This is a genomic window from Acuticoccus kandeliae (genome assembly GCF_003073115.1).
Window position 1 is genome coordinate 576,396 of sequence record NZ_QBBV01000004.1, and the last position, 57,497, is coordinate 633,892.

50 protein-coding genes (2 of these 50 cut by a window edge) are annotated in these 57,497 nt (G+C 68.2%); 27 read left to right on the forward strand and 23 right to left on the reverse strand.

The features are described from left to right. From DBV35_RS25805 to DBV35_RS25820, 4 genes are all read right to left on the reverse strand, one after another. Positions 1-1,166 carry the 5' portion of a class II 3-deoxy-7-phosphoheptulonate synthase gene (locus DBV35_RS25805; protein ID WP_108663252.1) on the reverse strand. The gene continues 214 nt to the left of window position 1, outside the view, so 1,166 of the gene's 1,380 nt are visible here — the first part of the coding sequence; it begins with the start codon at positions 1,164-1,166; the stop codon falls past the left edge of the window. Between the two features lie 5 nt (positions 1,167-1,171). Next, a complete protein-coding gene (locus tag DBV35_RS25810) occupies positions 1,172-1,645 on the reverse strand; it encodes a gamma-glutamylcyclotransferase (protein ID WP_157961987.1) in 474 nt (157 codons plus the stop codon). 131 nt (positions 1,646-1,776) lie between these two features. Then, the gene (gene gor, locus DBV35_RS25815; RefSeq protein WP_108663254.1) at positions 1,777-3,159 is read right to left on the reverse strand and encodes a glutathione-disulfide reductase; all 1,383 of its coding nucleotides are present in this window, start codon (positions 3,157-3,159) and stop codon (positions 1,777-1,779) included. A gap of 216 nt (positions 3,160-3,375) precedes the next feature. Continuing rightward, positions 3,376-3,903 carry a DUF2059 domain-containing protein gene (locus tag DBV35_RS25820; RefSeq protein ID WP_157961988.1) on the reverse strand — a complete coding sequence of 176 codons (528 nt, stop codon included), beginning with the start codon at positions 3,901-3,903 and terminating at the stop codon, positions 3,376-3,378. A gap of 137 nt (positions 3,904-4,040) precedes the next feature. On the opposite strand from DBV35_RS25820, the gene DBV35_RS25825 reads away from it, so the two are divergent. Then, positions 4,041-4,733 (forward strand): HAD hydrolase-like protein, encoded by a 693-nt coding sequence (locus tag DBV35_RS25825; RefSeq protein ID WP_281262247.1) that lies wholly within the window; start codon positions 4,041-4,043, stop codon positions 4,731-4,733. Between the two features lie 7 nt (positions 4,734-4,740). Here the strand turns inward: DBV35_RS25825 and DBV35_RS25830 are convergent, their stop codons facing one another. The 4 genes from DBV35_RS25830 to DBV35_RS25845 are packed head-to-tail and all read right to left on the reverse strand — an operon-like array spanning position 4,741 to position 9,367. After that, complete coding sequence (locus DBV35_RS25830; RefSeq protein WP_108663256.1) at positions 4,741-7,374, reverse strand: sensor histidine kinase; 2,634 nt, start codon at positions 7,372-7,374, stop codon at positions 4,741-4,743. Further along, positions 7,374-7,610, reverse strand: coding sequence for a hypothetical protein (locus DBV35_RS25835; RefSeq protein WP_108663257.1), 237 nt, complete (start codon positions 7,608-7,610; stop codon positions 7,374-7,376). The genes DBV35_RS25830 and DBV35_RS25835 overlap by 1 nt, the downstream gene beginning before the upstream one ends. Then, positions 7,607-7,963 carry a response regulator transcription factor gene (locus tag DBV35_RS25840; RefSeq protein ID WP_108663258.1) on the reverse strand — a complete coding sequence of 119 codons (357 nt, stop codon included), beginning with the start codon at positions 7,961-7,963 and terminating at the stop codon, positions 7,607-7,609. The genes DBV35_RS25835 and DBV35_RS25840 overlap by 4 nt, the downstream gene beginning before the upstream one ends. Before the next feature lie 3 nt (positions 7,964-7,966). Next, the gene (locus tag DBV35_RS25845; RefSeq protein WP_108663259.1) at positions 7,967-9,367 is read right to left on the reverse strand and encodes a helix-turn-helix domain-containing protein; all 1,401 of its coding nucleotides are present in this window, start codon (positions 9,365-9,367) and stop codon (positions 7,967-7,969) included. 382 nt (positions 9,368-9,749) lie between these two features. Here DBV35_RS25845 and DBV35_RS25850 point away from each other — a divergent pair, with 382 nt between their 5' ends. The 6 genes from DBV35_RS25850 (at position 9,750) to DBV35_RS25875 (ending at position 16,193) form a co-directional block, all read left to right on the forward strand. Further along, on the forward strand, positions 9,750-11,105 hold the full coding sequence (locus DBV35_RS25850; protein ID WP_108663260.1) for an ABC transporter substrate-binding protein: 1,356 nt from the start codon (positions 9,750-9,752) through the stop codon (positions 11,103-11,105). 113 nt (positions 11,106-11,218) lie between these two features. After that, positions 11,219-12,235, forward strand: a complete 1,017-nt coding sequence (locus tag DBV35_RS25855) for a branched-chain amino acid ABC transporter permease (RefSeq protein WP_108663261.1) — start codon at positions 11,219-11,221, stop codon at positions 12,233-12,235. Positions 12,236-12,365: 130 nt separating this feature from the next. Continuing rightward, on the forward strand, positions 12,366-13,484 hold the full coding sequence (locus tag DBV35_RS25860; protein WP_108663478.1) for a branched-chain amino acid ABC transporter permease: 1,119 nt from the start codon (positions 12,366-12,368) through the stop codon (positions 13,482-13,484). Next, on the forward strand, positions 13,481-14,242 hold the full coding sequence (locus DBV35_RS25865) for an ABC transporter ATP-binding protein (RefSeq protein ID WP_108663262.1): 762 nt from the start codon (positions 13,481-13,483) through the stop codon (positions 14,240-14,242). Before DBV35_RS25860 ends, DBV35_RS25865 begins: the two co-directional genes overlap by 4 nt. Further along, entirely contained in the window at positions 14,242-15,000 is a 759-nt protein-coding gene (locus DBV35_RS25870) for an ABC transporter ATP-binding protein (protein ID WP_108663263.1), read from the forward strand. Before DBV35_RS25865 ends, DBV35_RS25870 begins: the two co-directional genes overlap by 1 nt. Before the next feature lie 131 nt (positions 15,001-15,131). Further along, positions 15,132-16,193: a dipeptidase gene (locus DBV35_RS25875; RefSeq protein WP_108663264.1), complete on the forward strand. Its 1,062-nt coding sequence runs from the start codon at positions 15,132-15,134 to the stop codon at positions 16,191-16,193. 31 nt (positions 16,194-16,224) lie between these two features. On the opposite strand, the gene DBV35_RS25880 is transcribed toward DBV35_RS25875, so the two are convergent. The 4 genes from DBV35_RS25880 to DBV35_RS25895 form a co-directional block, all read right to left on the reverse strand. Further along, positions 16,225-16,809 carry an ABC-type transport auxiliary lipoprotein family protein gene (locus tag DBV35_RS25880; protein WP_108663265.1) on the reverse strand — a complete coding sequence of 195 codons (585 nt, stop codon included), beginning with the start codon at positions 16,807-16,809 and terminating at the stop codon, positions 16,225-16,227. Then, on the reverse strand, positions 16,806-20,537 hold the full coding sequence (locus DBV35_RS25885; RefSeq protein ID WP_108663266.1) for an MlaD family protein: 3,732 nt from the start codon (positions 20,535-20,537) through the stop codon (positions 16,806-16,808). Before DBV35_RS25885 ends, DBV35_RS25880 begins: the two co-directional genes overlap by 4 nt. A 74-nt stretch (positions 20,538-20,611) precedes the next feature. Then, entirely contained in the window at positions 20,612-21,430 is an 819-nt protein-coding gene (locus tag DBV35_RS25890) for an ABC transporter ATP-binding protein (protein WP_108663267.1), read from the reverse strand. Beyond that, on the reverse strand, positions 21,427-22,572 hold the full coding sequence (locus DBV35_RS25895) for an ABC transporter permease (RefSeq protein ID WP_108663268.1): 1,146 nt from the start codon (positions 22,570-22,572) through the stop codon (positions 21,427-21,429). The genes DBV35_RS25890 and DBV35_RS25895 overlap by 4 nt, the downstream gene beginning before the upstream one ends. A 128-nt stretch (positions 22,573-22,700) precedes the next feature. Between DBV35_RS25895 and dgcN the strand changes: the two genes are divergently transcribed. Both dgcN and dgcA read left to right on the forward strand, forming a co-directional pair. After that, the gene (gene dgcN / locus DBV35_RS25900) at positions 22,701-23,714 is read left to right on the forward strand and encodes an N-acetyltransferase DgcN (protein ID WP_108663269.1); all 1,014 of its coding nucleotides are present in this window, start codon (positions 22,701-22,703) and stop codon (positions 23,712-23,714) included. Further along, the gene (gene dgcA, locus DBV35_RS25905; protein WP_425428502.1) at positions 23,708-24,691 is read left to right on the forward strand and encodes an N-acetyl-D-Glu racemase DgcA; all 984 of its coding nucleotides are present in this window, start codon (positions 23,708-23,710) and stop codon (positions 24,689-24,691) included. Before dgcN ends, dgcA begins: the two co-directional genes overlap by 7 nt. Positions 24,692-24,703: 12 nt before the next feature. Here the strand turns inward: dgcA and DBV35_RS25910 are convergent, their stop codons facing one another. Both DBV35_RS25910 and DBV35_RS25915 read right to left on the reverse strand, forming a co-directional pair. Beyond that, entirely contained in the window at positions 24,704-25,720 is a 1,017-nt protein-coding gene (locus DBV35_RS25910) for a threonine ammonia-lyase (protein WP_108663271.1), read from the reverse strand. A 3-nt stretch (positions 25,721-25,723) separates the two neighbouring features. Further along, a complete protein-coding gene (locus DBV35_RS25915) occupies positions 25,724-26,554 on the reverse strand; it encodes a phosphodiesterase (protein ID WP_157961990.1) in 831 nt (276 codons plus the stop codon). A 115-nt stretch (positions 26,555-26,669) separates the two neighbouring features. On the opposite strand from DBV35_RS25915, the gene DBV35_RS25920 reads away from it, so the two are divergent. From DBV35_RS25920 to DBV35_RS25930, 3 genes are all read left to right on the forward strand, one after another. Then, positions 26,670-28,325, forward strand: a complete 1,656-nt coding sequence (locus DBV35_RS25920) for an ArnT family glycosyltransferase (protein WP_108663272.1) — start codon at positions 26,670-26,672, stop codon at positions 28,323-28,325. A gap of 135 nt (positions 28,326-28,460) precedes the next feature. After that, positions 28,461-29,207, forward strand: coding sequence for a glycosyltransferase family 2 protein (locus DBV35_RS25925; protein ID WP_108663273.1), 747 nt, complete (start codon positions 28,461-28,463; stop codon positions 29,205-29,207). Continuing rightward, positions 29,200-29,532, forward strand: coding sequence for a lipid-A-disaccharide synthase N-terminal domain-containing protein (locus DBV35_RS25930; RefSeq protein WP_108663274.1), 333 nt, complete (start codon positions 29,200-29,202; stop codon positions 29,530-29,532). Before DBV35_RS25925 ends, DBV35_RS25930 begins: the two co-directional genes overlap by 8 nt. A 43-nt stretch (positions 29,533-29,575) precedes the next feature. On the opposite strand, the gene metC is transcribed toward DBV35_RS25930, so the two are convergent. Continuing rightward, complete coding sequence (metC, locus tag DBV35_RS25935) at positions 29,576-30,754, reverse strand: cystathionine beta-lyase (protein WP_108663275.1); 1,179 nt, start codon at positions 30,752-30,754, stop codon at positions 29,576-29,578. A 163-nt stretch (positions 30,755-30,917) separates the two neighbouring features. Between metC and DBV35_RS25940 the strand changes: the two genes are divergently transcribed. The 4 genes from DBV35_RS25940 to DBV35_RS25955 all read left to right on the forward strand — a co-directional run bounded on the left by DBV35_RS25940 (position 30,918) and on the right by DBV35_RS25955 (position 35,528). Beyond that, positions 30,918-31,940: an amino acid ABC transporter substrate-binding protein gene (locus DBV35_RS25940; RefSeq protein ID WP_108663276.1), complete on the forward strand. Its 1,023-nt coding sequence runs from the start codon at positions 30,918-30,920 to the stop codon at positions 31,938-31,940. A gap of 76 nt (positions 31,941-32,016) precedes the next feature. Next, on the forward strand, positions 32,017-33,408 hold the full coding sequence (locus DBV35_RS25945; protein ID WP_108663277.1) for an amino acid ABC transporter permease: 1,392 nt from the start codon (positions 32,017-32,019) through the stop codon (positions 33,406-33,408). A 1-nt stretch (position 33,409) separates the two neighbouring features. After that, a complete protein-coding gene (locus DBV35_RS25950; RefSeq protein ID WP_108663278.1) occupies positions 33,410-34,720 on the forward strand; it encodes an amino acid ABC transporter permease in 1,311 nt (436 codons plus the stop codon). A 58-nt stretch (positions 34,721-34,778) separates the two neighbouring features. Next, the gene (locus DBV35_RS25955; protein WP_170135051.1) at positions 34,779-35,528 is read left to right on the forward strand and encodes an amino acid ABC transporter ATP-binding protein; all 750 of its coding nucleotides are present in this window, start codon (positions 34,779-34,781) and stop codon (positions 35,526-35,528) included. A 96-nt stretch (positions 35,529-35,624) separates the two neighbouring features. On the opposite strand, the gene DBV35_RS25960 is transcribed toward DBV35_RS25955, so the two are convergent. Both DBV35_RS25960 and DBV35_RS25965 read right to left on the reverse strand, forming a co-directional pair. Next, entirely contained in the window at positions 35,625-37,367 is a 1,743-nt protein-coding gene (locus DBV35_RS25960; RefSeq protein ID WP_170135042.1) for an ABC transporter permease, read from the reverse strand. Between the two features lie 191 nt (positions 37,368-37,558). Continuing rightward, on the reverse strand, positions 37,559-38,365 hold the full coding sequence (locus tag DBV35_RS25965; RefSeq protein ID WP_108663281.1) for a sulfite exporter TauE/SafE family protein: 807 nt from the start codon (positions 38,363-38,365) through the stop codon (positions 37,559-37,561). Positions 38,366-38,503: 138 nt separating this feature from the next. Here DBV35_RS25965 and DBV35_RS25970 point away from each other — a divergent pair, with 138 nt between their 5' ends. Beyond that, positions 38,504-39,223, forward strand: a complete 720-nt coding sequence (locus DBV35_RS25970; RefSeq protein ID WP_205648874.1) for a metallophosphoesterase family protein — start codon at positions 38,504-38,506, stop codon at positions 39,221-39,223. A gap of 138 nt (positions 39,224-39,361) precedes the next feature. On the opposite strand, the gene DBV35_RS25975 is transcribed toward DBV35_RS25970, so the two are convergent. Further along, entirely contained in the window at positions 39,362-43,453 is a 4,092-nt protein-coding gene (locus DBV35_RS25975; protein WP_157961991.1) for a hypothetical protein, read from the reverse strand. A 467-nt stretch (positions 43,454-43,920) separates the two neighbouring features. Between DBV35_RS25975 and DBV35_RS25980 the strand changes: the two genes are divergently transcribed. Continuing rightward, entirely contained in the window at positions 43,921-45,273 is a 1,353-nt protein-coding gene (locus DBV35_RS25980; protein WP_108663284.1) for a glycosyltransferase family protein, read from the forward strand. Between the two features lie 31 nt (positions 45,274-45,304). Here the strand turns inward: DBV35_RS25980 and DBV35_RS25985 are convergent, their stop codons facing one another. After that, positions 45,305-46,717: a mannose-1-phosphate guanylyltransferase/mannose-6-phosphate isomerase gene (locus tag DBV35_RS25985; protein ID WP_108663480.1), complete on the reverse strand. Its 1,413-nt coding sequence runs from the start codon at positions 46,715-46,717 to the stop codon at positions 45,305-45,307. Between the two features lie 347 nt (positions 46,718-47,064). On the opposite strand from DBV35_RS25985, the gene DBV35_RS25990 reads away from it, so the two are divergent. Then, positions 47,065-48,225, forward strand: coding sequence for an NAD-dependent epimerase/dehydratase family protein (locus DBV35_RS25990; RefSeq protein ID WP_108663285.1), 1,161 nt, complete (start codon positions 47,065-47,067; stop codon positions 48,223-48,225). 81 nt (positions 48,226-48,306) lie between these two features. On the opposite strand, the gene DBV35_RS25995 is transcribed toward DBV35_RS25990, so the two are convergent. Next, positions 48,307-49,092, reverse strand: a complete 786-nt coding sequence (locus DBV35_RS25995; RefSeq protein ID WP_108663286.1) for a MipA/OmpV family protein — start codon at positions 49,090-49,092, stop codon at positions 48,307-48,309. Positions 49,093-49,331: 239 nt separating this feature from the next. Here DBV35_RS25995 and DBV35_RS26000 point away from each other — a divergent pair, with 239 nt between their 5' ends. Further along, the gene (locus DBV35_RS26000) at positions 49,332-49,640 is read left to right on the forward strand and encodes a hypothetical protein (RefSeq protein ID WP_108663287.1); all 309 of its coding nucleotides are present in this window, start codon (positions 49,332-49,334) and stop codon (positions 49,638-49,640) included. A gap of 103 nt (positions 49,641-49,743) precedes the next feature. On the opposite strand, the gene DBV35_RS26005 is transcribed toward DBV35_RS26000, so the two are convergent. Further along, on the reverse strand, positions 49,744-50,064 hold the full coding sequence (locus DBV35_RS26005; RefSeq protein ID WP_108663288.1) for a DUF1476 domain-containing protein: 321 nt from the start codon (positions 50,062-50,064) through the stop codon (positions 49,744-49,746). A 199-nt stretch (positions 50,065-50,263) separates the two neighbouring features. On the opposite strand from DBV35_RS26005, the gene purC reads away from it, so the two are divergent. The 3 genes from purC to purQ are packed head-to-tail and all read left to right on the forward strand — an operon-like array spanning position 50,264 to position 51,974. Further along, positions 50,264-51,076: a phosphoribosylaminoimidazolesuccinocarboxamide synthase gene (gene purC / locus DBV35_RS26010; protein ID WP_245944095.1), complete on the forward strand. Its 813-nt coding sequence runs from the start codon at positions 50,264-50,266 to the stop codon at positions 51,074-51,076. Beyond that, the gene (purS, locus tag DBV35_RS26015) at positions 51,073-51,315 is read left to right on the forward strand and encodes a phosphoribosylformylglycinamidine synthase subunit PurS (RefSeq protein ID WP_108663290.1); all 243 of its coding nucleotides are present in this window, start codon (positions 51,073-51,075) and stop codon (positions 51,313-51,315) included. Before purC ends, purS begins: the two co-directional genes overlap by 4 nt. Beyond that, positions 51,315-51,974 (forward strand): phosphoribosylformylglycinamidine synthase subunit PurQ, encoded by a 660-nt coding sequence (gene purQ / locus DBV35_RS26020; protein WP_108663291.1) that lies wholly within the window; start codon positions 51,315-51,317, stop codon positions 51,972-51,974. Before purS ends, purQ begins: the two co-directional genes overlap by 1 nt. An 84-nt stretch (positions 51,975-52,058) precedes the next feature. Here the strand turns inward: purQ and DBV35_RS26025 are convergent, their stop codons facing one another. Then, entirely contained in the window at positions 52,059-52,466 is a 408-nt protein-coding gene (locus DBV35_RS26025; protein ID WP_108663292.1) for a GFA family protein, read from the reverse strand. A gap of 88 nt (positions 52,467-52,554) precedes the next feature. Further along, positions 52,555-53,469 carry an SMP-30/gluconolactonase/LRE family protein gene (locus DBV35_RS26030; RefSeq protein WP_108663293.1) on the reverse strand — a complete coding sequence of 305 codons (915 nt, stop codon included), beginning with the start codon at positions 53,467-53,469 and terminating at the stop codon, positions 52,555-52,557. Between the two features lie 309 nt (positions 53,470-53,778). Between DBV35_RS26030 and DBV35_RS26035 the strand changes: the two genes are divergently transcribed. The 4 genes from DBV35_RS26035 to DBV35_RS26050 form a co-directional block, all read left to right on the forward strand. Then, positions 53,779-55,536 (forward strand): mechanosensitive ion channel family protein, encoded by a 1,758-nt coding sequence (locus tag DBV35_RS26035; protein WP_108663294.1) that lies wholly within the window; start codon positions 53,779-53,781, stop codon positions 55,534-55,536. Positions 55,537-55,678: 142 nt separating this feature from the next. After that, positions 55,679-56,668: a TRAP transporter substrate-binding protein gene (locus DBV35_RS26040; protein ID WP_108663295.1), complete on the forward strand. Its 990-nt coding sequence runs from the start codon at positions 55,679-55,681 to the stop codon at positions 56,666-56,668. 83 nt (positions 56,669-56,751) lie between these two features. After that, positions 56,752-57,246 carry a TRAP transporter small permease gene (locus tag DBV35_RS26045; RefSeq protein WP_108663296.1) on the forward strand — a complete coding sequence of 165 codons (495 nt, stop codon included), beginning with the start codon at positions 56,752-56,754 and terminating at the stop codon, positions 57,244-57,246. Beyond that, on the forward strand, positions 57,233-57,497 hold the 5' portion of the coding sequence (locus DBV35_RS26050; RefSeq protein ID WP_108663297.1) for a TRAP transporter large permease. 1,040 nt of this gene lie beyond the right edge of the window; 265 of the gene's 1,305 nt are visible here — the first part of the coding sequence; it begins with the start codon at positions 57,233-57,235; the stop codon falls past the right edge of the window. Before DBV35_RS26045 ends, DBV35_RS26050 begins: the two co-directional genes overlap by 14 nt.

A 57,497-nucleotide genomic window follows, 5' to 3' on the forward strand; every position in this document is an offset into this window, starting at 1 on the left:
GTGCCCTCCGCGCGATGGACCGCGAAGAAGGCCTGCACCTCCTTCATGATCCGGTCGAACGGACGCGTCTTGTAGCCGGCGACCGACACGGTGTTGCCGTGCATCGGGTCGCACGACCAGACGACCTTGCGCCCTTCCTTCTCCACCGCGCGGATGAGGGCCGGCAGGTGGTCCATCACCTTGTCGGCGCCGAAGCGGCAGATGAGCGTCATCCGGCCCGCCTCGTTCTGCGGGTTCAGGATGTCGATCAGCTCCAGGAGGCCGTCCGGCGAGAGGGACGGGCCGCACTTGAGGCCGAGCGGGTTCTTCACGCCGCGGGCATATTCCACGTGCGCATGGTCGGGCTGGCGAGTGCGGTCGCCGATCCAGATCATGTGGCCGGACGTGTCGTAGTAATCGCCCGTCAGCGAATCGACGCGCGTGAAGGCCTGCTCGTAGCCGAGCAGAAGCGCCTCGTGGCTCGTGTAGAGGTCCGTCGACTGGAGCTGCGGCGTGTTCTTCGACTCGATGCCGCAGGCGCGCATGAAATCGAGGGTCTCGGAAATCCGGTTGGCCAAGCTACGGTATCGATGACCCTGCGGCGAGTCCTCCACAAATCCCAACATCCAGGTGTGGACGTTGTCGAGATTGGCGTAGCCGCCCTGGGCGAAGGCGCGCAGCAGGTTCAGCGTGGCGGCGGACTGGCGGAACGCCATCTCCATCCGCTCCGGATTGGGCGTGCGGCCCTCGGGCGTGAACGCGATGTCGTTCACGATGTCGCCACGGTAGGACGGCAGCTCGACGCCATCCTGCGTCTCGACGGACGAGGAGCGGGGCTTCGCGAACTGGCCCGCGATGCGGCCGACCTTGGTCACCGGCGAGGCGGCGCCGAAGGTCAGGACGACGGCCATCTGCAGGAAGACGCGGAAGAAGTCGCGAATCCCGTCGGGGTGATGTTCGGCAAACGCTTCGGCGCAATCGCCGCCCTGGAGCAGAAAACCATTGCCCTCCCCCACGCGGGCGAGTTCCGCCTTCAGCGCACGGGCTTCACCGGCAAAGACCAGCGGCGGATAAGACGCAAGACGCGTCTCGACTGCACGCACGGCATCCTCGTCCGGATACTCGGGCAATTGTTTGGCTGGCTTTGCGCGCCAGCTGGAGGGGCTCCAGTTCTTCGCGTTCGTCATGACACTCACCAACTTGTTCGCGGCGGACCGCCGTCATCTGCCGGTAAGAGCCTCGCGTCAACACTTGTTAGCATCCGATCGACCAAATTTCGCTCATCGGTGCTCAACTGTTGCGCACGAGGATAGCGGGGCCTGGCCCGATCGTCGACGATCGGAACATGCCAGCCCTCGGTCGTCGCCATGAAGCGATCGACCCCGTCGGTGCCGAATTCGCGCAGGAAACCCTGCAGAATGACGTCAATATACGTCAGAGTGATCGGATTGTCTTCGTCGCCAAAATGGTCGGACCCGGCGGACGCCTTGAAGATCAGGAGCGGTCCGTCGTGCGGCCGGTCGTCGTGAAAGGACGCGCTTTCGAGCGGCAGCGCGTCATAGCGATATTCGCGCGCCTCGATCGCGGGCCAGAGGCGGTCGTCGAAGGTGACGACGAGCCCCTCGATCTCGCACCCCGGATCCTCGACGACGGAGACGGCGCACACGCCGCCCTTCGGCGTGCGGCTCGACGCGCGCCAGGCCCGCCGCCAGCCCTTCAGGCAGGCGCGGCGGGTTTCGATGGTCTCGGGCAGCGTGCCGCGATTGACGAGGGAGCCGTAGCCGAAAACGGAGAAACTCAAGCGGCCTCGCGACGAAGCTGATGGGTGGGTGAACGCATGGTGACGAGCTCTTCGGCAGCGGTCGGATGGACCGCAACGGTCGCATCGAAGTCCGCCTTTGTCGCGCCCATCTTCACGGCAATGCCGAGCACCTGGATGAGCTCGCCCGCCCCGTGCCCCATCAGGTGGACGCCGAGGACGCGGTCGGTCTCGGCATCGACGAGCACCTTCATGAACATGCGCTCGTCGCGCCCGGAGAGGGTGTGCAGCGTGGGGCGGAACGAGGTCGAGTAGACGTCGACCTGGTCGTAGACCTCCAGCGCCTCTTCCTGGGTGAGCCCCACGGTGCCGAGCTCGGGCTGGGAGAAGACCGCCGTCGGCACCAGCGTGTGGTCGACCTTCACCGGGCGGTTGCCGAACACGGTGTCGGCAAAGGCGTGCCCCTCCCGGATCGCGACCGGGGTGAGGTTGATGCGGTCCGTCACGTCGCCGACGGCGTAGATGGACGGGACGGACGTGCGCCCTTCGTGGTCGACGATCACGGCGCCGCGCTCGTTCATCGCGACGCCGGCCGCGTCGAGGCCGAGCCCCTCGGTCGCCGGCCAGCGGCCGGTCGCAAAGAGGATCGCGTCCGCCTCCAGCGTTTCGCCGCTGCGCATCGTCGCGAGGAGGCCCGCCTCCGTCTTCTCGATTTTCGTGAAGATGTCGTTGAAGACGAACTGGACGCCCTTCTTCTCCATCTCCTTGCGCAGGCTCGCGCGCAGCTCATTGTCGAAGCCGCGCAGGATCTCCCCGCCGCGATAGACGAGCGTCGTCTCGCTGCCGAGGCCGTTGAAGATCCCGGCGAACTCCACCGCGATATAGCCGCCGCCCGCCACGATCACGCGGCGCGGCTGCTCCTTCAGATAGAACACCTCGTTGGAGGTGATGACGTGCTCGATCCCCGGCAGCTCGGTGTCGAGCCAGGGCGTCCCGCCGGTCGCGATCAGGATCACGCGGGCGGTCACAGTCCGCTCCTCCATCGCGATGCGCACGGTGTGCGGTCCCTCGACCTGCGCGCGGCTCATGATGAGGTCGACGCCCGAATTGGTGAGGTTGCGGATGTAGATCGCGTTCAGCCGGTCGATCTCGTGGTCCTTGTTGGCGATGAGGGTGCGCCAGTCGAAGGTCGCCTCGGGCACCGTCCAGCCGAAGCCGGCCGCGTCCTCGAAATGCTCGGAGAATTGGGAGGCGTAGACCATCAGCTTCTTCGGCACGCAGCCGCGGATGACGCAGGTCCCGCCGACGCGGTGCTCCTCCGCGATCGCCACCTTCGCGCCGTTCTGCGCCGCGATCCGCGCGGCGCGCACGCCGCCCGACCCCGCGCCGATGACGAACAGGTCGTAGTCGAATTCAGTCAACTCTCCGCTCCCCCTGGCCTCGGCGCGGCGCACGCGCCCCACCAACGACATGAGCCGGAGGGATGGGTTCCCCCCGGCTGGGCTGTCGCAATCGTCCACCGCGCGACCGGCGCGGCGGGCATGGATTCGCGGCGTCTCCGGCGCCGGGCCGATGGCCGGGCGCCTGCCGCGCGCGTCAGTCCGCTCCGCCCATATGGGGGCGGGGCGGGCGCGGTGTCAGAGAAGGCCGGCCTCGCGAAGCTTGGCGCGCGTCTCCTCGACCATCGCCGCGGAGAGCTGCTGCTCCCACTGGCGGGCCGCACCGATCGAGAGCGCCGTGATCACCGGCGTCTCCTCGGCGAATTTGGTGCCGACGGGCGAGCCGAAAAAGGCCTTCAGCTCGTTCAGCTCGGCTTCGGTGAAGCGGCGCGCCCAGATGAGCTGCATCGTCTTCGACAATTCGACGCGGCGCTGCGCGAACGAGATCGCGACTTCCATCACGGTCTCCTCGATCTCGCGCGTCAGCGCGGGGTTCGAGCGGATGAAGACCGCGCGGGTCTGGTCGGCGAGGCGGGGGAGGATGTCGTCGAAGCCCTGGTCGGACTTGGTCAGGTCGATGACGTCCTGCGCGGCCGCGAGGTGGGATTCGGTGAAGCTGTCGTCCGCCGGAGTCGCCTGCAGGTCGGGCGCGGCATTCTGGGCGGAGGCGGGTCCGGCCATCGCGAGGCCGGCGGCAAGCGCGGCGATCAGAAGGGTCGTACGCATCGGGGCATCCCTAACAAGCAGCATTGCATCGTCGGCTTGAAGCAATTCGCGGCACAACATGCAAGGTCTGCCAGTTGGCCGCCCCCCGTCCGGTGCGCTATCCCCTCCCCGTCAGAGACAAAGCACGGTGGACGATTGTGACGAGACTGGCGGTATTCGACCTCGACGGAACCCTTGTGGACACGGCGCCCGACCTCGTCGACACCTGCAACACCGTGCTCGCGCGGCGCGGCGTGCCGGAAGTCGCGCCGGAAACGCTGCGCCGGCACATCGGCATGGGCGCGCGGGCGATGATCGAGGCCTCGCTGAGGCTGAACGCGATCACCCTGGCGCCGGCGGAGATCGACACGATCTTCCACGATTATATCGAGCACTATGCGAGCCGGATCGACAAGCTGAGCCGCCCCTTTCCGGAGCTTCTGACCGCGCTCGACACGCTGGATGCGGCGGGCGTCGGGCTCGCCGTGTGCACCAACAAGCGCGAGGGGCTCGCGCGCCAACTCCTCACCGCGCTCGGCCTGTTGGATCGATTCGTCGCGGTCACGGGCGGCGACACCTTCCCCGTCTGCAAGCCGAACGCCGAGCACCTCCTGCGCACCATCGAGCTTGCCGGCGGCACGCGCGAGCGCACAGTCTACGTCGGCGACAGCCGGATCGACCGGGAGACGGCGACGAATGCGCGCGTCCCGATCGTCGGCCTCACCTACGGCTATTCGGACGTGCCGATGACGGACCTCGCACCCGAGCGCCTTCTCGGCCCCGGCGAGGATGTCGGCGCCGCGATCCTCGCCCTCTTCCCCGAGGATGCGGGGCTCCAGGCCGCCCAGTAGCGGCCCGTCAGGCGGCGGAACGGTCGAGCGGCAAGAGTGCCGCGAACACCGAACCGTCGCGCCCGGTGTGCTCGAGCTTCAGGTCGCCCCCGAGGCGCACCATGATCTGGCGCGAGATGGCGAGGCCGAGACCCGCCCCGGAGCGGCTGTTGCCGCCGCTCCAGGTGCCGCCGAATTTCGTGAAGAGGCGGGGCCGCAGCGATTCGGCGACGCCGCCCCCATGGTCGCGCACGCGCAGCACCGCGTGCCCCTCCTCCGCGCCCGCCGTGATCCGCACGTGCGGCACCGAGCCGTGGAATTTCACCGCGTTGGAGATGAGGTTCACGAGCACCTGCTTCAGCCGGTCGGCGTCCGCGTGCACCCAGACCGGGCCCGGCGCGTCGATGCGCAATTCCACCCGGTTGCGCTCGGCGAACCCCTCCATCGCCGCGGCCGACTGGCGGGCGATCTCGGCCGCATCGATTCGCCGCGTGTCGATCGGCGCGATGCCCGCCTCGAGGCGCGAGAGGTCCAGGATGTCGTCGAGAAGGCGCGTCAGCCGCTCCGATTCGGTGAAGATGATCTCGATGAAGCGCGCGGCGCGATCCGCGTCGTCCGGCCCGTCGCGCAGCAATTCGGCGAAGGCGCGGATCGCGGTCAGCGGCGTGCGCATCTCGTGGCTGACGCGGCTCAGGAAATCGTCCTTCTCCAGCAGAAGCTCGGTGAGCGTCGCGTTCGCCGTGCGAAGCTCGGAGGCGGTGCGCTCCAGCTCCACCGAGCGCACGCCGAGCTGTCGCGCCGCCTCGATCGCATCCTGCGTCTCGCGCAATAGCGAGATGGCGGCGTCGACGCTGATCGGCTCCCCGGTCGCGACGCGCGTCACCATCGTGTGCGCCGAGGCCGCGCCGAGGGCGTAGCCGATCTCCCGCTCCACATGGGCGAGGAAGGCGCTGTCCACCAATTCGTTGCCGCCGCCATCGCCCGCGAACATCGCGTGCGCGCGCTCCGGGCCGAGGATGCGCTGGGTGAGGCGGAAGAGATCGCGCCGGTTGACCGAGCGGCGCAGCGTCGGCTCCGGTCCGCCGCGGTGGAGCGCGTCGACGAAGAGCGTCGCCTGGAGCTGGTCGATCGCCGCCCCGCGCGTCAGCAGTGAGCCGAGGACGTAGAGCACGGTGTTCAGCGTCAGCGACAGGAGGACGCCGAAGACCAGCGGGTCCACCGCCTCCGGCCCGGCCGCCATGCGCGGCGGCAGCACGGTCGTGCGCAGCACCGCCGCGACCCCTTCCGCGAAGCCGAAGCTCGGCAGGAGGAGCGTCACGACCCAAACCGCCGCCCCGGCGAGGAGGCCAATCGTGGCGCCGATCCGGTTGGCGTTGCGCCAGAAAAGGCCGCCGAAGAGGGCCGGCGCGAACTGCGCGACCCCCGCGAAGGCGATGAGGCCGATCGAGGCGAGCCCGTTCTCCGCCCCGCTCGCGCGGCTGTAGAGATAAGCGAGCGCCAGGATCAGCACGATCGCGACGCGCCTTGTGAAGAGGACGGCGGCGGTGAGGCCCGTCGCATCGCGCGAGGGCCGCTCGGCGAGTTCCGGCGCGACGAGGTGGTTCGAGATCATCACCGCGAGCGCGAGGGAGGCGACGATCACCATCGAGGTCGCCGCCGAGAGGCCGCCGATGAAGGCGACGACCGCGAGCGCATGCGCCCCTTCGGCGAGCGGCACGGTGAGGACGAAGAGGTCGGGCTCGTTGCCGGGCGGCAGGTGGGTGAGGCCCGCCACCGCGATCGGCAGCACCCCGAGGGTGATGAGGAAGAGATAGAGGGGGAAGAGCCAGGCGGCGACGCCGAGATGGGATTCATCCCGGTTCTCGATCACCGTCACCTGGAACTGGCGCGGCAGGCAGATGATCGCGATCGCGGAGAGCGTCGTCAGCACGACCCAGCGCACGCCGCGCTCGTCCGGCATGGTGCCGACCGCATGGAGCGCCTCGCGCCAGTCGGCGAAGGCGCCGCCCTCGGCCGGGCCGCCGCGCACCAGGAGGAAGGCGAAGACGCTGATCGCGAGGAGCGCGCCGAGCTTCACCACCGATTCGAAGGCGATCGCGGCGACGATGCCGGGCTGGCTCTCGTCCGCGTTGAGGCGGCGCGTGCCGAAGAGGCAGACGAAGAAGATCATCGCGACGGCCACCCAGAAGCCGGTGTCGGCCGTCGCCTCCCCCTCCCCCACCAGCGCGGTGAAGGAGCGCGTGATCGCGAGGAGCTGGAGGGCGATATAGGGGGTGATGGAGGCGATCGCGATCAGCGTGACGATCACCGCCACGGGCCGGCTCTTGCCGTAGCGGGCGGAGAGGAAGTCGGCGATCGAGGTGATGCGCTGCGCCTTCGCGACCCGCACGAGCTTCGGCAGGAAGAGCCACCAGGCCATCAGAACGAGCGTCGGGCCGATATAGATCGTCACGAACTCGAGGCCGGAGCGGACCGCCGTGCCGACCGCGCCGAAGAAGGTCCACGAGGTGCAATAGACCGCGAGCGAGAGGGTGTAGACGACCGGCGTGAAGAGCGCGTTCACCCGCCCCGCCGCCGCGAGACGGTCGGTCACGAAGGCGATGACGAAGAGGAGCGCGAGATACGCCCCGCCCACCGCCAGCACGAGCGGCGAGGTCAGCATCAGTCGCGCATCCGCCGGTTGACGGCGCGGGTGAGGACGATCCCCAGAAGCCAGGCGGCGAAGACGTAGACGACGAGGGTCGGGATCCCGAAGAAGGACCAGTCGCGCTGGGCAAGCGCCAGGGCGGGCGGGGTGAAGAGGAGAGGCCCGGCGAGCGCCACGATCGCGCGCGCGTCGCTGCGCTCCGGCGACGGCTCTGGCGGGGCCTTCTTCGGAGGCGCCTCGGGCCGGTTCACGGCGCGGCGATGAGGGCGCGCACCGTCTCCATCAGCGCCCGGTTCGAGAAGGGCTTGGTCACGAAGGCGTCGACGCCGAGCGCCTCCATCCGCTCCCGGTCCGCCGTCTGCCCCTTCGCGGTGAGGACGCACGTCTTCGGCCGGACCGCCATCCCCTGCAGCGCCTCCGCGACCTCGAAGCCGGAGCGGCCGGGGAGCATGATGTCGAGGACGATGAGGTCGTAGTCGCCGAGCGCGCCAATCGCCTCGCCACCGTCCGGGATGACCTTCGCGGCGAACCCCTCGCGCTCCAGGAGGAAGACCAGCGCCTCGGCGATGTGCGGTTCGTCTTCGACGACGAGGACACGCGTCATGTCTCAGTCCTCCCGTCCGCCATGGGCCCGCTGGCCGCATCCGACACGCTTGCACGACAGGCACTCATAGCCCGCGCGGGTGACGAGGCTGTCCCGCCCCGCAGCGAAGGCGTCGCCATAGACGATCGCGTCGGCGTGGCTCGCCTCCACGCCGAGCATGACGGCGAAGCGCGTCGGCGGCTGCGCCTGGCGCCGCGGCGTCTTCTCCAGCGCACGGGCGAGGAAGAGGAATTGCTCGCCTTCGAGGTCGGCCATCTGGGACAGGGTGCGGCCGGGCTGCGAGAAAGCCTCGTAGATCACCCACAGCGGGCACGCCCCGAAGAGCGGCAGGCGCAGCTCCGGCGTCGACAGACGCTTGGAGACGGTGCCGGCCGGGTCGACGCGCAGGAAGGCGAACGGCACCCCCTCCGCCCCCGGCCGCCGCAGCGTCGCGAGGCGGTGGGCGACCTGCTCGAAGCTCGCCCCGAAGAGGCTCGTCAGCTCGTCGATATCGTAGCGCGTCGCGACGGCGGCGGCGTGGAAGGTGGCGTAGGGCATCATCAGCGCCCCGGCCGCGTAGCGGGCGAGCGCGCCGCGCGCGCGCCGTATTGCCCCCTCGGTGCGGAACTGATGGCGGTCGAGCTCGCCCTCGATGACGGCGTCGAGGTGGATCGCGATCACCGCGCGCGCCGCCTCGAAGCGCGCGCTCGGCGGGCCCTCGGGGAGCGCCGGGGCCGGGATCGCCTCCACCGCGGCCTCCACGGCGTCGAAATAATTGTTGCGGTCCTGGAGGTAGGCGTCGACCTCGCGCACGTCCGCCCCGGCGGCGTCGACGGCCGTTCCGGTCTGCAGCGCCTTGATCATCTCGCGCGCCACATCGGTGAGGCGCGCGCTCTCGGAGGCGAGCGTGTTGGTGAAGCGCCGGCGGTGGGCGTCCTCCATCGTGTCGAAATCGGACAGGATCTCGGCCGCGGCGCGGATCGAGGTGATGCGGCTCAGGATGTCGTGGGCGAAGGAGATCCATTGCGGGTCGCGCGCGAAGCGGTCCGCGAGACGGTAGGCGCGCGCCTCGGCCGTCAGCGCCCGTGCGTGGAGTTCCAGCACCACGCGCGCCCAGTCCGGCGAATAGGCGACGAGGCCGGCCGCGTTGTCGGGCGGGCCGTCCGCGAACGTGCGCGAGACCTCGGCGAGGTCGGCCGCGAGTCGGTCGTCGCTGACGGCGGTGAAGGCGTCGGGCGGGACGCCGAGCCGCTCGGCGATGCGGTTGAGGAGGCGGCCGCCGATCTGCCGCTTGTCGCTCTCGATGAGGGAGAGATAGGCCGGCGAGACACCCACGGAGGAGGCAAGGTCACGCTGGGTGACGCCCGCGGTCCGCCGCTGCGTGCGAATCCGGTCGCCGATCGGGACGCGTTGCGCCGTCGTCATTCCGACCTCGTCGTTTCCTCAGCGGCTTGTTGTTTGGCAGGAATGAGGCGCCGCTTTCTTGGCAATAGACTCACAAGTTTACAGAGCTTTGCAAGTCCTAAGCGCGCGGCACGCGAACTTTACCGCAGCTTCACCGACCGGCCACTCCGTCCCGTGGAAGGTGCCCGCGCGGCCGGTTTCGTTGTCGCCACCCCGCCGACAGCAAACGATCGCGCGGGGATACGGCCTGTGATTGAGTTTACAGACAAAGTCCGCGTCGAGCGTGAATTTTACAAAAGTTTGACACGCGCCGACCTTCGCCTTGTGACCCGCTGACGCACTGAATTAGACGTAATTGAGGCACAGAAGCCAGCTCACGAGCTTCGGCCAAGGGAGGACTTTCATGACCATCTTAAAGCGTCCGTCTCGTCGCGGGTTTCTTCAAGGAACTGCGATCGCCGGCGTCTCGCTGGCGGCGCCGACCTTCTTCACGCGCAATGCGTGGGCCGAGGAGAATTTCTGCAACGCGCCGAAGGGTGCGAACGTCGTCTTCGGCTTCAACGTGCCCCAGACCGGGCCCTATGCCGACGAAGGCGCGGACGAGCTGCGCGCGTATGAGCTTGCCGTGGAGCACCTCAACGGCGAAGGCGACGGCGGCATGCTGAACACCTTTAAGCCATCATCGCTCAAGGGCAACGGCGTCCTCGGCAAGAAGATCCAGTTCGTCACCGGCGACACGCAGACGAAGTCGGACGCCGCGCGCGCCTCGGCCCGCCGGATGATCGAGAAGGACGGCGCGATCATGATCTCCGGCGGCTCCTCGTCGGGCGTCGCCGTGGCCGTGCAGAGCCTCGCGCAGGAAATCGGCGTCGTCTACATGTGCGGCCTGACGCACTCCAACGACACGACCGGCAAGGACAAGCGGCGCTACGGCTTCCGCCACTTCTTCAACGCCTACATGTCCGGCATCGCGCTCGGCTCGGTGCTCGCCGAGGCCTACGGCAAGGAACGCCGCGCCTACCACCTCACCGCCGACTACACCTGGGGCTGGACGCAGGAAGAATCCATCAAGAACGCCACCGAGGCGCAGGGCTGGCAGACGGTGCAGACCGTGCGCACCCCGCTCGGCGCCGGCGACTTCTCGCAGTATCTCACGCCGGTCCTCAACTCGGGCGCCGACGTGCTGATCCTCAACCACTATGGCGGCGACATGGTGAACTCGCTGACCCAGGCGGTGCAGTTCGGCATGCGCGACAAGCAGGTGAACGGCAAGCAGTTCGAGATCGTCGTGCCGCTCTACTCGGAGCTGATGGCCGAGGGCGCGGGCGAGAACGTGAAGGGCATCTTCGGCACGTCCAACTGGAGCTGGCAGCTCCAGGACGAGGGCACGAAGGCGTTCGCCAAGTCGTTCGGCCAGAAGTACGGCCGTCCGCCGTCGCAGGCCGCGCAGACCTGCTACGTGCAGGCCCTCCTCTACGCCAATGCCGCCGAGACCGCCGGCACCTTCTATCCGCCCGAGCTGATCAAGGCGCTGGAAGGCTTCGAGTTCGACGGCATGGGCAACGGGCCGACGCTCTATCGCGGCGAGGACCACCAGTGCTTCAAGGACGTGCTCGTGGTGCAGGGCAACGAAGCCGCGACCTCGCAGTACGATCTCCTCAAGGTCTACAAGATCGTGCCGCGTGACCAGGTCACGTACGACGCTTCGATCTTCGGCGGCGAGCTCGGCCCCTACGAAGTGGCCGGCTGCAGCGCCTGATACCTGACTGAAACCGGGGCCGGTCCACCGCCGGCCCCCTTGAATGCGACTTGCGACCGCGGCCCTTCGGCCGCGGCGTTGACGCCTTGCGGCCGCACGCGACGGGGAGTGCGATGGACGCCATTCTTCTTCAACTCTTGAACGGGCTCGACAAGGGGGGCGCCTACGCGCTCATCGCCCTTGGCCTGACCCTCACCTTCGGCACCCTCGGTGTCGTCAATTTCGCCCACGGCGCGCTCTTCATGCTGGGCGCCTTCTGTGCCGTCGGCCTCCAGGAGATCCTCACGCTGTCCGTGCGGATCCGGGACGAATCGATCACCTTCTTCGAGGCCTACAAGGAAGAGCCCTATCTCATCCTGTGGTTCGGCGACACGGGCGCCGCGATCATAGACTGGGTGGTGCCGCTCTCTGTGCTCATCACGATCCCCCTGATGCTGCTCGTCGGGGTGATCTTCGAGCGCGGCCTGATCCGCTTCTTCTACAAGCGCCCCCACGCCGAGCAGATCCTCGTGACCTTCGGTCTCGCGATCGTCATCCAGGAGCTGATCAAGGCGGGCTTCGGGGCGAACCCGATCCCGATCTCCGCGCCGGAAATCGTGCGCGGCTCGGCCGATATCGGCGCGATGCTGGGGCTCAGCGGCGTGATCACCTATCCCTGGTGGCGCATCATCTACCTCTTCTCCTCGCTCGCGATCATCGGCGGCGTGTTCGCCTTCCTGAACCTCACCACCTACGGCATGGTGGTGCGCGCCGGCATGGCCGACCGTGAGACGGTCCAGCTCCTCGGCATCAACATCCAGCGCCGCTTCACCGTGGTCTTCGGCCTCGCGGCCATCGTCGCGGGCCTCGCGGGCGCGCTCTACACGCCGATCCTCACGCCGAACTACCACATCGGGATGGACTTCCTGGTCCTCTCCTTCGTCGTGGTCGTGGTCGGCGGCATGGGCTCGCTGGGCGGCGCGGTCCTCGCCGGCTTCCTGCTCGGCATCCTGCAATCCTTCGCCTCGCTGAACGAGGTGAAGTCGATCCTGCCCGGCATCGACCAGATCATCATCTACCTCGTCGCCGTCGTGGTGCTCCTCGCGCGTCCGCGCGGGCTTCTCGGCCGCCGTGGCGTCATGGAGGCGTAGGACAATCATGGACACCACACCCCACACCCCGAAGACGGGTGGTGCGGCCGGCGCCATGGGCGAGCCGCACAGCGCCCACTACCACACCAAGCAGGAGCTGCCGACGCAGCTCCCGCCCCTCGGCCCCGACATGCGGCCCCTGTGGCCGCCGAAGGCCGACATCCTGATGACGGTCGTGTTCGCCATCGTGGTGTTCACGATGCCGATCTGGCTCCAGCCCTTCGGCGCGGCCTATCCGGACCTGATGCAGCGCTTCGCGATCTTCGGGATCTTCGCGATCGGCTTCAACATCCTGTTCGGCCTGACGGGCTACCTCTCCTTCGGCCACGCCGCCTTCCTCGGCGTCGGCTCCTATGCGGCGGTGTGGTCGTTTAAGCTCCTCTCCTTGAACATCGTGCCGGCGATCATCCTGTCGGTCCTCATCGCGGGCGTCTTCGCGGCGGCGATCGGCTACGTCTCGCTGCGGCGCTCGGGCATCTACTTCTCGATCCTGACGCTCGCCTTCGCGCAGATGTGCTACAACCTCGCCTATTCGGTGCTGACCCCCATCACCAACGGCGAGACGGGCCTGCGGGTTCTGCGCGACGACCCGCGCATCATCGACACCGTCTTCGGCACGGCCGAGGTCGCGATCCCGCGGGCGAGCTTCTTCGGCATCCAGATGACGGGCATGGCCGGGTTCTGGGCCTGCGCGATCTGCCTGATGGTCGCCTTCTATATCGCGCTGCGCATCACGCGCTCGCCCTTCGGCATGATGCTGCGCGGCATCAAGTCGAACCAGACGCGCATGGCCTATGTCGGCTTCAACACGCGCCCCTACACGCTCACCGCCTTCGTCGTGTCGGGCATGTATGCCGGCCTCGCCGGCGCGCTTCTCGCGGTCGTCGACCCGCTCGCGGGCGCTGAGCGCATGCAGTGGACGGCGTCGGGCGAAGTCGTCCTGATGACGATCCTCGGCGGCGCGGGCACCCTCCTCGGCCCCTTCATCGGCGCGGTTCTCATCAAATATTTCGAGAACATCTTCTCCGCCCTCGGCCACACGACGCTTGTCGACGTCTTCTCCTTCCTGCCCGACGGCGCGCGCGACGTGGTCGTGACCATCGTCTCGCCCTTCGTCGGCGAAGGCTGGCACCTCACCCTCGGTGTGCTCTTCGTCCTCGTGGTCATCTTCCTGCCAGGCGGGCTGACCGAAGGCTTCAGGCGGATCGCCCGGCTCTTCACCGGCCGCAAGACGGAAAAGTCGTCATGAAAGAGAATGCCGTTCTCCACGTCGCGGACGTTCAGAAGAACTTCGCGGGCCTGCGCGCCCTCTCCGACATCGATCTGACGATCGAGGAGGGAAAGACCCACGCGATCATCGGCCCCAACGGGGCGGGCAAGTCGACGCTCCTCAATGTGTGCGTCGGCCGCATCGCCCCGGACGAAGGTGCGGTGGTGTTCAAGGGCAAGGTGATCACCGGCAAGAAGCCGCACGAGATCAACCAGCTCGGCATCGCCCGCGTCTTCCAGACGCCGGAGATCTTCCCGGACCTCACGCTCCTGCAGAACGTGATGGCCCCCGCCTACGCCAAGCGCGACGGCGCGGTCCGGCTGAACCTCCTCTCCGCGCTCGATGCCGACAAGGACATCCGCGCCGAGGCCGAGCACATCCTCCTCGATGTCGGCCTCATCGAGAAAAGGCACGACGAGGCCGCCTCGCTCTCGCGCGGCGACAAGCGCCGGCTGGAGCTGGCGATGTGCCTCGTCCAGCACCCTTCGCTCCTCCTCCTCGACGAGCCGACCGCGGGCATGAGCCGGCTCGACACCAACCGCACCATCGATCTCCTCAAGCGGATCAAGGAGCGGGGCATGACCAAGGTGATCATCGAGCACGACATGCACGTCGTCTTCTCCCTCGCCGACAAGGTCTCGGTGCTGGCGCAAGGGCGGATCATCGCCGAGGGCACCCCCGACGAGGTGCGCCGCGACCCCAAGGTCCAGGAAGCCTATCTCGGAGGAGCGCACTGATGAGCGCCGTCGACACGCACGCCGCGCCCGCCCGCAACGCGGCGCCCGGCACCCAGCCCTATTTCTCCTGCGAGGACGTGCACGCCTATTATGGCGAGAGCTACATCGTCCAGGGCGTCTCCTTCGCGGTGAACGAGGGCGAGGTCGTCGCCCTCCTCGGCCGCAACGGCGCCGGCAAGACCTCCACGCTGCGCACCATCGCGCGGATGGACAACCCGCAGATGCGCGGCGGCAAGATCCACCTCGGCGGGCACGACCTCACCCGCATGACCTCCTACGAGGCGGCCCGCCTCGGCCTCCAGCTGGTGCCAGAGGACCGGCGGATCATCCCCGGCCTCACGGTGGAGGAGAACCTGAAGCTCAGCCAGATCGCCGAGCCGAAGGGTTGGGAGATCGAGCGCATCTACTCCCACTTCCCCCGCCTCGCCGAACGGCGGCGGCAGGAGGCGGTGACGATGTCGGGCGGCGAGCAGCAGATGCTGGCGGTCGCCCGCGCGCTCGCCCGCGACCTGAAGCTCCTCCTCCTCGACGAGCCCTATGAGGGTCTCGCCCCGGTCATCGTCCACGAGATCGAGGCGATCGTCAGCGAGATCAAATCCCTCGGCATCACGACGATCATGGTCGAGCAGAACGCGATCGCCGCGCTCAACCTCGCCGACCGCGCCATCATCATGGACATGGGCGAGATCGTCTACACGGGGTCGGCAGCCGACGTGCTCGCCGACAAGGCGCTGCGAGAAGAATATCTCGCCGTCTGACGGGGCCCGGCGGCCGGCACGCGACGTCGCACCGCGCGTGCCGGCCAAAACCCCGCGCTTGCGGTCCTCCCCGGCGGGTCGGATGATGGCGTGCGCCGCGGCGCCCCCGCCACCATCTCGAGGATTGTTCCTTGGCCGAGCCGACCCTGCCGCCGATCTTTGACGGCCACAACGACATCCTGTCGAAACTCGCGGCGAGCGGCCCGTCGGGCGCGATCGCCCGCTTCCGCTCCAACCCGTCCAGCGCGATCGACAGCGCGCGGGCGAAGACCGGCGGTTTCCGGGGCGGCTTCTTCGCCGTGTGGATCCCCTCCACCAACATCGCCGGGCTCGACTATTCGGCGATGGCGAAATCGCGCTTCAGCGTCCCCCTCCCCCCGGAGGTGCCGCACGATTCGGCCGTGGCTGCAGCGGCGACGCAGATCTCGATCCTCACCAACCTGGAGCGCGCCGGCGAGGTCACGATCTGCAAGAGCGCCGAGATGCTGGAAGGCGCGATAACGTCAGACGGCCCCCTCGCCGCGATCCTCCACATCGAGGGTGCGGAGGCGATCGACCGCGACCTCGCCCTTCTCGACGTCTTCCACGCGGCGGGCCTGCGCTCGCTCGGCCCCGTCTGGAGCCGGCCGAACCGGTTCGGCAACGGCGTCCCCTTCCGCTTCCCGACGACACCCGACACCGGCCCCGGCCTCACGCCGGACGGGTTCCGCCTCGTCGAGCGCTGCAACGCGCTGCGCATCATGGTGGACCTCTCCCACATCACCGAGCAGGGCTTCTGGGACGTCGCCAAGCGCTCGGCCCACCCGCTCGTCGCGACCCACTCCAACGCGCATGCCCTGTGCGCCTCGGCGCGCAACCTCACCGACAAGCAGCTCGACGCGATCGCGGAGACCAAGGGGATGGTGGGCGTCAATTTCGCGACCGCGTTCCTGCGCGAGGACGGGCGGATGATCGCGGAGGTGCCGCTGACGCGCATCCTCGACCATATCGACCACCTCCTCGCCCATCTCGGCGAAGACGGGGTCGGGCTCGGCTCGGACTATGACGGCGCGCTGGTGCCGGACGAGATCACCGGCATCGACCAGCTCCCCCGCCTGCGCGCGCTCCTCCTGGAGCGCTACGGCGCGGCGCTGACGGAGAAGATCTGCTGGCGCAACTGGGTGCGTGTCGCGCGGGCGACCTGGGGCGCCTGACGCGCCCTTCCCCACGCGCGGGAGGATCGCCTCAGATCTGGGCGAGCGTCCAGTTCACCACGTCGACGGCGAGTCGCTGCACGGCCTGGTTCATGCCGGCCGCCGCCGTCTCGACCTGGTCGTTCGAGATCGGCACCACGGTGTCGAAGATGCGGCTCGACATCACCCGGCCGTTGCTGTCGTTCAGGAGCTTGACCGACACTTCCACGCGGGCGCGGTCCGAGCCGTAGGTCTCGACCTGGAAGGCGCGGACCTCGGTCACGATCTGGTAGTTGATGAGGAGGCTCTGCCCGGGCAGGCCCACCGCATCGACACGGCCGGTGTTCTGGAAGGTGTCGAGGAGGACGCGCTGGAGGACGCGGGGCGCCACGTCCTGATAGGCGACTTCCGGATAGTAGGAGAGCGTCAGCTCGGTCGGCTTGACGGCGATCTTGCTGGTGTTCAGCGCCTCGAGCGCGCGCGGCTCGGGCACCAGGATCTGCGCCCGCGTGCCCCGGCTGACCGGCGGGCTCGACATGGCCGACAGCTCATAGATCGCGCTGACTTTCTCGCCGCCGCCGCAGCCGGCGACGACGAGAACCCCGAGTAGCGCAAGGACAGAGGCAAGCCCTCTCATCGGCGTTGCGGCTGATAGCGGGGGCCGCTCGGACCGCCGAAGATGACGCGGCTCGGATCTCTGTCAAAACTCGACACGGCGCTCTCAATCGAAACCAGAGTACTTCTACCTTGGTTGAGGAGGGCACGCAGATCGTCAAGGCCACCATTCGAGAAGCGGGCCACGCTCCCCGCGATTTGGTCGGCGCGTGACGCAAATGCTGCAGCAACTTCATTAACCGAACGCGCCGCGTTGCTGACATTTGCGATGAGACCCTGGATCGGACCGTCGAGGAGGCGGTTCGCGCGGGTCATCACCGAGCCGACTTCTTCGGAGGCTTCCTCCAGGTTCTCGGCGATCCGCTGCACCCGGTCGACGATCTGCTTCAGCGTCCCGTCCTCGCCGCCCATCGTGCCGAGGGCGTCGTTGAGGCCGCGGGCCGCCTGCGAGATGTTGTCGATTGCCTGCCCGATCTCGCCGGTGCGCGCCGCGATCGCCGAGGCGATGGAGCGGACGTCGGCGATGATGTCGTTGATCGCCTCCGTGTTCACCTCCGAGAGCGTCTCGGACACCGACTGCACCGCCTGGTCGACCCCGTTCATGATGTCGGAGACGCGCGGGGCGGCGTTGCCGAGCTCGGTCGCGAAGGCGGTCACGCTGTCGATCGCGTTGCCGATCGCCCCGGCGCGGGCCGAGACGGCGGTCGTGACCTCGTCCACCTTGCGCGCGGCGTCGCCGGCCGTCGCGAGGATCTGGGTGAAGTCCTCCCGCGCCCCCGAGAGCGTCGTCGTCACGTCGCGCACATTGGTGACGATGGTCGACACCGCCGTCGGGTCGATGGCGCCGAGCGCGTCGGAGAAGTTCGCGACGCCCGGCTCGACCCGCTGGAGGAGGTTCGGCAGGCCGTCCGCGAAGGTGCGCGCGCTCGCGACCGTCGCGTTCACGTTGTCGATCGTGGTGCCGATCGCCTCCTGGCGGGCGGCGATGGTGTCGACCACGCCGCGCACGTTGGTGGCGATCGCCTGCGCGTCGGTGGTCGTCGCCTCGACGCTCGCGACGATGCGGGTGATCGCCGGCCCCTGCTGGCGCAGCGAGGTGGCGAGGCTCTGAAGGTCGGTGACGACCCCCTGGATCGCCTCGCGATCGATCGACTGGAGCACCTGGGAGACGTTCTCGATCCCCGGCTGGAGCGTCTCGACGAGACCGGGCAGGGTCGACGCGAAATTCTGCGCCGAGAGCGAGATCGCGTCGATCCGGTCGATCACCTCGCCGATCTGCGGCGTGCGCGTGGAGATCGCGGTCGCGACCTCCTCGATCCGGCTCGCCGCACCGTTGGCGCTGTCGATCATCGCGGTGATCGTGCCCTGCTTCTCGCTGATCGCGGTGATGAAGCTCGCAACGTCACGCTGGATCGCGCCGATGGCCTCCGGGTCGAGCGCGGAGAGCGCGTCGCCGGCATTGCGGATGCCGGGCTCGAGCGCGTCGATCGCGCCGCTCAGCTTGCCCGTCGCGGCCTGCACGTCGGTCACGACGCGCGAGGCGTTGTCGACCATCGTGCCGATCTCCTCGGACCGCGAGGAGATCGCGGCGACGAGCGTACGCCCGTCGGCGGCGATCACGCGGGCGTCCGCGACGATGCCGGCAATGGGCTCGCCCTGGGCGGTGATCTGCTCGACGAAGGAGTTCGCGTTCTGGACAATGCTCGAGATCATCGCCGGGTCGATCGCGGAGAGCGCGTCGCCCGCATTGCGCAGGCCCGGCTCGAGCGCGTCGATCACCCCGCCGAGCCGCGCCGTCGCGGCCTGCACGTCGGTCACGACGCGCGAGGCGTTGTCGACCATCGTGCCGATCTCCTCGGACCGCGAGGAGATCGCCGCTACGAGCGTGCGCCCATCGGCGGCGATCACGCGGGCGTCCGCGACGATGCCGGCGATCGGCTCGCCCTGGGCCGTGATCTGTTCGACGAAGGAGTTCGCATTCTGGACGATGTTCGCGATCATCTCCGGATCGATCGAGCCGAGCGCGGTGGAGACGTTCTCGATCCCCGGACGCAGGCTCTCCACGAGTTCAGGCAGCCCCGCGGAGGCCGTGCGGATCGAGGCCGACACGGCTTCGGCATTGTCGATCACGGACGAGATCTGCGGCATCTTCTCCGAAATCGCGGAGGCGATGGACTGGATCTGCTCGGCCGCGCCCGTCGCGCCGGTCACGAGCGATTCGATGTTGCCGGACTGGGCCGACAGCGATGTGGCGAAGGTGCCGATATCGGTGACGACCTTGTTGATCGCCGCCGCGTCGACCGCCTGGACCACGCCGCGCGCGTCGGTGAGGAGGTTGTTCGCCTCGGTGACGAGCTGCGGCGCGCTGTTCGAGGCCTCGCGCAGGTTCGCGATGAGGACGCCCGCATCGTCGAGCGCCTTCTCGATCACGGTGTTGCGCTCGGCGATCGCGCGGGCCACCTGCTCGATGCTCTGAGCGGCGTCGGTCGCGGCGTGCACCAGCGTGCTGAAGGATTCGGTCTCCTCGGCGAGCTTGGAGGTGATCCGGTCCACATTGCCGACGATGCGGGTGACCTGCTCGGGCGTGACGGCGGCGAGCGCCTGGCTGAAGGAATCGATGGCCGGACGCGCGGCGGAGACGGCCTCGCGCGCGTCGCCGATGAGGGCACCCGCATCGTCCACCGCCTTGCCGAGCGCCTCGCGCTTGCCGGCGAGCGTCTCGGTCAGCTCGCGCACATTGCCGCTCACGACGGCCGCGTTGTCGACGAAGGTGCCGATCTCCGCCGAGCGGGTGGAGAGGACGCCCGTCGCGTTGCGGATATTCTCGACGATCTCGCCGATCGACGCCGAATCCACCGACGCGATGACGTCACCGGCCGAGCGGATCGCTTCGCCGAGCACGCCGGCCGCATCGTCGAGGCGGACGACGAGCCCGTTCACGTTGCCGACGATCTGTTCGGCCTGCTGGCTGATCTGCGGCAGCGTGGAGGTGAAGGTCTCGACATTGTCGACGATCTGGCCGACCCGCTCCGGATTGATCGCGGTGAGGATCGTGTTCGCGCTCTGCACGACCGAGGTCACCTGCGGGACGGTCGTCGCGATCGCGCGGCCGGCGTTGGAGACGTCGTCTATGAGGCCGGAGATCTGCGGCGCGGACTCGGCGAGCGCGTCGGTGAAGGTCTTCACGTTCGCGACCACGGTGTTGACGTTGTCGCGGTTGTCGGTGAGCAGCTGGTCGACCGTGTCGAGCGTGGAGTTGAGGCGCTGGAGCACGCTCGTCGCCGTGTCGACGACGTTGGTGAAGGTGGAGGTCGCCGCCTCGATGGTGGGCGGATCGGGGATGCCGTCTTCGTCCTCGTCCACGACCTCCTCGCGGGCGAAGAGGGACGGCGCGGATTCACTGCCGCCGCTCAGCGAGATGTAGGCGACGCCGGTGAGACCCTGGAAGCCGAGCGTCGCGACCGTGTCGGTCTTGATCGGGGCGCGCGGGTTGAGGCGGGTGATCGCGATGACGTTGTCGCCCCCTTCCGGGGCGAATTCGAGGCGCGTCACCTCGCCGACGCGGATGCCGTTGAAGAGGACCGAGCCGCCGTTCGAGAGGCCCGTCACCGGTTCTGGGAAGATGATGCGCACGACCTCCGTCGCCCCCGGTTCGGAGGAACGATAGAGCCAGTAGAGCGACGCGAATGCGCCGAAGAGCACCAGGATCACGAAGGCGCCGATCGCTACATAGTTCGCACGCGTTTCCATCTATCAACTCAGTTTGTCTTGCCGTGCCGTGGCATCGGCGGGAACAGGTTAAGCGGTCGTCAAAACGGCTCGCGTCAACTTTCGCTGACGAATCTCTCGCCGCGAATACCGTGGAAGTATTCACGCACCCAAGGGTGATCAAAACTCAAAAGCTTCTCGATCGGCTCGGCCGCGATGACATGTTTGTCCGCGAGGACGGCAACGCGGTCACACACCGAATAGAGACTGTCGAGGTCGTGGGTCACCATGTAGACGGTGAGGCCCAGCGTGTCGCGAAGGCCCTTGATCAGGCTGTCGAAGGCCGCCGCCGAGATCGGGTCGAGGCCGGAGGTCGGCTCGTCGACGAAGAGGAGCTCCGGGTCGAGGGCGAGCGCGCGGGCGAGGCCGGCGCGCTTGATCATGCCGCCCGAGAGCTCCGAGGGCAGCTTCGTCGCGGCGCTGCGCGACAGGCCCACCATGTCGAGCTTCAGCATGGCGAGCTCGTCCATCAGGCGCTGGCTCATCTTGTGGTTCTCGCGCATCGGCACCTGGATGTTCTCCAGCACCGTCAGCGACGAGAAGAGCGCGCCCATCTGGAACAGCACCCCGTAGCGCTTGTTCATCTCCACCTGCTCGGCGAAGTCCATCTTGTCGATGTCCTCGCCGAACAGAGTGATCGTGCCCTTCTGCTTGGGGACGAGCTCCAGGATGGTGCGCATCAGCACCGACTTGCCTGCGCCCGACGCGCCGACGAAGCCGAGGATCTCTCCCCGCTTCACGTCGAGATCGAGATTCTTGAACACGTTGAAGGAGCCGAACGAGACCGAGACGCCGCGCACCTCGATGACGTTCTCGTCCGCGTTCGATCCGGACTCGAGCGGGATGATGCGCCGATCGGCGACCTCGGCGCTCATATTCCGATCGCCGCGAAGAACATGGCGAAGAGACCGTCGACCACGATGACGAGGAAGATCGCCTTCACGACCGAGCTCGTGGTGTGGCGGCCGAGCGATTCGGAGCTGCCGCCGACCTTCAGCCCCTCGCTGCACGCGACGAGGCCGATGATCAGCGCCATGAACGGCGCCTTCGCGAGCCCGATATAGAATTCGAGCGGCGTCACCGCCTCCTTCAGGCGCTGCATGAAGAGGTCGGGCGTGATGCCGAGATAGAGCCAGGTGATGAGGAGCGCGCCGAACAAGGCCGCGAGCGCGGAGAGGAAGGCGAGCACCGGCAGCGCAATCATCAGCGCCATCAGGCGCGGGACGACGAGCACCTCCACCGGGTCGAGGCCGAGCGTGTGGAGCGCGTCCACCTCCTCGCGCATCCGCATCGAGCCGATCTCGGCGGTGAAGGCCGATCCGGAGCGGCCGGCGACGAGGATCGCGGCGAGGAGCACGCCGATCTCGCGCAGGATGAGGACGCCGGAGAGGTCGACGACGAAGAGCGCCGCGCCGAAGGTGCGCAGATAAAAGCCCGCCTGCTGGGCGATGATGAGGCCGACGAGGAAGCTCATCAGCATCACGATCGGTACCGCGCCGCGGCACGTCCGGTCGAAATTCGACAGGATGGACGTGAGGCGCAGGTGCTTCGGGTTGGCGATCGAAGTCGCGAGGCGCAGGCCGAACACGCCGAGGATCGACAGCAGCGAGACGAGGTCCTTCATCCACATCGTCGCCGAGCGGCCGAGCTCGGTGAGGCCGCGGATGATGGCGTAGGGCCGCCGCTCGTGCGGGAGCGGGTCGGGGATGTGGGCCTCGATCTCGTCGAGCAGGAACTGAACGCGCGGGCTCACCCCGGTCAGCTCCACGCGGCGGCCCTCGAACTCGGCCGACGCGCGCTCGCGGTGGACGATCCAGGCGCCCGAGGAATCGGCCGTGGTGATGCCCGACAGGTCCATCGTCAGGTGCATCGCCTTGCCGCAATCGATCCCGTTGATGGCGGCCTCGGCGTCCGCGGCGTTCGCCACGATCCACGCACCGGAGAAGGCGGCCGTCGTCGTGTCACCGGCGCGGGTGACCTTCACCAAGGGCTGCGTTGACGGGGCGCGTGCGTCCATCGTGTGGCAAAAATCCTTGTCTATGTTAGCTGTTACCGACTTCTCCGGGCTCCGTCACCACTTTGGGACGGGATCCCTGAAAGGCGCCACAATAGTGCTGCAAATTCCTCACAGCAGGATCATTCGCGATGGAACTCGAACAACCATACCTCCTCTTCCTCGGTGACGTGCCGGATGCGCTCGCGGCCAAGACTGCGCTCGGCATCGTGGATTGGAGACGTGAGTGGTGCCTCGGCCAGTGGCGCCTCCCAGGCTGCAAGGCCGACGCCAAGCTACCGGAATTGAACGCCGCCGAGGCTGCGGCGAAGGGCGCGCGCACGATGATCGTCGGCGTCGTGAATGCGGGCGGCAAGCTGCCGGAGCACTGGGTGCAGTCGATCGTCGACGCGCTCGACGCGGGGATGGACGTCGCGGCCGGCCTCCACTCGCGCCTCGGCGACGTGCCGGCCATCGCGGAGGCCGCCGCGCGCAACGGGCGCAAGCTCTTCGACGTGCGCCGCTCCTCCCAGACCTTCGAGACCGGCAAGGGCACGAAGCGGCCCGGCAAGCGCCTCCTCACCGTCGGGACGGACTGCTCGGTCGGCAAGAAATACACCGCCCTCGCCCTCGAGACCGGGATGCGTGAGGCCGGGTTCGACGCGACCTTCTGCGCGACCGGGCAGACGGGCGTCTTCATCTCGGGCCGCGGCGTCGCGATCGACGCCGTCGTCGCCGACTTCATCTCCGGCGCGGCCGAGTGGATCAGCCCCGCGACCGACGAGAATGCCTGGCAGCTCGTCGAGGGTCAGGGCTCGCTCTTCCACCCCTCCTTCGCCGGCGTATCGCTCGGCCTCCTCCATGGCGCGCAGCCGGACGCCTTCGTCGTCTGCCACGAGCCGACGCGCACCAACATGCGCGGCGTGAAGACCCCGCTCCCCTCGATCGGCGACGTCATCGAGATGACGGTCGCGCTCGGCAAATTGACGAACCCGGCGATCCGCCCGGTCGGCATCGCGATCAACACCGCCGCCTTCGAAAATGGGGACGAGGCCCGCGCGATCCTCGACAAGGCGGCAGCAGACTATAACCTTCCCGCGACAGACCCGGTGCGCTTCGGCGTCGGGCCCATCGTGGACCGCATCACCAAAGAGTTCGGATCATGATCAACCTCGCCGTCGCAGCCGAGGAGTTCCCCATCGCCTCCTCGTTCAACATCTCCCGCGAGCGGCGGACGATCGCGCGCGTGGTGGTGGTGAGTCTGACCGACGGCGACCATGTGGGGCGCGGCGAGTCCGTGCCCTACCCGCGCTATGGCGAGAGCGTCGAGGGCGTGATCGCGGACATCGAGGCGATGGCCGAGGCGATCGGCGGCGGCATGGACCGTTTCGCCCTGCGCGAGGCCATGAAGGCCGGCGCGGCGCGCAACGCGATCGACTGCGCGCTCATCGACCTCGAGGCCAAGCGCACCGGCCGCCATGCCGGCGACATCCTCGGTATCACGCCCCAGCCCCTCCTCACCGCCTACACGATCGTGCTCGACGAGCCGCAGGTGATGGCGGAGAAGGCGCGCGCGGCGAGTGCCTACCCGCTCCTCAAGGTCAAGCTCGGCGCACCGCAGGACGACGAGGCCCGCATCGCCGCCGTGCGCAAGGCGCGGCCCGACGCAAAGCTGATCGTCGACGCCAACGAGGGCTGGAACGAGCGCAACCTCCTCATCAACATGCGCGCGTGCGCCAATGTCGGGGTGGAGCTCATCGAGCAGCCGCTGCCGGCCGGGCGCGACGGCGTCCTCGCCTCGATCTCCCACCCGGTCCCGGTCTGCGCGGACGAGAGCGTCCACCTCACCAAGGACCTCGAAAAGCTCGTGAAGCGCTATGACGCGGTGAACGTGAAGCTCGACAAGACCGGCGGCGTGACCGAGGCGCTCGACATGATCACGGCGGCGCGCGGGCTCGGCTTCAAGGTGATGATGGGCTGCATGCTCACCACCTCGCTCGGCATCGCCCCGGCGGTCTACACCGCCCAGGGCGCCGACTATGTGGACCTCGACGGCCCGCTCCTCCTCGCCCACGACCGCTCGCCGGGGCTGATCTTCGAGGAGTCGAAGGTGTTCCCGCCGCTCCCCGAACTCTGGGGCTGAGCGGGCGGCCGGTCAGGCGACCGGCGCGGCCGAATCGAGCGCGGCCTTGATCGTGGCGGGATCGGCGTTGCCGCCCGACAGGACGACGACGACCGTCTCCCCCTTCGCCGCGAGCATCCCTTCGAGCAGGGCGGCGATGCCGATGACGCCGCCCGGCTCCCCGACCAGCTTGAACTCGTTCATCACGAAGCCCATCGCCCGCAGGAGCGCCGGGTCCGGCACCGCATAGCCCGGCGACAGGAGCTGGCGGTGGATGAGGAATGTGTTCTCACCCGGCATGTCGGCGAGGAGCGCGTCGGCGATCGAGCCCGACTTCTGCGCGTTGGCGACGCGGCTCCCGGCCTGGAGCGAGCGGGTGAGGTCGTCGAACGCCTCGGGCTCGGCCGGCTGGGCGATGATGCCCGGCATCCGGTCCGACAGCGCGATGGAGACGCCGGCAATGAGGCCGCCCCCGCTGACGGGCACGATCACGCGGTCCGCGATGACGCCCATCCTGGCGAGGTCGTCGGCGATCTCGAGGCCGATCGTCCCCTGCCCGGCCATCACGCCCGGATCGTCATAGGGGTGGATGAAGGTCGCGCCGGTCCGCTCCGCGATATCCGTCGCGATGGCGAGCCGGTCCTCGGTGACGCGGTCGTACGGCACCACGGTGGCGCCGGAGCGCTCGGTCCGCGCGCGCTTGATGGCGGGGGCGTCGTTCGGCATCACGATGGTCGCCGGCACCGCGAAGAGGCGCGCGGCCTCGGCGACGCCCTGCGCGTGGTTGCCGGAGGAGCAGGCGACGACGCCGCGCGCCCGCACGTCCTCCGGGATCATCGCGATGCGGTTGTAGGCGCCGCGGAACTTGAACGAGCCGGTGCGCTGGAGGCACTCCGCCTTCACGAACACCCGCGCCCCGGTGCGCGCGTCGAGCGCGGGGGTGGAGAGCAGCGGGGTCCGCACGGCCATGCCCGACAGGCGGGCGGCGGCCGCTTCCACATCGGCGATGGTGATGGGAAGCGCGGAGGAGGCGGCGTCGAGAACGCTCATCGTTCAACCTTCCAGTGTCTCGTCGCCCCCAAAGACGACGGGCGGGCCGAAATCGTCAACATAGCCCACATGGGAAATCGCGCGGCCGCGCCGCACGATGTGGATGCCGTAGGCGGGCGGCTCCATGACCATGCCCGGCGGATCGCTGGGGCTCAGCGCGAGCTGCACCTGGTGCGCGACGCCCGGCACCGCGATCACCGGCACCCCGGCCACCTCGCCGACGATCGTGCGGTGGACGTGGCCGCAGACGATCCGCAGCACGTTCTCGTTGCGCGCGATCACCTCGGCGAAGGCCGACGCATCGGTGAGGGCGATGCGGTCCATGAAGGGGATGCCGACCTCGAAGGGCGGATGGTGCATCGCGACGAGGGTCGGGCCCGCGCGCAGCAGCGTCTCCTCCAGCCAGTCGAGCTGCTCGCCGCCGAGCGTGCCGTGGTGCTGCCCGTCGGCGAGCCCGTCGACCGACGTGTCGAGCGAGACGACGGTGACGCCGCCGATTTCCACCGCATGGCAGACCTTGCCCGGCACGCGCGGGTCGCGCACCCCCGGAAAGGCGGCGAAGACCGAGCGCAGCACCTCGGTCGAATCGTGGTTGCCGGGGACGACGAGCACCGGCGCGGAGAAGCGCGCGAGCAGCATCGCGGCCCGCGCATAGGCCTCCTCCTCGCCGAGATCGGCGAGGTCGCCGGTGACGAGCACCGCGTCCACGTCCGGGTGCTTCGCGTTCACCGTGTCGACGGCGGCGGCGACGAACCTGTCGGCATCGACCGTCCCCAGCGTCATGGTGCCGGGCGGGCGCAGGTGCAGATCGGTCAGATGGGCAAACACTGGCATGCGCGGCCCATAGCAGGGGGCGGAGGCCCGCGCCATATGGGCGCGCCCGTGGGGCGGCTCTGTTGCATCGGTGCCGATGGACAAGGCCCCTCCGGCCGGACTAGATGCGCGCGCAATGCCCGCCGCAGCACAGACCCCCTCCGCGCCGCAACGCGCCCACGGCCTCCTCGTCGCCGCCGCTCTCCTCTTCCTGGCGGCGATCGCGCTGTCATACCTGCCGGGCATCGCCTCGGTACCGCCGATCGACCGGGACGAGCCGCGCTACACGCAGGCGACCAAGCAGATGGTCGAGACTGGCGACTATGTGCGCATCCGCTTCCAGGAAGCGCCGCGCCACAAGAAGCCGATCGGGATCCACTGGCTCCAGGCCGGCGCTGTGGCGCTGAGCGGAGACGGTGCGGCCGCGCCGCTCTGGGTCTACCGCATCCCCTCCTTCCTCGGCGCGACGGCGGCGATGCTGCTCACGGCCTGGGCCGCGCGCGCCTTCCTGCCGCTCGGCGCCGCCCTCACAGTCGGCGCGCTGCTCGGCGCGACGATCATTATGGGGGTCGAGGCGCGTCTCGCGAAGACCGACGCCGTGCTCCTCGCGACCGTCGTCGCGATGCAGGGCGCGCTCGCCCGTGTCTGGCTCGCGGAGCGAAAATCCTGGGCGATGCCAATCCTCTTCTGGGTGGCGCTCTCATGCGGCATCCTCGTGAAGGGGCCGATCGCGCCCATGGTGGCGGCGCTCACCATCATCGTGCTCGCCATCGCCTCGGGGCGGCAGCTCCTCGGGCGCCTGCGCGTCCTGCCGGGCATCGTGATCCTCGCCGCGATCTGCCTGCCCTGGTTTCTCGCCATCTACTTCGCGACCGACGGCGCCTTCTTCGAGGCCGCGCTCGGGCGTGACTTCCTCGGCAAGGCGGCGACCGGCCAGGAGGGACACGGCGCGCCGCCGCTCGCCCACCTCGCCACCTTCTTCGCCGTCGGCTGGCCGCTCGCCCCGCTCGCGCTCGCGGCGGCCTGGAAGATCTGGAAGCGGCGGGGGCCGGCCTTCCTCTTCGCCTTCGCCTGGGTCGTCCCGTCCTGGATCGTGTTCGAGCTGGTGCCGACCAAGCTGCCGCACTACACGCTGCCGCTCGTCCCCGGCATCGCGCTCGCGACCGTCGCGGCCCTCTCCGAGGTCGCGCCGACGCGCCTCCTGCGCCGCCTCGCGGCCGTCCTCCTCGCAGCGATCCCCGTCGCGCTCGTCGCCGTGATCCCCGGCCTCTACATCGTCTTCGGCGCACCGGTCCCCTGGGTCGCCGTCGCGCTCGCGATCGTCGCCGCGGTCGCGGCGCTCACCGCCGCCCGCGCCATCTGGCAGGGGGCGCCGCTCCTGTCGCCCAGCGTCATCGCACCGGCGCTCGCGGGCGCCATCATCGCGCAGGCGACGGTCTGGGGCATCGCGCTCCCCGGCCTCTCCCCGATCTGGGTGAGCCCGCGCCTCGTCGCGGCGGCGGAAGCGAACGCGGGGTGCGAGAATCCGCGCCTCATCTCGATCGGCTTCAACGAGCCGAGCATGATCTTCCTCGCCGGCACCGACACAGGCCTCCTCTCGCCGGAGGAAGCGGTCAAGGAAGTGCAGGAGGGCTGCGCCATCATCGCCTCGCGCGCCCGCTTCGTGCCGGAGGTCGAGGCCGCCGCGGCGGCCGCCGGCCTCACGCTCGAGACGGCCGGCGTCGTCGACGGCTTCAACATTTCGAAAGGCGATCCGGTCAGTCTGACCCTGTTCCGCCCCGCGACTCGCTGACCCGGCCGCGGCGGGGGATATCGCGCCGCCGCGGGGCGCCGTTCTCGCCGAACCTTGCCGTTGACCTCGCAACGGTTGTATCGGACGGAGCGGCCCGTCGTGCAGCGCACCGCCGCACCGTTCCCGGAAAGGCCCATGGAATTCCCCAGATCACAGCGTCCCGCGATCACGATCATCATTCCCGCGAAGGATGAGGCAGGGTCGATCGGCGACCTCCTGCGCGAGATCAATGCCGGCCCGCTGACCGAACCGTTCGAGATCGTCGTCGTCGATGACGGCTCCACCGACGGGACGGGCGAGGCCGTGCGCGCGGCGGGTCTGCCCAATGTGCGCCTCCTCAGCCACCCCTTCTCCGGCGGCAAGTCGCGCGCGATCCGCGCCGGCGCGCAGGCCGCCTTCGGCGACATCCTCGTCACCATGGACGGGGACGGGCAGAACGACCCGCGTTACCTCGCCGACCTCGTCGCCCCGCTGGCCGACCCCGCGGTCGGCCTCGTCGCGGGCCAGCGCACGCGGCGCCATGACGGGTGGCGCAAGAAGTTCGTCTCCAAGGTCGCCAACCGGATGCGGCGCGCGATGCTCGCCGACGACACGCGCGACACCGCCTGCGGCCTCAAGGCCATGCGGCGCGCGCCCTATCTGAAGCTTCCCTTTTTCGACAACAATCATCGCTTCTACCCCGCGCTGTTCATGCGCGAAGGCTGGCAGATCGCCCATGTCGAGGTCGCGGACCGGCCGCGCACCACGGGTCAGTCCAAATATGGCGTCCTCGACCGCGCGCTCGTCGGCCTGCCGGACCTTCTCGGCGTGTGGTGGCTGCGCCGGCGCGCCCACCGCCGGCCGGAGGCGAGCGAAGTCATCCTGGAGAGAGTGAATGAGTAGTGTGCTGGCGGACCTCGGACAGTGGTTCCATGAGGTCTTCGTCGAGCAGTTCGACGTGTGGATCGCCATCGGCTTCTTCGCCCAGGCGATGTTCTCGGCCCGCTTCATCATCCAGTGGCTGGCCTCGGAGCGGGCGGGCCGCTCGGTCGTGCCGGTCGCCTTCTGGTTCTTCTCGATCGGGGGCGGGGCGATCCTTTTCGTCTACGCCCTCTATCGCCAGGACCCGGTCTTCATCGCGGGCCAGGGGGCGGGCCTCCTGATCTACGCCCGGAACCTGTGGCTGATCTTCCGCGAGCGCCGCTCCGCCCTCGCCGAGACGGCCTGAGCCGCGCCGGGGACAGCCCCGGCGCGCTCTTCTCGATCGCGGCTCAGCCCGCGAACGCCGCGAGGCCCCGGTCGAGATCCTCGATCAGGTCCTGCGGGTCCTCGAGGCCGATGTGCAGGCGGATCAGCTGCTCGTCCTCCGGCCACGTCGTCGCGGTGCGCACGCGCTGGACCATCGGCAGCGTGGCCAGGCTCTCGAACCCGCCCCACGAGAATCCGATCCCGAAGAGGTCGAGCGTGTCGACGACGCGCGCGGCCGACTCCCGGTCGCCCTTCAGCGTGATGGCGAAGAGGCCCGTCGCGCCGCTGAAGTCGCGCTTCCAGATCTCGTGCCCCGGCGCACCCGGCAGCGCCGGATAGAGGACGCGGTGGACGCGCGGGTCGGCGGCGAGCCATTCGGCAACGATGCGCGCATTGCGTTGGTGCCGCTCCAGGCGGACGTCGAGCGTCTTCACACCGCGATAGGTGAGGTAGACGTCGTCCGGGCCGACATGCTCGCCCCACTCGTCCCAGGTCTTCTTCACCTTCTCGGCAGCCTCGCCGTTCGCCGAGATTGTGCCCAAAAGAAGGTCAGAATGCCCGGCGATGTATTTTGTCGCGGCATGCATCGAAATGTCGCAGCCATGGTCGAGCGGGCGGAAATAAAGCGGCGTCGCCCACGTGTTGTCGAGCATCACCGTCGCGCCGACCTCCTTCGCCATTCCGGCAAGAAGCGGCACGTCCGGCACCTCGAAGGTCAGCGAGCCCGGCGCTTCCAGGAACACCGCGGCGGTCGGTGACTTCAGGAGCCTGGCGTAGGTCTCGACGTCGAGCGGGTCGAAATAGACGACCTCGACCCCGAAGCGGGTCAGGAAACCGTCGCAGAATTTGCGGGTCGGCGCGTAGGCATTGTCAACGATGAGGACGCGGTCCCCGGCCTTCGTCACCGCGGCGAGCGGGACGGTGCAGGCGACGAGGCCGGTCGGCACCAGAATCGTCGATTCCGAGCCCTCCAGCGCGTTCATGACATTGCAGAGCGCGTCGACGCCGGGGCTGCCTCTACGGCCATAGGTATAGCGCTGGGTTCCCGCGAAGCTGGTTTCCACATCCGGAAAAAGCACGGTGGAGGCGTGCACCACTGGCGGATTGACGAACCCGAAAAACTCCGCGGGATCGTTGCCTGTTCGGGCAATTTGGGTTGCCCTGCGGTAGCGGCTCGCCGCGGTGTCGCGCTGATCCTTCATTCGAATGTCCTTTAAGAACTTGGCGTCGTTCGGTTTGTTTGCTTATGCTCGCACTCAGCCATGCAATCTCAGCTGGCAGAGTTGTCTGAGTCCGGCATGTTTTTTGCTACCCCGGCCCCAGCGACTGAACCAGAACCGTCGCCCCAATGGAGAGAGCGAACTGATGAAACTGCTGACATTGGCGACTGCCACGGCCGTTGCCGGCCTGGTCGTCGCGACTGGCGCGCAAGCGCAGACCCTTCAACAAGTGAAGGATCGTGGCAATCTTATCTGCGGGATCAACACCGGCCTCGTCGGCTTCGCGTTCACGGATGCCCAGGGCAACTGGCAGGGCTTCGACGTCGCGATCTGCAAGGCGATCTCGGCAGCGATCTTCGGGGACCCCTCGAAGGTCGAGTACAAGTCCCTCACCGGCAAGACGCGCTTCAGCGCCCTTGCCTCTGGCGAAGTCGACGTCCTGTCGCGCAACAGCACCTGGACCTTCTCGCGCGACACCGACCTGAAGCTCGATTTCGTCGGCGTCAATTATTATGACGGCCAGGGCTTCATCGTGCCGAAGTCGCTCGGCGTGACCTCCGCCCTCGAGCTCGACGGCGCCACCGTCTGCATCCAGACCGGCACCACCACCGAGCTGAACCTCGCGGACTATTTCCGCGCCAACAACATGAGCTACGAGCCGGTTCCGATCGAGACGGAAGCGGAAGCCAAGCAGAAGTTCCTCGCGAACGCCTGCGACGCCTTCACGACCGACGCTTCGGGCCTCGCCGCCTCCCGCTCGTCCTACCCGAACCCGACCGACTATCTGATCCTCCCCGAGATTATTTCGAAGGAGCCGCTCGGCCCCGTCGTCCGTCATGGCGACAACGAGTGGGGTGATCTGGTCCGCTGGGTCCTCAATTCCCTCATCGTCGCCGAAGAGTATGGCGTGACGAAGGACAACGCTGTCGAGCTCGGCGCCGCTGCCGGCGATTCGCCGGAAGTGAACCGCCTCCTCGGCACCGAGGGCGAGTATGGCGCCATGCTCGGCCTCCCGACCGACTGGGCGGTCAAGGTGATTTCGTCGGTGGGCAACTACGGTGAGCTCTTCGACGAGTATCTCGGCCCGGACACCCCGGTCGGTCTCGAGCGCGGGCTCAACGCGCTCTACACCGACGGTGGCATCCTCTACGCGCCGCCGTTCCGCTAAGCGCCGAAATCCGGGGCGTGGACTTCAGGTCCACGCCCCTTTCGCATCCGGAGACCGCAATGAGCAAGCGTCCGCAATGAGCGTCGTGACAAGCCCCGACGCACCCTCCTTCCGCATCGAAATGCTGTGGCGGGACGAGCGATATCGCTCTGGCTTCATCCAGGCGATCACCATGATGATCCTGATGTTGGTCGTTGCCTGGCTCGTCAACAACACCGTTGCCAACCTCGCCGCCCTCGGCAAGGACTTCAATTTCAGCTTCCTCTGGCAGCCTGCCGGATACGACATCAACCAGCGCCTCATCTCCTATACGAGCACCGACACCAACGCGCGCGCCGCGCTCGTCGGGATCATCAACACGCTGCTCGTCGCGGGCCTCGGCTGTCTGACGGCCACGATCATCGGCATCGCTGCCGGTGTGCTGCGCCTCTCGAAGAACTGGCTCATCTCCAAGATGATGACCTTCTATGTCGAGGGCTTCCGCAACGTCCCCGTCCTTCTCTGGATCCTTCTGACGGCCACCGTCGTCAACGAGTCGCTGCCCGCCCCGCGCGCCTTCCGCGACCTCGAGACCGGCGCGATCGTCGCCACCAATCGCGGCATCTACGTCCCGCGTCCGCTGTTCGAGAGCGGGTGGCCCGTCCTCCTCATCGTCACGCTCCTGTCCATCGCGGGCGTCGTCCTCTTCACGCGCTACTCGCGGCGTCACCAGGAGACGACCGGCTTCCAGCTCCCGCCGATGAGCTCCATGGCGCGCTGGGCGATCGCGGGCGTCATCGGCGTCCTCTCCGCCTTCGTGACGGCGAAGATCCTCTTCGTCCTCCTGTCCTTCACGCCGCTCGAGGAAGGCAATTTCGCGATCATCGCGCTCGGCTCGCTCGCAGCGATCCTCGTCGGCGCCGCGATGGTCCGGTGGGCCTACGATTCGCAGGTCCCCGCGATCACGATCCTCATCCTCGTGATCCCGACCGTCATCGTCTATTACCTGCTCGGCCGGCCGGTCACCCTCGAATATCCGACCCTTCAGGGCTTCAACTTCCAGGGCGGCATCCAGCTGCGTGACAGCCTCATCGCCCTCTGGCTCGCCCTCTCGCTCTACACCGGCGCCTTCATCGCCGAGATCGTGCGCGCGGGCATCCTGTCGGTGAGCCACGGCCAGACCGAGGCGGCTTACGCCCTCGGCCTGCGGCCGAACCGGACGATGAAGCTCGTCATCCTGCCCCAGGCGCTGCGGGTCATCGTTCCGCCGCTGATCAGCCAGTTCCTGAACCTGACGAAGAATTCCTCCCTCGCGATCGCCGTCGGCTACATGGACGCGACCGGCACGCTCGGCGGCATCACGCTGAACCAGACCGGCCGCGAGATGGAGTGCATCCTTCTCCTGATGGCCTTCTATCTGATCCTGTCGCTGCTGATCTCGCTGGTGATGAACATCTACAACTCCCGCGTGAAACTGGTGGAGCGGTAAGATGAGCGGAACCCACGCCCACACCGTCCCCTACGTCGCCGAGACCCAGTACAAGCAGGAGCCGGCGCCCTCCTCCTCCACCGGCGTGCTCGGCTGGCTCCGGGAGAATCTCTTCTCCTCCTGGACCAACGCGGCCCTCACGGTCCTCTGCCTCGCGATCATCGCGTGGATCGTCCCCGCCTTCCTCGAATGGGCGGTCTTCAAGTCCGTGTGGAACGCGGGCAGCCTCACCGAGTGCCGCGAGATCATCGCGACGCGCTTCGGCGAGGGTGCGCACGGCGCCTGCTGGGCCGTCATCCACGAGCGCTTCGGCCAGCTCCTCTACGGCTTCTATCCGATCGACCTGCGCTGGCGGCCCGACACGGCGGCCCTCCTCCTCGTCGTCGCCATCACGCCGGTCCTCTTCCGCACCATGCGCCCGCTCGTCATCGCGATGGTCGGGCTCCTCGCCATCAAGCTCGCCTTCGCCATCATCTGGCAGGTGACGGGCGACGACGGTCTCGAGACGCTCGTCACCCCGACGACCTTCATCGCCATCATCGCCGGCGCCGTCGCCTACTTCTTCGGGAACGAGCACCAGAAGTCGAAGTGGTTCTATTTCACCCTCGCCTACCCGGTGATCGCCTACTTCCTCCTGTGGGGCGGGCTCATCCTGGAGCCGGTGGAATCCTCCAAGTTCGGCGGCTTCCTGCTGACCATGGTCATCGGCGTCACCGGCATCGCCGGCTCGCTCCCGCTCGGCATCCTGCTCGCGCTCGGGCGCCAGTCGAAGCTGCCGATCCTGAAGATGATCTGCGTGACGTTCATCGAGTTCATCCGCGGCGTGCCGCTGATCACGCTCCTGTTCGTCGCCTCGACGCTGCTCAACTACTTCCTGCCGCCTGGCACGAACTTCGACCTGATCCTGCGCGTCCTCATCATGGTGACGCTGTTCGCGTCGGCCTACATGGCCGAGGTGGTGCGCGGCGGCCTCGCCGCCCTGCCGCGCGGCCAGTATGAGGCGTCCGACACGCTCGGCCTCACCTACTGGCAGGGGATGCGCCTCATCATCCTGCCGCAGGCGCTCAAGATCTCGATCCCCGGCATCGTCAACACCTTCATCGGCCTCTTCAAGGACACGACGCTGGTGGCGGTGATCGGTCTTCTCGACCCGCTGGGCCTCACGAACCCGATCCGCTCCAACTCGGACTGGAACGGCATCGTGTGGGAACTCTACGGGTTCATCGCCCTTCTCTTCTTCATCTGCTGCTGGTCCATGTCGCGCTACTCGATGTTCCTCGAGAAGCGCCTCCGGGCCGCCGACCGACGCTAACAGGAGACTCACCATGGCTAATGTCGCCCAGAACGAGCCGGAAGCCACGCCGGGCACGATGGCGGTCTCCGACGAGGTCGCGATCGATATTGTCGGCCTCAACAAGTGGTACGGGGACTTCCACGTCCTGAAGAATATCGACCTCACCGTGAACAAGGGGGAGCGCATCGTCGTGTGCGGTCCCTCGGGCTCGGGCAAGTCGACCCTCATCCGCTGCATCAACGCGCTCGAGAAGCACCAGAAGGGCAAGATCGTCGTCGCCGGCGTCGAGCTGACCTCGGACCTCAAGAAGATCGACGAGATCCGCCGCGACGTCGGCATGGTGTTCCAGCACTTCAACCTCTTCCCGCACCTCACGATCCTCGAGAACTGCACGCTCGCGCCGATCTGGGTGAAGAAGATGCCGAAGCGCGAGGCGAACGAGATCGCCATGCACTACCTGTCGCGCGTGCGCATTCCGGAGCAGGCCAACAAATATCCGGGCCAGCTCTCCGGCGGCCAGCAGCAGCGCGTGGCGATCGCCCGCGCGCTCTGCATGAACCCGAACGTGATGCTCTTCGACGAGCCGACCTCCGCGCTCGACCCGGAGATGATCAAGGAAGTGCTCGACGTGATGGTCGACCTCGCCCAGACCGGCATGACCATGATCTGCGTGACGCACGAGATGGGCTTCGCCCGTCAGGTCGCGAACCGCGTGGTGTTCATGGACCAGGGCCAGATCGTGGAGAGCAACGCGCCGGAGCCCTTCTTCACGAACCCGCAGCACGAGCGCACGAAGCTCTTCCTCAGCCAGATCCTCGCCCACTGAGGGGGCGTCCGGCGCAGCACGCCGGGCCGAGAGAGACACGAAGGAGGCGCCCCCGGGCGCCTTTTTCTTTGGCCGCGACGTGGCGCGGAGGCGGCGTCAGGCCGCGATCGCGCTCCGCGACTTGCCGTTCGACGCCCCGTCATCATCCCCCGGCGCCGGCTCGCCCGACAGGAGGGCGGGCGGCGTCTCCTCCTCGCGGACGGAGGCGAGGGTGAAGAGGCGGCGGTCGGAGCGGCCGCTGCGCTGCTGCGAGCGGGCGATCTGGCGTGACAGGAGGATCACCGGGATCAGCCCGACCGCGACGATCATCAGCGAGGGGACGGCCGCCTGGGCGAGGCGCTCGTCGGAGGCGAGGCGGTGGGCGCGGATCGCCAGCGTGTCGAAATCGAACGGGCGCAGGATCAGCGTCGCCGGCAGCTCCTTCATGATGTCGACGAAGGTGATGAGGAAGGCCGTCAGCAGCCCTCCCCGCAGGAGCGGCGCGTGGATGCGGCGGAAGGTGGTGAACGGGCCGGACCCCAGCGTGCGCGCCGCCCCGTCGAGCGAGGGCGAGATCCGCGCGAGCCCCGCCTCCACCCCGTTCAGCGACACCGCGAGGAAGCGCACCACGTAGGCGAAGATCAGCGCCGCGATCGTGCCGGTCAGGATGAGGCCGACCTTCACGCCCATGACGCTCACCGTCATGACGTTGATCGCCCGGTCGAGCGCGCCGAGCGGGATGAGGAGGCCGACCGCGATCACCGCCCCCGGCACCGCGTAGCCGAACCCCGCGAGGTGGCCGAGGATCTGCGTCAGCCGCCCGCGCGACAGGCGCCGCGCGTAGGCGATCACCATCGCCACCGCGACCGTCACGACGCCGCCGATCGCGGCGAGCGTCAGCGTGTTGGAGATGAGCCCCGTCGTGCGCGGGTCGAGCCAGGGCACGTTGAGAGAGACGCCGAGGCCGAAGAGCGTGACCGCCGGGATGACGAAGCCTGAGGCGATGGGGATGACGCACGCGAGCACCGCGAGCCCCGCCCGCCAGCCCTTGAGGACGAGACCCGGCATCGGCCGGCTCGCGCGCATGTCGGAAAAGCGCTGGCCGCGCCGGCCGACCCGCTCCAGCGCGATCAGGAGGAGGATGAACGAGACGAGGATCAGCGCGAGCTGCACCGCGGCGACGCGGTCCCCCATCGAGAACCACGTGCGGTAGATCGCGGTCGTGAAGGTCTCGACGCCGAAATGGTAGACGGTGCCGTAGTCGGCGAGCGTCTCCATCACCGCCAGAACGAGGCCGGCGACGATCGCCGGGCGCGCGAGCGGGACCGCGACCTCGATGAAGGCGCGCCAGGGCGAACGGCCGAGCGTGCGGCTCGCCTCGAACGCCGTCGCGGACTGCTGCAGGAAGGCCGTGCGCGCGAGGAGATAGACGTAGGGGTATAGCACCATCACGAGCACGAAGGCCGCGCCCTCGAGGCTGCGGATCTCGGGAAACCAGTAGTCGCGCGGGCCCCAGTCGGTGACGTTGCGCAGCGCCGTCTGCACCGGCCCCGGATGCTGGAGGAGGTAGGTGTAGGCGTAGGCGCTGACATAGCCCGGCACCGCGAGCGGCAGCACCAGCGCCCAGGAGAAGAACCAGCGCCCCGGAAAGCGGCACATGGTGACGAGCCACGCGGCCGAGACGCCGACGAGGGTGACGCCGACCGCGACGGCCAAGGCGAGCGCCAGCGTGTTCGCGATATAGCGCGGCAGCACGGTCTGCGCGTAGTGGGCGAAGGCGCCGGCGTCGGACTGGAAGGCGGCGACGATGAGGGCGGCGAGCGGCAGGAGGGTGAGGCCGCACAGCACGATCGCGGCCACGGTGAGCCACGAGAAGCCGCGCTCCGTGCGCGACGGATCCTGCGCCCGGACGCCGACTGCGCCCGAGTTTTGATCTGGAGGAGTTTTAAATTCGTGCTGCCTCATTGAGCAGGATTACTTGTTGTGGGGTGGCCTGCCAAGTCTCGCGGCGGGCGGCCGGCCGGAGACGGCCGCCCGTCGACCCCACGAGATCACATGAGGCTCGTCGCCATCTTGATACTTGTCGCGGCGAGGAAGATCGCGAACGCCCGGCTCAGCCAGGTCTGCGGGATGGTGTGGGCGAGCTTCGCGCCATAGGGGGCGAGCGACATCGAGAGCGGCGCGACGAGCGCGAAGCCGATGAGGTTCACATAGCCGAGGCTCGCCGGCGGCAGGCCGGTCTCGCCCCAGCCGGCGATCGCGAAGCCGATCGCGCCGGGGACCGCGATGATGAGGCCGATCGCCGCCGCGGTGCCGACGGCGCGGCGGATCGGCACGCCGCACAGCGTCAGGATCGGGACGCTGAGCGTGCCGCCGCCGATCCCCATCACCACGGAAAAGCCGCCGATGAAGACGCCGATCAGCGAGCGCACAGGCTGGCCCGGAACATGATCGAGGATCTGCCGGCCCTTGAAGAAGGCCATGTGGATCGACACGATGAAGGCGACGGTCGCGAAGACCGCGGTGAGCACGTTGCCGCTCGCCTGCCCGCCGAAGATCACCCCGATGATGACGCCGATCGCGATCGCCGGGGCGAGGCTCACGAGCAGGGGCACGTCGACGCCGCCGCGTTTGTAGTGAGACCGTGCCGAGACGATGGATGTCGCGATAATGGTGGCGAGAGAGGTCGCCACGGCGATATGCATCGTGTGCTCTTCGGGAACATCTGCGGCGGGAAGGAGATAGAATAGGACCGGAACGATGACGATGCCCCCACCGACCCCGAGGAGACCGGCGATCAGACCGGCCGCCGCGCCCGCGATGGCGAGAATGAGAGCAAAGGTAATAATGTCGATCACGAGAGATCCCCTGAAGCGACGGCCAACGGGTTGTCGCGCCCATGACCCGTTCGCGTACGCTTCAGGATCCTTGCCGTCCGTATGGTGCGCTATCGCAATGGAGGGGTCGGACCGCCTTCGTCAACCGAGACGCGCCCGATGAGTGTAGAATTGCCACCCGGACAGCGGGTCTATGCTATCGGAGATATCCATGGGCGCATCGATCTCCTCCACAAGATGATGGATGCGATCGCCGCCGACATCGCCGCGCGGCCGGTCGACAACGTGACCGAGATCTTCATCGGCGACTATGTCGACCGGGGCGACGATTCCAAGGACGTCATCGATTTCCTGTGCCTGCCACCGCTCGACGGGCGCAAGCGGATCTGCCTCATCGGCAACCACGAGGACGCGATGCTGTCGGGCCTCCATGACGGGAGCTCGATCCACCGCTGGCTGGCCTTCGGGGCCGAGGCGACGTTCCGCTCCTACGGCATCGAGCCGCGCCAGCATGCGCGCAACCCGGCCGCCCTCCAGCCGCTTCTCCAGTCGGTCATGCCGCCCGAGCACATCGCGTTCCTGAACGGGCTCAAGGTCTCGCACAGCATCGGCAACGTGCTGTTCGTGCATGCCGGGATCCGGCCGGGCGTGCCGATCGACCGGCAGAACCGCCAGGACATGATCTGGATCCGCGACGAGTTCCTCTCCTACCGCAAGCCGCTGCCGATGCATGTCGTCCACGGCCACACCCCGGTCTCCGCGCCGGAGCACCTGCCCTGGCGCACGAATGTCGACACGGGGGCTGTCTATGGCGGGTCGCTGACCGCCGCCGTGCTCGAAGGGAACGAGGTCGGCTTCATCCAGATCCCGGCCCGGTAGAGCGGCGCTCGCCCTGCTGGAACCTGTCGAGCGGGAAGACAGCCGCTCGACATCGAAGCGCGCGATCGTCTTGTCCGCGATCCCGCGCGCCGGATGGTCGGGGGCGCAATGCCGGGCACCGCGCGGACGCCCGTCCGGTCAGTCCTTCTGCGGGTCGACCTCGATGCGGGTCGGGGCGTCGAAGCGGGCCGTCAGGATGTCCTGCTTCTCGCGGATCTCGCGGTTCTGCTCGATGATGGTCGTCAGCGCGTCGCGCAGCGCCTCCACCTCGGACTGGACGCTCTGCTCGGCCGGCCGGTCGGCGGCCTGCACGTCGATGCGCTCCAGCCGCTCCATCAGCGCCTTGAACGTCGCCTCCACGGCGGAGACGTGCGAGCCGACGGCCGAAACGCTGCCGCGCATCTCCTCCAGCATCGCCTCAGCGTTCTCGTAGCGCGCCTCGGCCTTCTCCTCGATCGCCGCGACGCGGTCGGAGATCGCGCTCAGCCGGTTCGCGACGTCGAAATCGAGCGCGGCTGCCTCGCCCGCGACCCCGTCGCTGAGCGCGGAGCGGAGCGTCGCGAGCTCGCGCCTGTCGACCTCCTGCGCGCTCTTCAGCGCCGCAATCGCCGCGTTGAGGGGCGCGAGCGCCTCCTCGTCCACGGCCACCGGCGCGGCAGCCTGGTCGGGGCCCGCCTGCCCCTCGGCCTCCAGGAGGGTGCGCAGCGCGCCGATCTCCTCGCCGAGCCGCGCCCGCTCCGCCTCGGCGGCGGCGAGCGAGGCGTCGACATCGTGGCGCACCGCCGCGACGCGCTCGCCGAGCGCGGCGATGTGGGGATGGGGCGCGGCCTCCTCATGGGCGGCGCCGAGCCGTTCGTCGACGAGCGCGCGGAGCGCGGCGGCCGGATCCTCTCCGCTGAAGGGAAGCCCGTCGAGGCGGGTCTCGAGCGAGGCGATGCGGCCCGCGAGGGTCGTTTCGAGCTTGGCGAACTGCGCGCCCCGCTCCGCCTTCTCCCGGTTGATCCACGCCTCGAGCTGGTCGACCGCGGCCGAAAGGCGCTCCACCTGCGGCAGGGACCGCGAGGGCGCGGGCGGCTCCCCGGCCGGCGGGGGGACGAGTTCGGGCCGCATGACGGGCCGGGGCGCCGCCGCCTCGGCCGAGGCCTCCTCGGCCTTCCCATCCTCAGCCTTCTCCTCGCCCGCGGTCTCGGCGACGCGGGCGCGGGCGCGCGCGAGAAGCTGCGCGCGCACCTCGTCGCCCGAGGGCTCCGGCTCGACCGGCTCCGCGTCCGGCTCGTCGGCCCCCTCGTCGGGGATCGCGGAGCGGCGGATCGGGGCGACGCGGCCATATTCCTCGTAGGATGTCTGCATCGCCCGCGCCCGCGGCTTGCCGACGGTGGCGCGCAGGGCGAGCACGAAGACGAAGAGCGTCACCCCCGCGAGCCCGTAGAAGGCGTTCTTGACGTCCGCCATCTCGGCCATCGAGGCCATGTAGAGCATCCATCCGGCCAGAAGGACCAGGAAAATGGTGCCCGGCCAGGGCCACAGGGCGGCGAAACCGGCGGGCCGTCGCGTCACGTTGTTTGCCATGGGAGCGCGCCTCTTCTTGCGGTGAGTGCCAATCTCCGACTTTGGATTAGTGCGATCCTTGGTCGGGAACAATGGATTCCACCCGGCGCGCAGCGTCGCGAGCCATTGCGGCGGAACTCTGTCGACCGGCATCGCGGGCGCGCGATCAAGCGCCGTGGGCGTCGCGATGACGGCCGCCTGCCAGCGTCGCGATGCAATGACGGCCTCGGTGACGGCGTCGCCGATCGCAAGGCGCAGCCGGTCGGCCTCCGCCTCGCTGCCGGCCGCCGCATCGAGCGCCGACGCGGGAAGTGTCGAGACGACGCGGCCCCTTATCCCCCCGCCGGGCGTGCCGATGAAGACGATGGGCGCGTCGGTCGGCTGGGGCAGGAGCGCGCCGTCGAGCGCGATGACGGCCTGCGGCGCGTAGCGGTCGACGGCGACGAGGAGGCCCGTCTCGTCGGGCTGGTAGGCCGGCAGCGCCACCTTCGAGCCGGTGACGATCGTCTCGCCGCGGACGAGGCGGATCGCCCCCTCGCGGGTGACGAGCGTCGCGAGGCGGTCGCCGAGCCCGCCGAAGAGCCGCTCCAGAAGGTCGAGGCGCGCGTCGGGGCCGGCCGCGACGAGGAGCGTCCCCTCGCCCGGCCAGTCGCCGCCGCGGAAGAGGTCGTGGAAATCGCGCGCCTCGGCCTCGCCCGGCCGTTCGCCGGCAAGGCTCATCACGCGCGGCTCCTCCCGGCGGTCCTCGACGACGGCGCCGAGGACGACGATCGGGTCCGCGCCCAGCGAGGCGAGGAGGCGCACGCAGACCGCCGTCTCGCCCGTCCCGCCAGCCGACCAGACGAGATCGGCCGGGTCGAAGACGATGTCGTCGGCCGCACCGCGATGGGCTGCGCAGAGCGCCGTGAGGCGGAGTGCGTTCGGGGCCTCGCCCCGGTCCGCCTCGCGCGCCGCCGCGCGGGTCGCGACGAGGAGGAGGCGGCCGGCCCGTTCCGCAACGGTGGGCGGGATCGCGGCGAAGGGCGTGTCGACGACGGCGAGCGTCGTCCCGGCGAGGCGGTCGATGTTGATCCGCGTCCAGTCGAAGCCCGGCGCAAAGAGGAAGACGCGCCCGTCGATCTCCTTGGCGAGGGCGCGCAGGCGCGGCGCCTCCACCCGGTCGAGGTCGCGCTGCTTGAGGCGGTGATAATTGACGAGGGCGTCGCGCTCGTCGTCGGGGTCGGCGAACGGGCCCTCCGGCCCCTCCCCCGGCGCGAGGCCGGCGCGCAGGCCGACGAGCGTCACCTCCGCGGCCTTGCGCGCCGCCTCGCGGCCGATCGGCGTCGGCACGAGGGCGGGGTCCGCCGCGTCGGCAAGGTCGAGGATGAGGGCGCGGGCGGCGCTGTCGGTCGCGGGCCAGGGGTGGCGCGGCACGCCGCCATCGCCGCTGCGCCCCTCCTCCGCCCCGCGCATCAGGATCGCGAGCGGGAAGGCCGCCCCCGTCCCGCCGGCGGTGCGCCAGAGGGTGAAGTTGGCCGAGCCCGGATGGCGCGTGAGGCGCAGGCGCCGCCCGCCCGCCTCGGCCGGCTCGGCAAGATGCATGGCGGCTTCGGTCGAAAGACCGCCCGCCTCGTCGATGATCTGCGTCGGGGCGCGGCCGCGGTCGCGCTGCCACAGGCCTGGATGGCGGGTGCGGCCGAGGCAGGCGACGCTCACTCCCACCGCCTCGGCTGCGGCGATGACGTCGCCGAGGTCGGCCGGCGCGAGGGCGCTCGCCGCGTAGGCCGGGTGGACGGCGGCCGTGTCGTCGGCGAGGGGGGCGGGAATCCCGGAAAAACCGATGATGTCGACCGTGTCGGCGAGCGAGGCGGCGACGGAGAGGAGCGTCGCGGGGCCGGGGTCGAGGCGCGGCTCGATCTCGGCGAGGACGAGGCGGTCCCACGCCGTGCGCGGCAGGCGCGAGCGCATCAGCGGCCCGGCGACGGCGGGCACGCACAGGAAGGCGTTGCGGTTCGCCTCCACCATGTCGATCACGACATCGCGCAATTCGGCCGCGCTGCGGGAGGGGCCGAGATGCCGGACCGGATCGTCGAGGCTGACGATGACGGGCCGCTCCGGCGCGAGGCCGACGCCTGCGGCGAGCACGGGGTCGAGCGCCAGCATCTCGCCACGCAGGGCCGCGAAATCCTCCGCCTCGATGTCGGCGCCGGCGACGATGATGCGGCGCGTCCCCATGGTAGCGCGGCGCAGGTTCGCGAGCGCCGTGCGCGCCGGACGCGTGTCGGCCTCGCCGGCGGCGATGGCGCCCGCCTTCAGCCAGGCGATGGCCTCGTCCGCGGCGTGGGCGAAATCGGCGTCGAGGATCGCGCCACGCCGCGCGAGGGCGGCAAAGCGCGCGTCGGAGACACCCTCGCGCGAGGTGGCGAGGATCGTATCCCCGCCGAGCGCGCTCTCCTGGATGCGCCGCTGGTCGGCCTCGAACGAGGCGACGGAGGTGGTGCGCGCGGCGATCCGGGTGAGCCGCAGGGCAATCCGCTCGTCGACAGTGGCGGGCGGCTCGACGCGCGACAGATGCGGCATCGGGGCGAGGCAGGGCACGGCAATCGGGGCCGACTGGTCGTCATAGACGCCGGGCCCCAGCCACCAGCCCACGCGCACGGCAAGGTCGGCGAACCCTTCCGCGGTCCGCTGGGGTGGACTCAAGACAATCGGCACCGCTTCGCCCCTGTTTCCGGCGCTTTTCCGCGGCGCGAACGATGCGAGTTTAACCTTAAACTTTTATTTAAATATGTGCTGATCCCGCGGCGCGGGACACGCACCCCGACGCGACCTGTGATCACGCTTCAGCATTCCCATGTAATGATTGTGCGATATATCTCATTTTCGTCATACCGACATGAAATTCTCACTTCACAATAACTGCATTTCATATTTTTGTGCAGCGCGAAAAACTTCCTTCCTATATCACCGAATTTACAACCACACCGCCATAGAATCGACACAAGTGAAAGCCTTGCCTCGTCACGCGGGATTTGATGGGACAGCCTCTGCATTCCTGCGAACATTTAATGGGACAAGTTTTCACACTGGCTGTAAGATGCGGCAACGAGCGGCTCGGCCGGGCGACGGGCGCCGTGCGGACGTTTTCACTCATCTGATTATGTTGGATCGTGCATAGACTGGCCTACACCCCTGGCGTTGAACGGCTTTCGATCGGCTCGAAGAAGCTTGCGCTCGACCCGGTCTGGGCGGAGCCGCCGATCGCCGATATCGAAGTCGCGCTCCTGCGCAACGCCGCCTTCCCCGAGCTCGCGCGCGAGGGGCGGCTCGCGCACGAATTCGTCGTCGTCGATCCGGGCGTCGCCCCGTCCAACCCGTCGCACGAGGATCTGGCGATCCGCCTCAACGCCTGCGCGGCGCGGCTGAAGATCCCCCTCGTCGTCATCGGCAACGAGACGAGCGTCGCCTTCGGCAATGGCGGCTTCCCGACCTCCACGCACGACCTGCCGGCCGCTGGCACGCGCCGCTTCTCAGAGATGCTGGGGGCCCTGCGCGAGCGGCTCGCCCTCGTGCTCGCCTCCTCCCGCTACAGCCGAAAGCGGCACATCTTCGTGCCCGTCTTCGACGCGGCGCTGCTCGCCACCATGGTCGACCTCCTGTCGGAGATCGCGCCGGCGAGCCGCCCGTTTGTCCACCTCGCCACCTGGTGGGACGGGACGACGATGCCCCGCATCGCCGATTTCGCACCGCTCCAGCGCATCGGCGCGCGGATCGACGAGCTGAACGGCTCCCGCCCGACGATCTTCCTCTATGCCTGGTCGCGCCAGCTCGCCCAGCGCCTGACGGCGCAGATGGGCGTCCCCGTTCAGGCGATCGACTCCCCGCCCGAATTGTCGCTGGAATCGCCCGGCGAGGCGCCGCCCGACCGGTTCACGGTCGGCTACCTCTCCGCCGCGACGCGCGCGTGCGGGTTCGACCAGCTGGCGCGCATCATCCGCTCCGCCAACCAGGCGGCGACCAACCCGCAGCGCACGCGCTTCATCATCCACGTCCGCCCGGACCCCAACGGGGCGAGCCTGTCGGACGAGGTGCAGGAGCTGAAGGCCGAGCTCGCGGCGATCCCCGAGCGCAACGTGTCGATCATCGATGAGTTCATGCCGCGGCCAATCTATCTCGCCGCCATGAAGCGGATCGACGCGCTGCTTCTGCCCTACCCGCCCAATGGCGGGGCCGAGCGCCATTCGAGCACGGCGCTTCACGCGATGGCGGCGGGCAAGCCGATCCTCACCTACAATGGCGTGCAGATCGTCGGGACGCTCCGTTCGCGCATCATGCGCGCGGCGGACGACCGGGTCCTCGGCGAGATCGTGTCCGACATGGCCGCCGACGCCGCGCACGCACGGCGCGACGCGGCGGTGGCGAAGTCGACCTACTGGGCGACGCTGCGCCCCTCACGCCTCTTCGCCCAGCTCCTCTACGGCCCGCTCATCATCGCGAACGCGACCGGCCACGAGCAGATCTGAGCGCGGCGGCGCCTCTCTCAGTTGGCTCGCCTCAGGTGCGGCCCCACTCGTCCTGCAGGCGGACGATGTCGTCCTCGCCGAGATAGGAGCCGGTCTGCACCTCGATCACCTCGAGGAGGATGCGGCCCGGATTGGCGAGGCGGTGCACCGCGCCGAGCGGGATGTAGGTGGACTGGTTCTCGGTGAGGGTCTGCACCTCGCCGTCGATCGTCACCTCAGCGGTCCCGCGCACGACGACCCAGTGCTCCTGGCGGTGGTGGTGCTTCTGCAAGGAGAGGCGCTTGCCGGGCGACACGAACAGGTGCTTCACCTGGAAGCGCGGCCCGTTCATGATCGAGGAATAACCGCCCCAGGGCCGGTTGACCGTCGGCGACACGTCGAGAAGCTCGTGCCGCTTGCCGCTCTTGAGGGTGGCGACGACGTTCTTCACGTCCTGCGCGCGGTCGAGCGGGCAGACGAGGATCGCATCCTCCACCGCGATGATCGCCATGTCCTCGACGCCGAGCGCCACGACGTCGGCGCGGTTCGAGACGATCAGCGAGTTCTTGGAGCCGACGGAGATGCCCTTGCCGCGGATGGCGTTGCCGGCATCGTCCTTGTCGAGCGTCTCCCAGTAGGCGCGCCAGGAGCCGACATCGGACCAGCGGCACGAGATCGGTGCGACGGCGGCCTTCTGCGTGCGCTCGAAGAGGGCGTAGTCGATCGAGATGTCTGGCGCGCGGGCGTAGGCCGCCTCGGAGAGGAGGATCGAGCCGTTCTCGCGCTTCGCCCCGGCGACGGCTTCGGCCGCGACCTCGACCACCTCGGGCGCGGTCTTGGCGAGTTCGTCGAGGAAGGCGCGCGCGCCGAAGGCGAAGAAGCCCGCGTTCCAGAAATAGCTGCCGTCGGCGACCATGCGCGCCGCCTCGTCGATCGGCGGCTTCTCCACGAAGCGCTCGACCGGGCGGACGGTGTCGCCGCCGGGCGCGGCCTTGATGTAGCCGTATCCGGTCTCGGGATGGGTGGGCGTCACCCCGAAGGTGACCATCTTGCCGGCGCGGGCGGCGGCGAAGGCGCCCTGCAGCGTCTCGAAATAGGCGGCGTCCGGGGTGATGAGGTGGTCGGAGGGAAGGACGAAGAGGATCGCGTCCGGATCCAGCGCGACGAGCGCCTCGGCGACGGCGGCGATCGCCGGCGCGGTGTTGCGGGCGGAGGGCTCCAGCATCACCGTCGCGTCGGAAACGCCGATGCCCGTCAGCCCGTCATCGACCTGGAAGCGGTCGGCGACGCCGCAGACGACCCACGGCGCGGCGAGCCCGTCGATCCCGGCATGGCGCTCGATCGTCTTCTGAAAGAGGCTGTGCTCCCCGTGCATCGGCAGGAATTGCTTCGGCTTGTCCGCTCGGGACAGGGGCCACAGCCGGGTCCCACGACCGCCGGCCAGAACGACAGGGTAAATGCTCATCAGCTCGTCCATCCACTCGATGCCCGACGGGTAGCACCCGCGACTTTCGATCGCTAGTGCGGCGCGCGTGCGGGATCCGCCCCGGCGCGATTCTCGCCCGACGGAGCCGCAAACACCAGACAAACCAGGATTTCGGCGTTCGGATGGCCAAAACGAGACGGGACCCACCCATGCGCCGGCACGCGGTGAATGACCGCGCTGAGGAGCAATGCGGCAAGACCTCTTTTATCCGGCAACGTTTTGCGTGTAAGCGGAGCGCCATCGCTGGTCACCGATCGTCCCTCGACCGACTGCCCACGATTCCCTCCTAACGGTCGAAACAAGACCTATGATCGGAGCAACGTTCCATGGCGAAGATCATCGTTCTCGGTGGCGATGGGTTCTGCGGCTGGCCGACCAGCCTGCACCTTTCGCAGCGAGGCCATGAGGTCATCATCGTCGACAACCTGTCGCGCCGCAAAATCGATGTGGAGCTCGAGGTCGAGTCGCTGACGCCCATCCGGCACCTGTCGGAGCGCCTGGCTGCCTGGAAGGAAGTGAGCGGACAAACCATCCGCCACGTCAACTTCACGGTCGGCGAGAATTATCACCGCCTCCTCTCCCTCATCATCGAGGAGAAGCCGGACGCCATCGTGCATTTCGCCGAGCAGCGCGCCGCGCCCTACTCGATGAAGAGCCCGATGCACAAGCGCTACACGGTGCGCAACAACCTCACCGCGACGCACGATGTCCTGTGCGCGATCGTGGAGTCGGGGCTCGACGTCCACCTCGTCCATCTCGGGACGATGGGCGTCTACGGTTACGGCACGGCGGGGATGAAGATTCCCGAAGGCTATCTGCGGGTGAAGGTCGACACCGAGAACGGGCTGACGGATCAGGAGATCCTCTATCCGGCCAATCCCGGCTCGATCTACCACATGACGAAGACCCAGGATCAGCTGTTCTTTTTCTACTACAACAAGAACGACAAGGTGAAGATCACCGACCTTCACCAGGGCATCGTCTGGGGCACGCAGACCGACGAGACCTCGAAGGACGAGCGTCTCATCAACCGCTTCGACTATGACGGCGACTACGGCACGGTCCTGAACCGCTTCCTCATGCAGGCGGCGATCGACTACCCGCTCACCGTCCACGGCACGGGCGGCCAGACGCGCGCCTTCATCCACATCCGCGACACCTGCCGCTGCGTGGAGCTTGCCATCGAGAACCCGCCCCAGGCCGGCGAGCGGGTGAACATCCTCAACCAGATGACCGAGACCCACCGCATCCGCGACCTCGCCAAGATGATCGCGGAGCTGACCGGGGTGGAGGTCGCCTATCTCGACAACCCGCGCAACGAGGCGGCGGAGAACGAGCTGCACGTGGAGCACGACCGCTTCCTGCACCTCGGCCTGAAGCCGATCACGCTGCAGGCCGGCCTCATGCGCGAGGTGACCGACATCGCCAAGCGCTACGCGGACCGCTGCGATCGCTCCAAGATCCCCTGCGTCTCCCTCTGGCGCTGAGGGTCGCCCCCAACGCAAAAAGCCCCGGAGCGCGCTCCGGGGCTTTTTTGTGCCTGTGCCCGGCAGCGGGGCCGGAGGCCGTCAATAAAGGTCGAGGCCGAAGAGGTAGCTGACGCCGATGCCGACGATGAACTCGTCCGTGTTGCCGGCCTTCACGATCGGGCTGTCGGCGGCGTCGCCCACATAGCGGGTGTACTCGGCCTTGCCGCGCAGGCTCAGCTTGTCGGTGATGCGGTAGGTCGCCTGGATGGCGAGGCCGACATCCTTGATGCCGCCGCTCGGATCGTAGGGCGCAAGCTCGGTCGCGGTGGTGGGGACGCCGAAATAGGTGTCCATGTAGTCGTCGGATGCGACGCTGAGGCGCGGGCCGCCGCGCACTTCGAACCGGGCGAACTGGTTGGCGATGAAGTCGACGCCGACCTCGCCCACGAAGCCATTGTGGCCGGTGAGGCCGTAGCGGATTTCCGCGAAGGCGCGGATCGGCCCTTTCGAGAAGGCGATGCCGGGGCCCAACTCGACGGACCAGTCGACCTTGCCCGTTCCGTTCAGGTAGCGCGCGTCGTCTTCCTCGCGCGTGCCGGTGAAATCATAGGCCGGATAGATCGAGATGACGCGCACCTTGCCGTCGACCACCTCGCCGAGGATCGGGACGCGCAGGAAGTGCAGGCCGGCGATCGGCCAGGGCGTCACCATGTACTTGTCGGACGAGGGGAATTGCGGCTGGAGCTGCGCGCCGATGCCGAGATCGAACACGATGTCGCGGTGCTCGACGACCTCCTCCGCTTCCGGCGGGGGCGCGTAAGGGTCCGCGGCCTGGGCGGACACTGTCATCGCGAGGACGAGAACCGCGCTGGATACGAAACGCACTAAGGGCTACTCCCGCAAGGTACCCCGACACTGTCGCCAACCGTCGACGATGAAAAGGATATTTACACAGGCGCGGCCGTTCGCGCCGCGAGTCCCGGCGCTGTCGTGACAGTTGGGCAACACGTCCTGTCGCACCCCGGGAACCGGGCCCACGATCCGATCATTTTCCTGTCGACGCGCCGAGGTTTCACCCGAAACCGGCAATCCGCGGCGCGAGAACAGATTGTGGAGATGAACGCATGGCTGAGATCCACACGACGACGGAAGCCCGCCAGGGCGCGTTCGGGACACACACGCTGACGATCCTCATCATCAGCACGGCAACCGCCGTGGTCCTGGCGCTCGGCGCCTATTTCTACGTCTTCACCGAGGACAACGAAGACATTGCGACGCCGGTCCCGGCGCTGGAGCGGACGACGGCCGCGAACGAAGCCGCGCCCGCGCCCGTGACGACCACCACGCCGTCCGTGACCGCCCCGGCCCCCGCGAGCGACACCGCGACGCCGCCCGCGGCCGAGACGACGACCCCCGCGCCCGCGGCGCAGTGAACCACCACCCGGCGCGCCAGGCGTCGCACACGAGAACGGCCGCGCGGGCGAACCCGGCGCGGCCGTTTCGATTCGGGGTGCCGCCTTCGCGGCGCGGCAAGGCTCAGGAGGCGGAGATCTCTTCCGCCGCCGTCATCAGAAGCTCGCGCATCTTGAGGCGCACGGCCTCTTCGGTGATCGAGATGCCCGCGGCCGACAGGTCGCCATAGACCTTGCGGAACACGTCCTCGTCGCCCGGCTCGTCGAAATCCGCGCGAATCACGTCCTTCGCATAGGCCTCGGCGTCGGCGCCCTCGCGGCCGAGCTGCTGCGCGGCCCAGACGCCGAGCAGCTTGTTGCGCCGCGCGATCGACTTGAAGCGCAATTCCTCGTCGTGCGCAAAGCGGGCCTCGAATGCGCGTTCCCGATCTTCAAACTGGGTCATCGTCCGCCTCCATCGTTGCCGCGTCTATGATTTGATGGTGCGTTCAGAGTCAACGCGCGATCCGACACCATTGAGGCGAAGCGCTCTATGGGATAGCGTCAAAGAGTCATTATTTGAAGGTCGCGGCGCGACCGTGCGGCAAGGCAGGGCTGGTGAGATCCACCGATCCTGTCTTAAACCTATGGCTCGCGCCTTCCCTATGAAACAGCCTAACCTGAGTCGGTACATCCCCATGAGCCGTCGCCGCCGCATCTACGAAGGCAAAGCAAAAATCCTGTATGAGGGCCCGGAGCCCGGCACGCTCATTCAGCACTTCAAGGATGATGCTACCGCCTATAACGCCCGCAAGAAAGACGTCATCGACGGCAAGGGCGTTCTCAACAACCGCATCTCCGAGCACATCTTCAATCACCTCAATGAAATGGGGATACCCACCCATTTCATCCGTCGGCTCAACATGCGCGAGCAGTTGATCCGCGAGGTGGAGATCATTCCGCTCGAGATCGTGGTGCGCAATGTCGCCGCAGGCTCGCTGGCGAAGCGCCTCGGGCTCGAAGAAGGCACGCAGCTGCCGCGCTCGATCATCGAATTCTATTACAAGAACGATGAGCTCGAGGACCCGCTCGTCACCGAAGAGCACATCACCGCCTTCGGCTGGGCCACCCCGCAGGAGCTCGACGACATCATGGCGCTCGCCGTGCGCGTCAACGACTTCCTCGCCGGCCTCTTCCTCGGCGTCGGCATCCGCCTCGTCGACTTCAAGATGGAATGCGGGCGTCTCTGGGAGAACGACATGATGCGGGTCGTCGTCGCCGACGAGATCAGCCCCGACTCCGCCCGCCTGTGGGACATCAAGACCGACGACAAGGAAGCCAAGGTTCTCGACAAGGACCGCTTCCGCAAGGATCTCGGCGGCCTCCTGGAGGCCTATCAGGAGGTCGCGCGCCGTCTCGGCATCCTGCCGGAGCAGGAGCGGCCCGTCGTCTCCGGCCCGACGCTGGTGCAGTCATGAAGGCACGCGTCACGATCACGCTGAAGAACGGCGTGCTCGACCCGCAGGGGAAGGCGATCGAAGGCGCCCTCTCCGACCTCGGCTACGGGGGCGTCGCCTCCGCGCGCCAGGGCAAGATCATCGACCTCGAGCTGACGACGACCGACGCCGACACGGCGCGGGCGGAGGTGGGCCGCATGTGCGAAGACCTCCTCGCGAACACGGTCGTCGAACGCTACGACATCGCCATCCTGCCCTGATGCGTTCCGCCGTCATCGTCTTCCCCGGCTCGAACCGCGAGCATGACGCCGCGCGGGCCATCACGCTCGCCGGCGGCGAGGCCCCTCACCTCGTCTGGCACACCGAGACGAGCCTGCCCGACGTCGACCTCGTCATGGTCCCCGGCGGCTTCGCGCACGGCGACTATCTGCGCGCAGGCGCCATCGCGGCCCGCTCGCCGGTGATGCGCGCCGTCGCCGACCATGCGGCCCGCGGCGGCTACGTGCTCGGCGTGTGCAACGGCTTCCAGGTGCTGACCGAGGCGCGGCTCCTGCCGGGCGCGCTGATGCGCAATGCGCGCCTCACCTTCGTGTGCCGCCCCGTGCGCCTCGCGGTCGAGCAGTCCGGCCCCTTCACCGGCACCTACGAGACCGGCGCCGAGGTCACCTTCCCCACCGCCCACCACGACGGCAACTATCGCGCCGACGAGGAGACGTTGAAGCGTCTCGAGGGCGAGGGCCGGGTGATCTTCCGCTATCGCGAGGACCTCAACGGCTCGATCAACGACATCGCCGGCATCACCAACGAGCGCGGCAACGTGCTCGGCCTGATGCCGCACCCGGAGAACGCGGTGGAGGCGATCCACACCAACCGCGACGGGCTGCCGCTGTTCCAGAGCATCGTCGCCGCCTGCGCCTGACCGCGCCGGCGACGGCTTGAGCGTCGACGACCGGAGCCGCCCCTCACAGGGCGGCTCTCGTGTTTTCAGGCTCGGCCATTCGGCCTAACTGGGAAGCTCGTCGATCTTCTCCACGGCGTCGAGGCGGTCATCCCATGACGCGCGGCTCGCGTACGAGATGTGCGCCGTCGGCCGGATGCCGACCTCCGTGTCGAGGGAACCGGCCGGCACGACCAGCAGCGCCCCGTCCAACTGGAGCGACGGAAGAGCGGACCCGCATTCCGTGCAGAAGCTCCGCACATGGCGCGTGCCGGGAAGCTGAAACGTCTTGATCGTCTCTCGTCCTGAAAGCCAGGTGATCTCGGCCCGCGAGGAGAAGAGGTTCGCGGCGTGAGCCGTGCCGGTGTCCTTTCGGCAGCGCGCGCAGTGGCACAGGAAGAAGCTCTCCCATTCGCCCGCGATCTCGAACCGCGCCGCCCCGCACAGGCAGCGTCCCGACGCCAGGTGTTTCATGTTGGGCTCTTCGCAAGGTCAGGCGGAACGGAAGGCCCGGTCGCGCGCGCGGCCGGGCCTTCGTCCTGGGTCCGAGGGGTGGGCCGCCTCAGCGCGGATAGGGCATCCCGTTCGTGCGCAGGTAGGTCGCGTAGAGCGAGGACGTGCCGCAGATATAGAGGCGGTTGAGGCGCGGGCCGCCCCAGGAGATGTTCGCGACCACTTCCGGCACCTTCAGCTTGCCGATGAGGTCGCCACCCGGATTGTAGCAGTGCACGCCGTCGCCGGCGCTCGTCCACAGATTGCCCGACTCGTCGAAGCGGAAGCCGTCGAACATGCCATAGCCGCAGGTGGCGAACACCTCGCCGCCCGACAGCGTCTTGCCGCTGACGGAGAAGCGGCGGATGTGGCGCGGCCCGTTCTCCACGTGGCTCGCCCCCGTGTCGGCGATGTAGATCGCGCTGTAGTCGGGGGTGAAGGCGAGGCCGTTCGGCTTCACGAAATCGGTGGCGACGGCCTCGATCGCGCCCGTCCCCGGATCGACGCGGTAGACGTAGGAGGCGCCGACCTCGCTCTCCGCGCGCGCGCCCTCATAGTCGATGTCGATGCCGTAGGTCGGGTCGGTGAACCAGATGCTGCCGTCGGGGTGGACGACGACATCGTTCGGTGAGTTGAGGCGCTTGCCCTGGTAGTTGTCGGCGATGACGGTGATCGTGCCGTCATGCTCGGTGCGGGTGACGCGGCGGCCGAGATGCTCGGCGCTGACGAGCCGGCCCTCGCGGTCGCGCGTGTTGCCGTTGGTGTTGTTCGACGGCTGGCGGAACACCGACACACCGCCGTCGGTCTCGTCATAACGCATCATCCGGTTGTTCGGGATGTCGGAGAAGACGAGATAGCGGCCGCCGGCGAAGTAGGCCGGACCTTCGGTCCAGCGCGCCCCGGTCCACAACTTCTCCATATACACGTTGCCCTGTGCGAGCTTCTTGAACGCTGGCTCGATGACTTCCACGTGCTCGGCGTACATGGCGCCCCCTCTCTCTTCTTGTCTATTTGCTGCGCGAGCGGCGGGTCCGCCGCGGCGGTTGGGTTCGCCCGCGCTCCGTGGCGGGCCGTGGCAACTTATGCCCAAATGTCGCCGGTCTAAAGTCGGATCCTTCCACGAATGATCCGACGCGCCGGCCTCCACCAATCGGCCCCCGCAAAAATGCCGCGCGGGCGATGGAAAGGGCCGGACCGCGCCCCCGACGGCCCAACCCGTGCTTGAAGCCTATTTGTTAAGCCCCGTAAGGATTGAGGCGGATCTGGGCGGAATGGGCAGAGGGGGCACTGGGCCATGATGGATCGCCGGCGGCGGACGCCGCGCCTCGCGCGCCTCCTCGGCGCGATCGCCATCGCGCTCGCCGCCCTCCTCCCGCAGGGCGCGGGCGCGATCGACGGCTTCCCGCTGGAGCCCGCCGACACGTCGAGCCCGGAGGCAACGCTCACGAGCTTCATCGAGGCGATCGAGGAGGCCTACACGCTCGGCGCCGGGAATGACGGGCCGGCCTCGGAGGAGGCGCTGCGCCGCGCGGTCCGCACGCTCGATCTCTCCACCTTCCCGCCCCGCTTCGCCGAGAGCCGCGGCATCGAATCGGCGCTGATGCTGAAGGAGGTGATCGATCGGCTGGAGCTGCCCGCCTCCGAGCACATCCCCGGCGAGCCCGCGACGGAGGACACCCCCCTCACCGCGACGCGCCTTGCCGAGGGCGTCACGCGCTGGCGCATCCCGCACACCGAGATCGTCATAGCGCGCGTGGAGACGGGACCGCGCGCGGGCGAATATCTCTTCGACCACCAGACCATCGCGCGGGCGCGCGACTTCTATCAGCGTGTGCGCGACCTCCCCTATCGGGAAGGGGCGACGCCCGAGATCTACGAGGCGTACCTGACGACGCCCGGCCCCGGCCTCGCCCTCGGCTGGAGCGAGCGCCTTCCGGACTGGGCGAAGATCGTCATCGCCGAGCAGACGATCTGGCAATGGGGCGCGACCGGGCTCGTCCTCCTCCTCACCGGCCTCGTGGCGGCGGGGCTGATCGTCTGGGCGCGACGCGTCGACGCACGCCGGAGCGCGGATTCCGGCCGGCTCGCGCCCTACACGATCGCCACGCTCGCCGTCTCGGTCGGCCTCGTCTTCGCGGCGCAGGCCTTCATCGACCTCACCATCAACCTCACCGGCACGCCGCTCGACATCGTCACCTACCTCCTCGACATCGTCGGCTACATGATGCTCGCCTGGCTCGCGATCCTGGTGATCGCGAGCGTCACCGAGCTCATCATCCGCGTGCGGGGGCTGAGCCCGAACGCGGCGACGGGCCGCCTCGTGCGCCTCGCCTCCACCGGCGTCGCCGCGATCGTGGTCGTCGGCATCATCGTCCATGCGAGCCAGACCTTCGGCCTCCCCGCCTACTCCATCATCACCGGGCTCGGCGTCGGCGGTATCGCGATCGGCTTCGGCGCGCAGGCGCTGGTGCGGGACATCTTCTCGGGTATCTTCTTCCTCGTCGACGATGCCTTCCGCCCCGGCGAATATATCGACACGGGTTCGGCCAAGGGGTTCGTCGAGCAGGTCTCGATCCGCTCGGTCCAGCTCCGCCACCACAACGGCCCGCTCCAGACGATCCCGTTCGGCGAGATCCAGTACGTGAACAATTTCTCGCGCGACTGGGTGGTGATGAAGCTCACCGTGCGCGTCCCCTTCGGCACCGACACCGAGCGCGTGCGCAAGCTCATCAAGACGCTCGGCCAGGAGCTCCTGAAGGACCCGGAGATCGGGGACAAATTCATCGAGCCGCTGAAGTCGCAGGGCGTCATCGACATCGACGATTTCGGCATGAAGATGCGCGTGAAGTTCATGACGAAGCCGGGCGAGCAGTTCGTGCTCCGCCGCATCGTCTACTTGAAAATCCAGGAGCTCTTCCGCACGATGGGGATCGACTTCGCCGGCCGAGAGGTGCGCGTGAAGGTCGAGGAGGACGGGCACGAGATCAGCGCGGAGCATCTCGCCAAGGCGTCCGACCTTGGCGACGACGAGGTTCGCCAGCGCCGCGCCTGACACCGCCCAAGGTGGCGGCACTGTCGATCGAGGGCCCGGAATTGACCACAATTCGGGCTACTAGATCGATTGACAAGGCGATTCCAATCGCAAACACTCCCCCCACAATAAGTTCGATAATGAACGCCATTGGGAGGATCCTATGAACCGTGCCACGGTTTTCGCCTGCGCGTGCGCGCTCGGCGCCATTCTCGCCGCTCCGGCGGTTGCGCAGACCACGCTCGTCGGCGCTGTCCAGTTCAACGAAGACCACGCCTTCACCAAGGCGCTGCGCAAGTTCGAACAGGTCGCTTCCGAATGCAGCGGCGGGTCGCTGGTGTTCGACCTGCACCTCAATTCCGAGCTCGGCCTCGAAAAGGATTATTTCGAGAACATGAGCCAGGGCATCGCGATCGATTACGGGATCGTCAGCCCCTCCCACATGTCCACCTTCTCCCAGAAGGCCCCGCTGATGGACATGCCGTTCCTGTTCCGTGACATCGACCACTGGAACGCCGCGATCGACCAGGGCGCGCTCGAGCCGCTGGCCGATGACGTGCTCGCCCAGGCCGACGTGCGCCTCATCGGCTATGCCGGCGGCGGCACGCGCAACCTGATCGTCAACCGTCCGATCACCAACATGAAGGAGCTGGAAGGCCTCTCCATGCGCGTGATGGGCGCCCCGATCCAGACGCGCATCTTCGAGGCGATCCACGCCGCCCCGTCCGTTATCGCCTACTCCGAGGTCTATAACGCCATTCAGACCGGCGTCATCGACGCGGCCGAGAACGAGGCGGCGGGCCTCGAGCAGATGAAGTTCTACGAAGTCGGCCCGGAGATCTCGCTGACGCAGCACGCGATCACCGTGCGCCCGATCGCCTTCGCGAACGCCACGTTCGAGCGCCTGACGCCCGAGGAGCAGGAATGCATCCTCAAGGCCGGCAAGGAAGGTGGCAAGCTCGGTCGTCAGATCGAGAGCGAGCAGGACGCCCAGAAGCTCGCCGCCATGGAGAAGGCCGGGCTCCTGAAGACCCATGAGTTCACCGAGCGCGACAAGCTCCTCGAGCTCGCCGCCCCGGTTCAGAAGGCCTACGCCGAAGAGCTCGGCGCGGTTGACGTCCTGGAAGCGATCCAGGCCGTCAAGGCGAACTGATCCGTTCGGCACGGCACATGCGGCGGGCACGCGAGTGTCCGCCGCTCGTGTATCCAACGTCTTGTTCAAGATGAAAGCGGTCGATGCGTCTCTTTTGTGAAGGACTCCATCGCCTCCTCAAGGTCATCCTGACCTTGCTGATGGCGCTGCTGATCGTCCCCGTCACGATGCAGATCCTCAGCAGATATACGGGCATCGTGCCCCGCTATATCTGGACCGAGGAGATTGCTCGCCTGTGCTTCGTGTGGATCATCATGGTCGGCGCGATGATCGCGGTCCGCGACTGGACCCATTTCGAGGTCGACCTGCTGCCGCAGTCCAGCAATCCGGCGATCGCGCTCACGATGCGCCTCGTCCCGATCGCGGCGGTCGGCATCGCGGCGATCACCTTCATCTATTTCGGCTGGGATTTCGCCAAGCTCGGCATGCGCCAGGTCTCCGAAATCTCCGGACTGCCGATGCTCTACATCTACGGCGCCTGGCCGCTCGCCGGCGTCATCTGGATGATCTTCATCGCCGAAAAGGTCGGCGAAGCGTTCAACGCATACAACATGGAAAAGCGTAGTGGGACCGGGTGAAGTCGCGGCGATTCTCTTTGGTGGCTTCGCCCTCCTGATCATTCTTCGGGTGCCGGTGGCGTTTGCGCTCGCGCTCGCCGTCACACCCGTCTTCTTCATCGAGCCGCGGCTGACGCCGGTGCTTCTCCTCAGGGAGATGTTCAAGAGCTACAACGCCTTCGTGCTCCTCGCCGTGCCGTTCTTCCTGCTCGCGGCGAACCTCATGAACGGCGCCGGCATCACGGACCGTCTCGTGCGCCTGTCGCAGGCGC

Coding starts and splice junctions, on each gene's coding strand:
- DBV35_RS25820 (WP_157961988.1), bottom strand. CDS start 3,903: ATGCGTACGACCCTTCTGATCGCCGCGCTTGCCGCCGGCCTCGCGATG.
- DBV35_RS25830 (WP_108663256.1), bottom strand. CDS start 7,374: ATGCTGACCTCGCCGCTCGTGCTGGCGGTGGGCGGGGCGTATCTCGCG.
- DBV35_RS25840 (WP_108663258.1), bottom strand. CDS start 7,963: ATGACGCGTGTCCTCGTCGTCGAAGACGAACCGCACATCGCCGAGGCG.
- DBV35_RS25845 (WP_108663259.1), bottom strand. CDS start 9,367: ATGACGACGGCGCAACGCGTCCCGATCGGCGACCGGATTCGCACGCAG.
- DBV35_RS25850 (WP_108663260.1), top strand. CDS start 9,750: ATGACCATCTTAAAGCGTCCGTCTCGTCGCGGGTTTCTTCAAGGAACT.
- DBV35_RS25855 (WP_108663261.1), top strand. CDS start 11,219: ATGGACGCCATTCTTCTTCAACTCTTGAACGGGCTCGACAAGGGGGGC.
- DBV35_RS25860 (WP_108663478.1), top strand. CDS start 12,366: ATGCGGCCCCTGTGGCCGCCGAAGGCCGACATCCTGATGACGGTCGTG.
- DBV35_RS25865 (WP_108663262.1), top strand. CDS start 13,481: ATGAAAGAGAATGCCGTTCTCCACGTCGCGGACGTTCAGAAGAACTTC.
- DBV35_RS25870 (WP_108663263.1), top strand. CDS start 14,242: ATGAGCGCCGTCGACACGCACGCCGCGCCCGCCCGCAACGCGGCGCCC.
- DBV35_RS25880 (WP_108663265.1), bottom strand. CDS start 16,809: ATGAGAGGGCTTGCCTCTGTCCTTGCGCTACTCGGGGTTCTCGTCGTC.
- DBV35_RS25885 (WP_108663266.1), bottom strand. CDS start 20,537: ATGGAAACGCGTGCGAACTATGTAGCGATCGGCGCCTTCGTGATCCTG.
- DBV35_RS25890 (WP_108663267.1), bottom strand. CDS start 21,430: ATGAGCGCCGAGGTCGCCGATCGGCGCATCATCCCGCTCGAGTCCGGA.
- DBV35_RS25895 (WP_108663268.1), bottom strand. CDS start 22,572: ATGGACGCACGCGCCCCGTCAACGCAGCCCTTGGTGAAGGTCACCCGC.
- dgcN (WP_108663269.1), top strand. CDS start 22,701: ATGGAACTCGAACAACCATACCTCCTCTTCCTCGGTGACGTGCCGGAT.
- DBV35_RS25910 (WP_108663271.1), bottom strand. CDS start 25,720: ATGAGCGTTCTCGACGCCGCCTCCTCCGCGCTTCCCATCACCATCGCC.
- DBV35_RS25915 (WP_157961990.1), bottom strand. CDS start 26,554: ATGCCAGTGTTTGCCCATCTGACCGATCTGCACCTGCGCCCGCCCGGC.
- DBV35_RS25920 (WP_108663272.1), top strand. CDS start 26,670: ATGCCCGCCGCAGCACAGACCCCCTCCGCGCCGCAACGCGCCCACGGC.
- DBV35_RS25925 (WP_108663273.1), top strand. CDS start 28,461: ATGGAATTCCCCAGATCACAGCGTCCCGCGATCACGATCATCATTCCC.
- DBV35_RS25930 (WP_108663274.1), top strand. CDS start 29,200: ATGAGTAGTGTGCTGGCGGACCTCGGACAGTGGTTCCATGAGGTCTTC.
- metC (WP_108663275.1), bottom strand. CDS start 30,754: ATGAAGGATCAGCGCGACACCGCGGCGAGCCGCTACCGCAGGGCAACC.
- DBV35_RS25940 (WP_108663276.1), top strand. CDS start 30,918: ATGAAACTGCTGACATTGGCGACTGCCACGGCCGTTGCCGGCCTGGTC.
- DBV35_RS25945 (WP_108663277.1), top strand. CDS start 32,017: ATGAGCGTCGTGACAAGCCCCGACGCACCCTCCTTCCGCATCGAAATG.
- DBV35_RS25950 (WP_108663278.1), top strand. CDS start 33,410: ATGAGCGGAACCCACGCCCACACCGTCCCCTACGTCGCCGAGACCCAG.
- DBV35_RS25955 (WP_170135051.1), top strand. CDS start 34,779: ATGGCGGTCTCCGACGAGGTCGCGATCGATATTGTCGGCCTCAACAAG.
- DBV35_RS25970 (WP_205648874.1), top strand. CDS start 38,504: ATGAGTGTAGAATTGCCACCCGGACAGCGGGTCTATGCTATCGGAGAT.
- DBV35_RS25985 (WP_108663480.1), bottom strand. CDS start 46,717: ATGAGCATTTACCCTGTCGTTCTGGCCGGCGGTCGTGGGACCCGGCTG.
- DBV35_RS25990 (WP_108663285.1), top strand. CDS start 47,065: ATGGCGAAGATCATCGTTCTCGGTGGCGATGGGTTCTGCGGCTGGCCG.
- DBV35_RS26000 (WP_108663287.1), top strand. CDS start 49,332: ATGGCTGAGATCCACACGACGACGGAAGCCCGCCAGGGCGCGTTCGGG.
- DBV35_RS26005 (WP_108663288.1), bottom strand. CDS start 50,064: ATGACCCAGTTTGAAGATCGGGAACGCGCATTCGAGGCCCGCTTTGCG.
- purC (WP_245944095.1), top strand. CDS start 50,264: ATGAAACAGCCTAACCTGAGTCGGTACATCCCCATGAGCCGTCGCCGC.
- purS (WP_108663290.1), top strand. CDS start 51,073: ATGAAGGCACGCGTCACGATCACGCTGAAGAACGGCGTGCTCGACCCG.
- purQ (WP_108663291.1), top strand. CDS start 51,315: ATGCGTTCCGCCGTCATCGTCTTCCCCGGCTCGAACCGCGAGCATGAC.
- DBV35_RS26025 (WP_108663292.1), bottom strand. CDS start 52,466: ATGAAACACCTGGCGTCGGGACGCTGCCTGTGCGGGGCGGCGCGGTTC.
- DBV35_RS26030 (WP_108663293.1), bottom strand. CDS start 53,469: ATGTACGCCGAGCACGTGGAAGTCATCGAGCCAGCGTTCAAGAAGCTC.
- DBV35_RS26035 (WP_108663294.1), top strand. CDS start 53,779: ATGATGGATCGCCGGCGGCGGACGCCGCGCCTCGCGCGCCTCCTCGGC.
- DBV35_RS26040 (WP_108663295.1), top strand. CDS start 55,679: ATGAACCGTGCCACGGTTTTCGCCTGCGCGTGCGCGCTCGGCGCCATT.
- DBV35_RS26045 (WP_108663296.1), top strand. CDS start 56,752: ATGCGTCTCTTTTGTGAAGGACTCCATCGCCTCCTCAAGGTCATCCTG.